Source organism: Catellatospora tritici (genome assembly GCF_019083965.1).
Lineage (GTDB): Bacteria > Actinomycetota > Actinomycetes > Mycobacteriales > Micromonosporaceae > Catellatospora > Catellatospora tritici.
In genome coordinates this window covers 571768-629438 of record NZ_JAHRCY010000001.1, presented here as the reverse complement: position 1 = coordinate 629438, position 57671 = coordinate 571768, and the positions used below count along the sequence as shown (strand labels likewise).

Below are 57671 nucleotides of genomic sequence, written 5' to 3'. Positions count from 1 at the left end.
GGTCGGCCGCGTGCGCGGGCCGGTGCGGAGCAGGTTCGGGCTGTGCGTTCGGTTCGGTGGGGTACACGCCGCGCTCCTGAGCCGTAGGTGACTGTTCGATCCTCGCCGTGCCAACGCTGTCTGTCTCTCCGGGGGTTGTCAGTGTTGCCCCCTAGTGCCCGGGTACACCCGGTCCTCCAGGTGCCGTCCGGGGGAATCCCATGGGCCGGTACCGGACACTGGTCGGCCGGACCTGGCCGGAGATCGGTCCGTTGCACCGGCCCCGGGGTGCCGAAACTGCCAACATCCATTGTGTACGGACGTGAAGGAGTGTCACGGTCACGCTACCTACAGTCATGAGCTAGGAGAGTGGCGTGGTCCGCTTGAGAGTCCGCGACCGATCCAGACGCCCGGCGCGCTGGCTGCTGCTGCCGTTGGCGGGCGTGCTGGTGGCGGCGCTGCTGCCCGCGACCGCGAGCGCGGGTGCGAGCCGCCAGGCCGTCGCGCACCAGCCGCAGCCGCCCGCGCCGCAGGCGGAGCTGACCCTGTCCGCGCCGACCAGGACGGCCCGGGGCAGTGCCGCGACCACCGGCCGGGCGCTGCCGGGGACGACGGTACGCATCACCGGCGGCGCGCTGCCGGTCGACGTGGTCGCCGAGGACGACGGTACGTACGCCGCGGAGGTCCCGCTGCACCCCGGCTGCCGCAACGACCTGACCGCGACCGCGCTGATGCGAGGCCGGGTCTACACGCGGAAGGCGTCGGTCGAGCAGAAGCTCACCAGCCGCCCCGGCAGCGTCTCCGGGCGCGTCCTCGACGCGCTGTCCGGCGCTCCGATCGCGGGCGCGACCGTCCGCTACGCCGACCGCCGAGCCACGACCGGTGCCGACGGCCGCTACACGCTGACCCGCCTGCCCGAGGGCGACCTGGTCGTCGCGGTGCGCGCGACCGGGCGGCTGGGTCGCGCGGGCATCGCGAGCATCGCCGGGACGACCGGGGTCGTCGAGGACGTCCTGATGCAGAAGCTGGCCGCGCCGACCAGGGTCGGCGTCCAGGGCGGCACCTTCACCGGCATCGGCTGGCGCGTGGACGTCCCGCGCGGCGCGCTTGGCCGCCCCACCGACATCAACTTCACCCAGTTGCTGTTCAGCGGCGCGACAGACCGGCTGGGCGCGCCGGTGCTGGACATCTCGCCCACCGGGCTGTCGTTCGCGCGACCGATCACCGTCACCCTCGACCCCGCCGTGCTGGGCGTGGGAGCCGACGCGGTGAGGCTGGTCGGTCTCGACCCCGACGCCATGTCGCCGGTCGGTCTCCAACCGAGGACCGTCGCGGACAAGCTGGTCGTACAGCTGACCCGGATTCAGGGGCTGGAGCTGCGACTGGAGCTCAGGTTCACCATCGATTTCGCGCAACCCTGCACGCCGGCCAATCCCGTGCAGGCGTACGGCGCGCGGCTGTGGATCCAGGGGACGCTGCTGCCGGTTCTGTGGGGGCTGGGCGGCTCGACGACCCTGCGCCTGTGGAGCGAGTACGTCGACGGCGGCGCGCCGATCGCCACTCCCGTGAACGCTGACGATCCGTCGTTCGGGCTGGTCGATCCGGTTCGGGACGAGGTGGTGAAGATCCAGGGCGAGCTGGAACTCGCCATCCTGGATGCGCCGCCGCCGCTGTCCGCGCCGGGCTCGCCGACCGTACGGACGCTGGAGAGCTTCCCGTCGGCGGACCACGCGATCGGTGCCGACCGCAGGTTGAACTTCAAGGTGCGGGAGAACTGGAACACGCCGGGGCTGACCGCTGGGAACGCCGGGATGTCCAGTGCCGTCCTCGGGTCGGTCCCGGACCGCCGCGACTTCACCGGACCGATGACCTTCCGGCCCACCGCCACCGACCACGGGGTACTCATCCACGTTGACGTGGACGTGCAGCCCACCATCATCGTCAACGACTCGATCGACTTCTGCCCGGGCGACGTGGTCCCCGGCAACCCGATGTACCTGTACGCCCTGCCGATGAGCAGGCTGGAGGTCACCCCGCTGCCGTTCGGGCAGACCGGGACCTTCGCCAGCCCGCTGCGGTTCCGGGCGCAGGCGGCGGTGGCGCCGTTCACGATCGACGCGACGGACTACTACCCGGCCAACGACACCGACAACGACGGCATGCCCGATGCCCAGCCGTGGGACGGCGGCACGTTCACCCTGGACAACTGCCCCCGGCTCAGCAACGCCGACCAGGCGGACGAGGACGGCGACGGCCGGGGCGACGTCTGTGACGACGACAGCGACGACGACCTGCCGCCCGGCGGCGACTCCGGCGAAGGAATCCCGCCGGACGGCACGCAGGTCCCCGACAACGGGCGTCCACCGCGCTCCGGCGGCAGCTACGGCGACCCGCACCTGATCACGTTCGACGGCGTCAGCTACGACTTCCAGGCCACCGGCGACTACACCACAGTCGAGTCCACCGAGGACGACTTCGAGGTGCAGACCCGCTACGGCAGGCGGGGCGATCCCACGATCGCCTTCAACCGCGCCATCGCCGCCCGGGTCGGCGGCTCGGTGATCGCCTTCGGCGACGAGCCCTCACTGCACCCCGGCGACCCCGTGTACGCCACGCTCGACGGCGTCCACCTGGCCTTGAGCGAGGGGAGCCGGACCGACCTGCCCGGCGGTGCGGTGCTGACCTTCTCGTCGGGTCGGGGCGCGGTCGTACGCTGGCCGGACGGCACCGAGCTGGCAGCGGGCCGAGTCACCGGTGACAACACCTTCGTCGACCTGTCGCAGCAGCGTGAACGGCACGTCCGCGGCTTGCTGGGCGACGCGGACGGCGAGCGGGTCGGCGATCTGGCCGGGCGCACCGGCACTGCGGTCACCGACGTGCTCGACAGCGGGCAGCTCTACGGCGCGTTCGGCGAGAGCTGGCGGGTCGAGGGCGCGCTGTCGCTGTTCCGGTCCGCGCTGCCCGACGTCGAAGCGCTGCCGCGTGTGCCGACGGCCCGGCCGACGATCCAGTCGCTGCCGGCCGACGTGCGGGCCCACGCCGAGCAGGTCTGCCGCGACCACGGTCTGCGCCCCGGGGCCGGGCTGGAGCAGTGCATCCTGGACGTCGGTCTGACCGGCGACGACTCGCTGGCCGAGCAGGCCGCGGTCGTGGCGAACCTGCTGCGCACCACGGTGGAGCAGGGCCCGCTGGGGGCGCCGGTGGAGGACAGCCGGGAGATCGAGCTGGGTCAGACCGTCGACGGGTCGCTGGACTCGCCGTTGCGGGCGGACGCCTTCTTCTTCACGGCGCAGGCCGGCAGTGACCTCAGCGTCACCACGGACGGGGTGTGCCCGGACCCGGCGACGTTCTCGATGACGCTGGTGGCCCCGGACGGCCAGCCGATCGCGCGCAGCCGCGGCAACGGCTGCGGGTTCGTCGGGGCGTCGCAGCTGCGGCAGGGCGGGCGGTACCGGCTGGTGGTGTTCGACTCCGGCGGCTTCACGGGGGCGTACCGGTTCACGGTCGACGGCGCGGTCCGCGGGCTGAGCTGCCAGGCCAACGCCGTGACGCCGACCGACGACGGATCGAGTCCGGAGATCCCGCTGCCGTTCCCGGTGAACTTCCGGGGCAGGCAGTTCGACTCGGTGTGGGTCAACAACAACGGCAATCTGACCTTCACCGGTCCCTATGACGAGTTCACCCCGATGCCGCTGGCGTCCACGCAGGCGGCGATGGTGGCCGGCTGGTGGGCCGATGTGGACACCCGCGGCGAGGGCTCGCAACCGGCGCGGTACGGCTTCGGCACGGTCGACGGCAGGCAGGCGTTCTGCGCCGACTACGCCGACGTCGGCTACTACAACGCTCGCGCCGACAAGCTCAACTCCTTCCAGATCTACCTGGTGAACCGGTCCGACGTGGCTGCGGGCGCGTTCGACGTCGTGCTGCGGTACACGAAGCTGACCTGGGAGACCGGCGAGGCCGACGGTGAGGACGGTCTGGGCGGGATCTCGGCGACCGTCGGATACACCAACGGCACCGGAGCCGCCGGCACCTACCTGGAGCTGGCCGGTTCCCGCGTGCCCGGCAGCTTCCTGGACGGCTCGCCCGGCAGCCTGGTGGCGACGTCGACCGGTAGCGCACAGCCGGGGGTGCACGTCTTCGAGATCCGCTAGTCGCAGCTGCCAAGGCACCTGAGCCGCCCGGAGGCATCCCTCCGGGCGGCTCCTGTTTTCCGCAACTTAGTTACGACAATCGCGCAATAACCAAATGGACAGACGAATCTGTCGGGCAAGGTTACGGAAAGATTTCGCGGGATGCTTGTGGGAGCAGACATCGGCAACTTAGAGTCAGCTTCACCTCCTGGCGTCCGCTCCGCCGAGAGCGTCTTTGGCGTTCACCCCTCCGACAGAAACGAGTCAAATCGATGTCTCGGAGCATCACAGGAGCGAGGTGGTCCCGCCGGCGTTGGGCGCCGGTGGCGGTCGCCTCCGCGACGACGGCCGCCGTCGGCCTGAGCCTCGTGGTCGGCAACGCCGCCCCGGCTCTGGCCGCGAACGCCCCCGCCGCCCCGGTCGTCACCAGGGCGGCTCTCGACCCGTCGCTCGTCGCAGGTCGCGGTGCCGCCGTGGCCTTCGCCGAGCAGGAGGCCGAGAACGCGGTCCACAACGGTTCGGTCATCACCGGCCGGGCCGCGTACACGCTGGCGGCGGAGGCTTCGGGCCGCAAGGCCGTGCAGCTGACCCCGGGGCAGTATGTCGAGTTCACGCTGCCCGGCGCCGCCAACGCGATCACGGTGCGCTACAGCATTCCGGACGCGCCGACCGGTGGTGGCATCACCGCGCCGCTGGACGTCACGGTCAACGGCAAGAACAAGAAGACCCTGACGCTGACCTCGCAGTACGCGTGGCTGTACAACCAGTACCCGTTCAGCAACGACCCCACCGCCGGACTGCTGCACGCCGACTGGTGGATCACCGAGTGCGGCTGCGTGCCGCAGTACACCGACCCGGCGCCGGTCATCGCCACCCCGTTCCGCCCCATGCACTTCTACGACGAGCAGCGCCTGCTGCTCGGCAAGACGTACAAGGCGGGCGACCGGATCCGGCTGACCGCCCCGGCGGGCAGCAACGCCGCCACGACCACGATCGACCTGCTCGACACCGAGCTGGTCGGCGCGCCGAAGGTGCGTCTGATCGCGGCGAACGTGCTGCTGTTCGGCGCCGACCCGACGGGCCGTCGTGACTCGGCCGACGCGTTCGACCAGGCGATCGCGTTCGCCAAGCGCTTCCACCTCAGCGTCTACGTCCCGCCGGGCGTGTTCCAGGTCAACCGGCACATCATCGTCGACGACGTGACCATCGAGGGCGCGGGCAACTGGTACACCGTGATCAAGGGCAGCGAGGTCGCGCTGAGCACCCCCGCCGCCGACGGTTCGGTGCACACCGGGGTCGGCTTCTACGGCAAGTACGCCGAGGCCGGCGGCAGCAGCAACGTGCACCTGTCCGGGTTCGCGATCGAGGGCGACGTCCGCGAGCGCATCGACACCGACCAGGTCAACGGCGTCGGCGGGTCGCTGAGCGACTCCACCATCGACGGTCTCTACCTCCACCACACCAAGGTGGGCATGTGGTTCGACGGTCCGATGGACAACCTGAAGATCACCAACAGCATCATCGCGGACCAGATCGCCGACGCGATCAACTTCCGCAAGGGCGTCACCAACTCGTCGGTGTCCAACACCTTCATCCGCAACACCGGTGACGACGGCCTGGCCATGTGGTCCGACCAGATCGCGAACGCGAACAACGTCTTCGACCACAACACGGTGCAGACCCCGACCCTGGCCAACGGCATAGCGATCTACGGCGGCACCGACAACACGGTGTCGAACAACCTGGTCGCCGACCCGATCCGGGAGGGCAGCGGCCTGCACGTCGGCTCGCGCTTCGGCGCGCAGCCGTTCACCGGCACGCTGGCGATCACCGACAACACCACGGTGCGCGCTGGCACGTACGAGCTGAACTGGAACATCGGCCTCGGGGCCATCTGGTTCCTCGCGCTGGAGCACAGCATCGACGCCGACATCCAGGTCGTGGGCGACCACTTCCTCGACAGCACCTACAACGCGATCATGCTGGTCAGCGACTGGCCGGTGAAGGACCTGTACACCATCTCGAACGTGCACTTCAAGGACGTCCGGGTCGACGGCACCGGCACCTCGGTGGTCAGCGCCCGCGCGGCCGGCTCGGCCTCGTTCGAGAACGTCGACGCGCGCAACGTGGGCGCGGTCGGCATCAACAACTGCGGGTCGTTCCACTTCACGCCCGCCGGTTCGGAGTTCTCCTTCACCGACCTGGGTGGCAACGACGGTGGCGGCACCACCGGCCCCTGGTTCGCCTCGTGGGAGCTGCCCAACACCATCACCTGCGACGACCGCCCGCCAGTCGTGGCGCCGCCGGCCCCGTCCACCTGGTGAACTTGAAGTAAGGAAGGGCACCTTCTCATTGCTTTCCGATGTAGAAGGTGCCCTTCCAAACCCCCGGAGGGGTGCTCAGGGTGACCTGGGCGCCCCTCTTGCGTGCGCTACGAGCGGCGTTACGAGCAGCGCCACAGCAGGGCGCGCTGCACACCGTCGTGGGCGCCGTCGTCGTTCTGGCCGACGATGACGCGACCGTCGTCGCTCATCGACTCGCCGAAGTTCATCCCGTACTCCTGGTAGATCGGGAAGATCTCCTCCAGCACGACGTACGTGGTGCCGTCGGTGAGCACCGCCCGGTTCTTGTCGCTCATCCCGGTCATCCAGCCGTACGCGTTGACGTCGTTGCTCCACTGCAGCTTCGCGAACGCCTCGACCTTGCCGGTGGCCAGGTCCCAGCGGACCGAGTTGGCCTCCTTGCCCGCGAACGTGGCGTACCCCGACACCCAGCCGTTGGTGACCTTCCGGGCGTCGAAGTCGTTGGCGGTGACCCCGTCGAGCACGGGCGCGGGCAGCGCCTTGCCCTTTCCGGACGGCAGCCACACGTACGCGACCCGGCTGCCCCCGGTGCCATCGGAGACATGACCCACGATCGTGCCGTCGTCGTCGATGTCGTTGGCCTGTCCCCAGGTGAAACCTTCGGGCATGGGCAGCGGCTCCGGCCGGCTGGTCGCCGCGCGCCAGACGATCGGCTTGTGGTCCTTCTCGCCGACGATGACGCCGTCGTCGTTGATGCCGCTCGGTGCTGCCCCGACGCCGCCGGGCAGCTTCGCCACGCCGCCGTCGCGGTACACCATCGCGTTCGAGCCCGCCTCGCCGACGAACGTCTGCCCGACCGCGACCCCTGCGCTGTTGATCGCCTCGAACCCGTTGTCCTCACCGGGCATCTTCACCGCGTCGACCTTGCCGTCGTGCCAGATCTTCGCGTTGGTCCCGTTGATGTACGTCCGGTACGCCGCCCAGTGCCCCGTGGGGTCGACGGCGCGCACGTAGCTGTGCCCGCCTCCGGGTGATGGGAAGGCCGTCGCCTTGCACGCGGTCGGCAGCGCCGGGGCGCCGCCGCGGTCGTAGCGGGGCGCGGCCGGGCTCGGCGACACCGCCGGGCTGGCGACCGCCGACGCGGATCCGCTCGCGCCCGGCTCGGCCTGGTTCGCCGATACCCGCTGGATCACCATCGGCAGCGAGATCACCGCCGCGGTGGCGACGGCCAGCAGCCCCGTCGTCGCCACCGCCTGGCGGGTGCGGCGCCGCCTGCGCCCGGACGTCATCGCCTGGGACAGGTCGATCCGCGATGGGGCGGTCGGCTCCTCGACCAGCGGCCCCAGCAGCCGGCGGCCGTACTCTTCCTCGGTATTCACTCTCGAACTCCTCTAATCGGCCAGGGCGGGGACGAGATCCACCCGGTTGCCCAGGTGCCTGCGCAGTGACTCCAGGCCGTGCGAGGTCTGGCTCTTGACCGTCCCGGCCGAGCAGCCCAGCAGCTGGGCCACCTCGTCCACGGGCAGGTCGCACATGAAGCGCAGCACCAGCACGGCCCGCTGGCGCTGGGGCACCCGCGCCAGCGCGGCACGTACGGCCAGCCGCTGCTCGGTGTCGTCGGCCCTGGCCACGGGCTCGTACACCGGCTGCCCGAACAGCAGCACCCGCGCCCAGGCCAGGCGCCGCTCGTTCAGGAACTCGCGCACCAGCATGGTGCGCAGGTAGCGATCCAGCCGTTCCACCTCACCAAGCCGGTGCCAGCGCACGTAGAGCTTGGTGATCGCCTCCTGTATCAGGTCGTCTGCGCGATGGGCGTCGCCGCACAGCAGGTAAGCCGTCCGACGCAGCGCCGGCAGCTGCGCCGAGACGAACTCCGCGTATTCCGCGTCCCGCTGCCCGGTCTTCTCCGGAGCCATCGGAACCCCCGTCCCTAGATGTCCATTGCAGACCTCAGACGGCCCCCACCCCCACCCCGGTTGTACCGCCCACCCCCCTTTTCGGTTGATCATGAACCTATGGCCGTGTTCGACGGTGTGTCATGCCCACAACTTCATGATCGATCCGGGGTGGGGCGTGTCGCGGGCGCGACTTCGTGGTCGGTAGGTCGGATGAGTCGGGGCACGTCCCGCCGTTCATAGGCTGGGCACATCTCATGGGAGGAGCCAGACGTGCAACTGTCCAAACTCCGCAGCGCCACCGTCGCCGCCGCGGTGACGGTGGCTGTCGCCGCCGCCGTCACCGGTGCGGCCACTGGGGCCCAGGCGGGCGGGGGTTACGGATACACCGCGACCGGCACGGTGTTCTACCCGAACCCGGTGCAGCAGCTGGGTCTGCAGAACCTCGCCGACGACAAGGACGCCGACAGCCCGGCGTTCGCGGCGGCGTACCGGCGGGTGACGCTGACCGACCTCGACGGCTCCGGCACACTCACCGGCGCGTACGTGGCGGTCAAGAGCAAGACCGGCCAGCGCGCCCAGGCGGTGAACGGCGCCTACGCCGACTGGCACCGCGACAAGGACCAGTTCGAACAGGTCATGGGCTACTACTGGGTCACCACCGCCCAGCACTACCTGCAGCACCTGGGCTTCGGCAGCACGCTGCGGCCGGTCAACCAGCGCCAGATCGAGCTGCGCATCGACCAGTTCGGCGGCGACAACTCGTTCTTCCGGGACGACAAGGCCAACATCACCCTCGGCAAGGGCGGCGTCGACGACGCCGAGGACGCCGAGGTGATCCTGCACGAGTACGGCCACTCGGTGCAGGACGGCCAGGTGCCCGGCTTCGGCACGAGCATGGAGGCCGGGGCCATCGGCGAGGGCTTCGGCGACTACCTGTCGATCGTGGTGACCGACTGGACCACGGGGGTGCCGACCAGCACCGCCGAGGCGTGCGTGGCCGACTGGGACTCGGTGTCGTACACCGCCGCGCCGCACTGCCTGCGCCGCCTCGACGGGACCAAGGTGTACCCGGCCGACGTGCGCGGCGAGGTACACGCCGACGGGGAGATCTGGTCGCGGGCGCTGTGGGACATCCACAACGCGCTCGGCGACGTCAAGGGCAGCACGGTGATCATCGAGGCGCAGTTCGACTTCGCCGTCGACACCAGCTTCCACGACGCGGCGGTCACCACGGTCGCGACGGCGCGGCGGCTGTACGGCAACGCCGCCGCCGCGCAGGTGCAGGCCGCGTTCACCGCTCGCGGCATCCTGTAGCAGCTCCGGACCGCAGGTCGGCTGCGACAGGCCTCCTGTCGCAGCCGACCGTGCCACCCGCGTCAAGCCTTCTGCCAGCGCGATGGCTGCCTGACGCAGCAGAATCGGATCGTGGACGGCTTCCTCGACGTGGCGTCACCGCTCGACCTCGGTGCCGTGCGCTCGCGGTTGCCGCACGTGGGTCGGATCCAGTTCCGCGAGCAGCTGAGCGACGACGACCTGCGCCTGCTGGGAGCGGCGATGGGGGAGTTCCCCCAGGTCGGTTTGAGGGTGTACGGCGTCAGCCTCGCGGACGTACCCGACATCCGGCGCTGGTTCCCGCACCTGCGCCGCTTCTACCTGGACCTGCACAAGCTCACGGACGTGTCCGCGTTGGCCGACCGCGTACCGGAGTTGGAGTCGCTGGAGATCGGCCAGACGCACCGGCCGCTCGACCTGCGACCGGTGCAGGTGTCCGGCCTGCGCTCGCTGTCGGTGGGGACGAGGTTCGGGACACCCATGAGCGGGTGGTGATCACCCGCAATGGGCGACCGGAGGCTGTTCTGATGGCCGTGTCGGACCTGGAGGCGTTGGAGGAGACACTCGACCTGTTGTCGACCCCGGGGGCGCTGGAGCAGATCCGCCAGGCAGAAGCCGACATCGCCGCGGGTCAGGCGGTCGACGCCACCGAGCTGCGGGCCGAGCTGGCCGCGCGTGCACGGCGGGAAGCCGCGTGACCCTTGAAGAGCCGTATCGGCTGTCGCTCGCGCCGGCCGCACGCCGTGCGCTGACCCAGACGCCACCGATCGGACTGCCGATGGCGGTGGCAGCTGCTGTGGGTGAGTTCGTCATGGGACCGCTGCTGCAGCGGCCGTACGTGGTGGGCAAGCCGTTGACGAACGAACTCGCCGCTTACCATTCGGCCCGGCGTGGTGCGTATCGCGTCGTCTGTCGCATCGACGAGAAGACACGTTCCGTTCAGGTGGTTCGCATTGATCACCGCGCCGATGTCTACCACTCGTGAGCGGCGGACGGCCATCTTCCGAAGATCTCTTCACCGTCTGATGTTCGGCCGTAGGGGCGTGGGACCCGGCACGGAGCCGAGTGTTGCCCGAGTGATGGCGGGACGGACCTGACGGCCGACCATCGTTCGAAGACGATGTTCTTCAGCGGGTCGAGAGGGGGCTGCCGAGCGATCGGCCTCCTGATCGCTTCGGCTCGCGCCCTGCTACTACGCTGGGCAGCCTGCAGACGTCGGGGGAGTCGAGCATGAGGCGCGCGGGATCTTCGGTGGCAGTGTTGTGCCTGCTGGTGACCAGCGGATGTTCCGATGACCCTAGGGCCTATCCGCATAGTTCAGGCGCTTCGCTCGAAGAAGTGGCCCAGGCGCTTGAGGTAAGCGTGCCTGGCTGCGCCCTGCCGCACCTGCGATATGCGGTGGCCGAGCCGTTCGGGTGGGAGTTGTACCTCCACTTCTCCGCTGACGCCGCCTGCGTCGATGAATTCCTGTCCGCCTATGAGGTGGACGACGTCTCTGACATCGGCGCCTCTCAGGTCAGGTTCGGCGGAACACGTGACGTCGCCGAGTTCGGTTGGGCTTTCACCGCTGACCACGATTACGTCCACCTCTGGGGTACGACCAGCGGCAAGGCGACCGTCGACGCCGTCGTGGACACGACGTCGGGCCGGCAAGAGGTGTACGCCGCGATCTACCACACGTGACGCCGGTCGGCCCGCGTCGGCTGTCGCCCGCCCATGGTGGAATGTGGGGCGTGAGCAGCGGCGTTCAGCGGGAGTGGCGGCTGGTCCGGGGCAGTGCCTCCGACCAGCCGTCGCTGCTGCCCGACCCGGCCCAGCTCCGCGTCGTCACCCACGACTCCGGCCCGCTGCTGGTGCGCGGCGGCCCCGGCACCGGCAAGACCACCACCCTGGTCGAGTCCGTCGCCCGCCGCGTGGCCGAGGGCGCCGACCCGCAGCGCATCCTGGTCCTCACCTTCGGCCGCCGCGGATCGCAGTCGCTGCGCCGCCGCATCGAGGCCCGCATCGCCCAGGGCGTCGGCCACGAACCACTGGTCAGAACCTTCCCCGCGTACGCGTTCGGCCTGCTCAGAAGGGCCGCCGTCCTGTACGACGCGGCCCCGCCGCGCCTGCTGTCCGGCCCCGAGCAGGACCTCGTCATCCGCGAGCTGCTGCCCGGCGAGACCGCCGCCTGGCCCGAGCGCCTGCTGCCCGCGCTGAACACCCGCGCCTTCGCCGAGCAGCTGCGCGACCTGCTGCTGCGCGCCGCGGAGCGCGGCATCGGCCCCGACGACCCGCTGTGGCAGCGCCGCGACGACTGGTCGGCCGCCGCTCGTTTCCTGCGGGAGTACGAGCAGACGATGGCCCTGCGCGACGCCTCCACCCGCGGCTCGGTCGGCTTCGACCACGCCGAACTGGTCCGCGCCGCCACCTCGCTGCTGCGCCGCGACCCGGAGCTGCTGGCGGCCGAACGTTCCCGGCTGTCCGCTGTCTACGTCGACGAACTCGCCGACACCGACCCGGCCCAGATCGAACTGCTGGAGCTGATCGCCACCGGGCTGCCGCTGACGGCCTTCGCCGACCCGGACAGCTCGACGTACGCGTTCCGCGGTGCCGACCCCGAGATCGTGCGCACCTTCAACCAGCGCTTCCCCGGCACCGCCGAGGTGATCCTGCCGGTCGCGCACCGGGCCGCCCCGGTGGTCCGCGCGGCGACGGCGCGCCTGGCCCGCAGGCTGCCGGGGCATCTGCCGGTGGTGCCGGTGCAGCGCGACGAGCAGCCCGAACGCGAACCCGACTCGGACACCGGCGTCGAGGTGGTGGCGCTGCGCAGCCGGGTCAGCGAGGCCGCGTTCGTGGCACACCGGCTGCGGCGGGCGCACCTGGTCGACGGCGTGCCCTGGTCGCGGATGGCCGTGATCATGCGCTCGACCAACAACCAGCTCGCCGCGTACGAGCGGGCGCTGCGGCAGGCGGGCGTGCCGACGAAGGTGCTGGCCGAGGACCTGCCGCTGCACCAGCAGCCCGCGGTGAAGCCGCTGCTTACGCTGCTGCGCTGCGCGCTGCGGCCCCAGCTGCTCACCGAGGAGGCGGCGGTGGCGCTGCTGCACTCGCCACTGGGCGGCGCCGACCCGATGGCCGAGCGGCGGCTGCGCCAGGGGCTGCGCGCGCTGGCGATGGCGGCCGGGGACGAGCGCGGCTCGGGCGAGCTGCTGGTGGAGGCGCTGCGCGACCCGGCCGAGCTGGCGGCGCTGGACCGGCGCTGGGCCGGACCGGCGGCCCGGATCGCGATGCTGCTGACCACCGCGCGGGAGGCGGCCGGACGGCCGAGGGCGACCGCCGAGGAGGTGCTGTGGTCGGTGTGGCGGGCCACCGGCCTGGCCGAACGCTGGGCCGGGGTGGCGACGTCGCCCGCGCTGGGGCTGGACCAGCAGCGGCGCGCGGAGACCGCCGACCGGGACCTCGACGCGATCATGGTGTTGTTCGACGCGGCGGCCCGCTTCACCGACCGGCTGCCGGGTGCGCGGATCGACACGTTCCTGGAGCACGTGGCCGACCAGCAGCTGCCCGCCGACTCGCTGGCGGCCAGCGGCGACCGGGGTGAGGCGGTGCGGCTGCTGACCGCGCACGCCGCCAAGGGCCTGGAGTGGGACGTGGTCGTGGTCGCGGGCGTACAGGAGGGGATGTGGCCTGACCTGCGGCTGCGCGGCAGCCTGCTGGGGTCGGAGCAACTGGTGGACGAGGTGGCGCATCGCGCGCTGGCCGGGGAGCGGGCGCAGCGCGTGGCGCAGACGGCAGCGCTGCTGACCGAGGAGCGGCGGCTGTTCTACGTGGCGGTGACCCGGGCCCGGCGGCGCCTGGTGGTGACCGCGGTCGACTCGGGCGCGGTCGGCGGCGCCGACGGTGAGGACCGGCCGAGCCGGTTCCTGTTCGAGCTGGCCCCGCCGGTGAAGGTGGACGAGGACGAGGTGGCCGAGCTGGACCTGGCCCGCCCGCCGCGCGCGCTGACCCTGCCCGCGCTGGTGGCGGAGCTGCGCGCGGCCGTGGTCGGCCCCGACGGCCCCCGCCGCCACGCCGCCGCCCGCGAACTGGCCCGGTTGGCCGCCGCCGGTATCCCCGGCGCGCACCCGGACGAGTGGTGGGGGCTGCCGGAGCTGACCGACGACGGCCCGCTGCACGGGCCGGACGAGCCGGTGCGGGTCACCCCGTCCACGATGGAGAGCGCGCTGCGCTGCGGGCTGCGCTGGCTGCTGGAGAAGCACGGCGGCGCGGCCGCCTCGTCCAGCGCGCAGGGGGTCGGCAATCTGGTGCACGCGGCGGCGATGCTCGCCGACGAGGCGATGAGCGACCCGTCGGTGCTGGTCGACTACGTGGCGGCGCGGTTCGACGCGATCGAGCTGGCCGCGCAGTGGCTGGCCGGGCGGGAGCGCGACCGCTCGCGGGACATGCTGGCCAAGCTGACCCGCTGGCTGGCGGAGAATCCGCGCCGCCTGGTCGCGATCGAGCGCGAGTTCGCGGTACGACTCGAGCACGAACCCCCGATCGACCTGGTCGGCCGGGTCGACCGGCTCGAAGTCGACGACCAGGGCCGCCTGGTCGTGATCGACCTCAAGACCGGCAAGACGACCACCGCCACCCGCGAGGAGCTGCCCGAGCATCCGCAGCTGGGGGCGTACCAGGTGGCGGTGGAGGAGGGCGGGTTCCCGGAGGGGGACGTGTCCGGCGGGGCGGCGCTGGTGCAGTTGGGCACCACGCACAAGGACGCCAAGGAGCAGGTGCAGGAGGCGATCGGCGAGTCCGGCGACCCGAACTGGGCGCACGCGATGGTGCACCGCACCGCCGCGACCATGGCGGCCTCGACGTTCGTGGCGAAGGTCAACGACAAGTGCCGGATGTGCCCGGTGAAGTCGAGCTGCCCGGTGTCCGGCAAGGGACGCCAGGTGGTCGAGCCGTGACCCGTCGACCCGCGCGTGCCGGAAGGGTGGCGCCGTGACCGCGATCGTCAAGGACGGCCCCCGGTGGACGCCGGAGGAGCTGGCCGAGCAGCTGGGGCTGCACCCGCCGACGGACGAGCAGGCGGCGGTCATCAGCGCGCCGGTGGCGCCGCTGCTGGTGGTCGCGGGCGCGGGGTCGGGCAAGACCGAGACGATGGCGGCGCGGGTGCTGTGGCTGGTCGCCAACCAGCACGTACGCCCCGAGCACGTGCTCGGCCTCACCTTCACCCGCAAGGCCGCCGGTGAGCTGTCGCACCGGGTCCGGATGCGACTGAGCCAGCTGCGCCGCCACATCGGCGCCCGCGTCGCCGAGGGCTTCGACGGCGAACCGACCATCGCCACCTACCACTCGTTCGCGGCCCGCATCGTCACCGAGCACGGCCTGCGCGCCGGGTACGAGCCGAGCACCCGGCTGCTCACCGAGGCGTCGTGCTGGCAGTTGGCCGACGAGGTGGTGCGGACCTACAAGGGGGACATGTCGGCGGTGGAGTCGGCGCCGAGCACGGTCGTGTCGGCGGTGCTGGCCCTGGCCGGTGAGCTGGCCGAGCACCTGGTCGAACCCGACGACCTGGCAGCGTGGACGGGGCGGTTCCACGCCGAGATGTCGTCGCGGCCGGGACGGATGCTGGCCGACGTACGCGACCTGCTGGCCCGGCAGCGGGCCCGGCTGCAGCTGTTGCCGCTGGTCCGGGCGTACGCGGCGCGCAAGCACACGCTGGAGGCGATGGACTTCGGCGACCAGATGTCGCGGGCCGCCCGGGTCGCGCTTGGCCATCCCGAGGTCGGCGCGGCCGAGCGGGACAGGTTCCGGGTGGTCCTGCTCGACGAGTACCAGGACACCAGCCATGCCCAGGTCACGCTGCTGCGCGCGCTGTTCTCCGGGGACACGCCCGCCACCGGCGCGGGCCACCCGGTGACCGCCGTCGGCGACCCGTGCCAGTCGATCTACGGCTGGCGCGGCGCGAGCGCGGGCACCCTGGATCGGTTCCCCCGCGAATTCCCGCATGCCGACGCGGTGCCCGCCGAGATGGCGCAGCTCGGGCGCAGTTTCCGGAACCGGTCGGAGATCCTGGCGGTGGCCAACACCATCTCGGCGCCGCTGCGCGAGCGCGGGGCGCGGGTGGTGTCGCTGACCTCCGGCAGTGACAAGCCGGGCATCGTGCTGGCGGGGCTGCTCGAGTCGTACCTGGACGAGGCCGAGTGGATCGCCGACCAGATCGTCACCGCCTGGCGCACCGAGGCCAGGACCACGGCCGACCAGAATCCGGCGCACATCCCGATCGAGCGGCGGCCGAGTTCGGCGGTGCTGGTGCGGGTGCGCTCGCAGATCGCCCCGATCGAGGCGGCGCTGCGGGCCCGGGGCCTGCCCGTCGAGGTCGTCGGCCTGGGCGGCCTGCTGGATACCCCGGAGGTACGCGACGTCGTGTGCACGCTGCGGGTGCTGTCCGATCCGCTGGACGGGGCGAGCCTGCTGCGGCTGCTGTCCGGCCCGCGCTGGCGGATCGGCCCGCGTGACCTGGTGGCGCTGCACCGGCGGGCCCGCGAGCTGGCCCGGGGTCGCCACCCGGGCGGGCCGGACGCCGAGATCGCGGTGGACCGGCTCGACGAGGCGTCGCTGAGCGAGGCGCTGGACGACCTGGGCGAGCCGGAGCAGTACTCGCCCGCGGCGTACACCCGGCTGGCGGCGTACGCCCAGGAGATCGCGAGCCTGCGGGCTCGCCTGGACCAACCGGTCAGCGACCTGATCGCCGACATCGAGCGCACCGTCGGCCTGGACGTCGAGGTCGCGGTCCGCGCCGGCGACACCGGCCTGGCCCGCGCGCACCTGGACACCCTGGGCGAGGTCGCGGCCCGGTTCGCGATCGAGACCGACGGCGCGCCGCTGAGCGCCTTCCTGTCCTACCTGGCCGCGGCCGAGGACGAGGAGCGCGGGCTGACCCCCGGCGAGGTCGACGTGGCCGAGGGCGCGGTGCAGATCCTGACCGCGCACGCGGCCAAGGGCCTGGAGTGGGACGTCGTGGCCGTGGCCGGGCTCACCAAGGACGTGTGGCCGGGGCCGAGCAAGGGCTCCGATCACTTCCTCAAGGGCCTGGGCGTGCTGCCGTTCCCGCTGCGCGGCGACCGCGACGGCCTGCCCGAGCTGGCCGTCTCCGGCGCGCGCGACCAGAAGGACCTCGCCACCGCCGTGACCGGCTTCGAGCAGGAGTGGCGCGAGCACGACGCCCGCGAGGAGCGCCGCCTGGCGTACGTCGCCGTCACCCGCCCGCGCGGCTGGCTGTTCGCCTCCGGCTACTGGTGGGGCGACAAGGTGCGCAAGCCGCGCGGCCCGTCGCCGCTGCTGGCCGAGATCGTCGCTGTGTGCGAGGCCGGGCACGGGCACGTCGACGTGTGGACACCGCCGCCCGCCGACGACGCCGTCAACCCGACCAGCGGCGAGGTCGCCGTGACCTGGCCCAGCGACCCGCTCGGCGAGCGCCGCCCGAACGTCGAGGCGGCGGCGGCGCTGGTGCGCTTGATGCTGGACGACCCCGACGGCGGGGTGCGGCTGGCCGAGCACGACGAGGTCACCCGGCGCTGGCGGCAGGAGTCCGACCTGCTGCTGATCGAACGCGAGGAGCAGGCCCGGCGGGCGCAGCGCGCCGACGTGCTGCTGCCCGCGCACCTGTCGGTGTCGCAGCTGGTCGCGCTGCGCAAGGACCCGCTGGCGTTGGCGCGGCGGCTGCGCCGACCGCTGCCCGCCGCCCCCGACGTGTACGCCCGGCGCGGCACCGCCTTCCACCACTGGCTGGAGCAGCGCTACGGCGCCGACCAACTGCTCGACCTCGACGACCTGCCCGGCGCCGCCGACGAGGACGCCGCCCCCGACGAGGCCCTGGACCAGCTGCGGCAACGGTTCGAGGAGAGCATCTGGGCCGACCGGGTGCCGGTCGAGGTGGAGACCCCGTTCGTGATCGAACTCGGCGGCACGGTCGTGCGTGGACGGATGGACGCGGTGTTCCGCACCGTCGACGGCGGTTACGAGGTGGTGGACTGGAAGACCGGCCGGGTGCCGACCGGCGCCGCCGCCGCGGCCGCCGCGGTGCAGTTGGCCGCGTATCGGCTGGCCTGGGCCGCGCTGGCCGGGGTTCCGGTGGCGCGGGTCAGCGCCGCGTTCCATTACGTACGTGACAATCTCACCGTCCGTCCGGCCGATCTGCTCGACCACGACGGGCTGACCGCGCTGCTCACAAGCCTTCCCGTGGAAAGCGACTGAGGCGGCTTCGGTCATAAAACCGACTGCGTGATGTCGTACTCACGATGCAGAGTGGGTACCGCGTATGCATGCGGGAGGCGTTGTGGAGTCGTCGGTACGGGAACTTGCGCTGGTGGTGCTGCTCGCACTCGCCGGCGTGGCCGTCGCCGGCGCGGTGGTGCTGGCGCCATGGCATGCCGCGCAGGCCGGTATCGTCGTGGACGTCCAGTGTCCGTCGGTGCCCTGACGTTGCCGTCACAGTCCCGTGCGAACCTGTGGACCCCCTCGATACCCTGCCGGAGTGCGCGCGATGCCAAGTCGGATGAAACTGCTGTCGGCGACCGCGCTCGGCGTGGCGCTGGCGTTGAACGCGGTCCCGGCGACCGCCGCCCAGCCTGATGTCGTGCGCGGACTGCAGTGGCAGTTCGCGGCCCTCGACCTGGCCTCCGTGCACCAGCGCGCCGACGGTGGCGGCGTCGTCGTCGCGGTGCTCGACTCCGGTGTCGACGCCACCCACCCCGACCTGGTCGGCCAGATCCTGGCCGGGCCGGACGCGCAGGCGACCACCGATGTGGACGGTCGTGGCACCGAGCTCGCCGGGCTGATCGCCGGACGTGGCCACGTGGCGCAGGTCGTCGGCGAGCCGCTGGCGCCGGTGTCGCCCACGGCGCTCCCGTCCTCGTCGCCGTCACCCTCGCCGAGCGCGTCGCCGCAGGTGCCCGGCTTGGCACCGAGCCTGACTCCGGTGCCCCCGGCCGACGACCGCCCCGCGGGCGTGCGCGGCGTGGCACCCGGGGCGAAGATCCTGCCGGTGGCGTTCGCGCCCGCGGCCGGGGCCGGCGGCGAGCCGGACAAGCTCGCCGACGCGATCGACTACGCGGTCAGCCGCGATGTGAAGATCATCTGTATCGGGCGCGGCGTTGCCCCCAGCAGCAGGCTGCAGGCGTCGGTCGACGCGGCGATCGCGCGCGGAGTGCTGATCATCGCGGCCGACTCCGCGAAGCCGGGCAAGCCGTTCACGCCGTGGCCAGTGTCGTACCCGGGAGTGCTGGGCGCGATCGCGGCTGACCGGACCGGCGCGGTGCCCGTGCTGCCGGTCAGCGGGCAGACCACCGGGATCACGGTGCCGGGCGTGGACCTCATCTCCACCGACGTCGGCGGGGGCTACCACATCGACGAGGGCGGGGCGAGCGCCGCCGCGGTGCTCGCCGGGGCGGCCGCGGTCATCTGGTCGGCGTACCCGCGCTCCACGGCCGCGCAGGTGGTGCAGCGGATGCGGACGACCGCGCTGGACCGGGGCGCGGACGGCCCGGACAGTCGGTACGGCGCCGGCGCGCTGAACCTCAACGCCGCGCTGTCGCTCGTGCTGCCCGAACCGTCGGTGTCGCCCAGCCCGGTGCCGGCACCGAGCCTGCTGCCCAGCTCGTCGCCCAGTGCGTCGCCGAAACCGGTGGCGCTGGCCGACAGCGGGGACTGGCGCCGCTGGCTGGTGGTGCTGCCGCTGCTGGGGTTCCTGGTCGCGCTGGGTCTGTGGGCCCGCCGCAGCGGCGCGAGGAGCTGACACCGACGCGGTATCGCGCTGTGCCCCGCCGGGCGGCTGCGGACACGGAGCCCCGCGAGTTCCGCAACGCGCTGCTCGCGAAGTGCGGTCACCGGCCGCGTCACCGACCCGGTGAACCCCCCACGGCAAGCCGTTTACAAAACGTTTCCCCGCGACCGCCCTCCGGATGCCGTTCTTCCGGACCGGTTATAGTGATTCAGATCTCCTATCGTGTCGGTAGGTTTTATAGGTTTTAGGCTGGGCAGATGCCGCTACCTTCCACGCGGCCTCTAAGTTGATCGGTCTGTGCCAGAGGAGGTAACCGCCATGGGCATCGCGGTTGTGGTCGGCGGCGGCTGTAGCGGCGTGTTCGCCACGCGCGAGCTGCTGCGCTCCGGCTGGCAGGTCGTGCTGATCGATCCGGGTGCCCGCCCCGGCCGAGGGCTGGCGTACGGCACAGCCGACCCGTGGCACCTGCTCAACTCACCGGTCGCCACGATGAGCGCCGACCCGGACCGGCCCGAGGAGTTCCTCGACTGGTGCCGGACCCGCGCGCCGCAGACCGGGCCGGGCGACTTCGTCCCGCGCACCTGGTACGGCGACTACCTCACCGACACGCTGCTCGCCGCCGACCGGGGCGCGCCAGGGCGGCTGACCGTGCAGCGCGGCCGCGTCGCCCGGATCTTTGAGACCGGCGGGACCGCCGACGGGCGGCTCACCGTGCTGCTCACCGACGACGTCGTGATCAACGCCGACCGGGTGGTGCTGGCGCTGGGCCACCCGGCCCCGGGCGTGCCCGCGCGGCTGGACGCCGGACTGACCGGGTCGCCGGTGTACCTGGGGGACCCGTGGCGGCCGGGGGCGCTGACGACCCTGCCGGAGGGGGAGGTGCTGCTCATCGGTACCGGGCTGACCGCGGTCGACGTGGCGCTGACGCTGTCGCGTACCGGGCGGCACCACGCGCTGACCGCCGTGTCGCGGCACGGGCTGCTGCCCCAGCCGCACCGCCGCCCCGGCATCCCGTCGGCGCCCGTCGACCCCGCCGTGCTGGCGGCGCTGCCGACCGGCTCGCCCGCCGCGCTGCTGCGGGCGCTGCGCGAACTGGCCGTACGCACCGGCGACTGGCGCGCCGTGATGGACGCGTTGCGTCCCCGCTGGGACGCGATGTGGCAGGGCCTGTCCGAGCCCGACCAGCACCGGTTCCTGCGGCATCTGGCCCGCTACTGGGAGGTGCACCGGCACCGGATGGCGCCGCCGATCGCCGACACGATCGAGGGCCTGCTGGCGCACGGCACCCTCACGGTCACGGCGGCGGAGCTGTGCGGCCTCGCGGCCGACGAGGACGGGGGCGTACGGGCCGTGCTGCGCGAACGCCACGGCGGCGCGGTCTCGACCCGCCGGTTCGCGGCGGTGGTCAACTGCACCGGCCCCGGGCGGCTGGTCGAGTCCGACCCGCTGGTCCGGTCGCTGATCGCCGACGGGATGGCCCGCCCCGGCCCGCACCGCCTGGGCCTGGACACCGACGCCTCGGGGGCGGTGCTGCGCCGCGACGGCTCCACCAGCCGCGCGCTGTGGACGCTCGGCCCGACCCGTCGTGGGCGGCTGTGGGAGAGCACGGCGGCACCGGAGATCCGCGCGCAGGCCAGGGCACTGGCGCTGGCGTTCGGGTCGGTGCGGGTGGAGATCCCCGAGTGCGTCGACTCGTAGGCGGGTGTGATCGCACGCGGGTGTGGCCGGGCCCTCGGGCTTGCTAGGGTCGCGTTGTGTCCATGGAGACCAGCAGCATCCAGATCCCGCGCACCGCGTACGAGGTCGAGCGGTTCACGCTCGCCAACGGTTTGCGTGTGGTGTTGAGCCCGGACCGCAGCGCTCCCGTGATCGGCGTGGCGGTCGTCTACGACGTGGGCATCCGCTCGGAGCCCGAGGGCCGCACCGGTTTCGCCCACCTTTTCGAGCACCTGATGTTCCAGGGCTCGGCCAACCTGGAGAAGCTGGCCCACTTCCGGCATGTCCAGGGCGCGGGCGGCACCTTCAACGGCTCGACCCACCTGGACTACACCGACTACTACGAGACGGCCCCGAGCAACGCGCTGGAGCGCATGCTGTTCCTCGAGGCCGACCGGATGCGCGGGCCTCGGCTCACCGAGGAGAACCTGCACAACCAGATCGACGTGGTCAAGGAGGAGATCCGGGTCAACGTGCTGAACCGCCCGTACGGCGGCTTCCCGTGGCTCAAGCTCCCACCGGTCATGTTCGACACGTTCCCGAACGCCCATGACGGCTACGGCTCCTTCACCGACCTGGAGGCGGCCACCGTCCCCGACGCGGCCGAGTTCTTCGACCGCTACTACGCCTGTGGCAACGCCACGCTCGCCGTCAGCGGCGACTTCGACCCGGCGCACGCCCGCATGCTGGTCGAGCGGCACTTCAGCGACGTCCCGGCCCGTCCGGCGCCCGCCCGCGCCGACTTCGCCGAGCCCGACCTGAGCACCGAGCGCCGCGAGTCGTACGTGGACAAGCTCGCCCCGCTGCCCGCGGTCGCCTCGGCCTGGCGCGTGCCGGACCCGATCAACGACTTCGCGGGCTACCTGCCGTACATGGTGCTCGCCGAGGTGCTGACCGACGGCGACGCGTCCCGGCTGGTGGAGCGCCTGGTGCTCAAGGACCGCAGCGTCACCAGCGTCGGCGGCTACATCGGCTTCATGGGTGAGCCGTTCGAGGTGCGCGACCCCACCGCGCTGCTGCTGCAGTCGCACCTGCCGCCCGGCGGCAGCGTCGACAAGGTGCTGGCCACCGTCGACGAGGAGCTGGACCGGCTGGCCAACGACGGCCTGACCTCGGGCGAGCTGGCCCGCACCCAGGCCCGCCTGGCCACCCACCTGCTGCGCGAGACCGACGCGGTGCTCGGCCGTGCCCTGCGCATGGCCGTGCTGGAGCTGCAGCGCGGCAACCCCGGGCTGCTCAACGACCTGCCGCACGCGATCGCCTCGGTGACCGAGGACCAGATCCGCGCCGCCGCCGCCACCCTGCGCCCGCAGCGCCGGGCCACGATCGAGGTTGTGCCCGGAGGTAACCAGTGACTCTCGCCCTGCCCGAACTGGACGCCAACCGTCCGCTGTCGCTGCCGTTGCAGGCCGAGCGCACGCTGCCCAACGGGCTCACCGTCATCGCCATCCGGCGGCCTAGTGTGCCGCTGGTGGAGCTGCGGCTGCGGGTGCCATTCGCCAAGACCGACCTGGCTCGCTCGGCGGTGCTGGGGCAGACGGTGTTCTCCGGCACCAGCACCAAGACCACCGTCCAGATCGCCGCCGAACTGCAGACCGTCGGCGGCGGCCTGGGCGCCGGCGTCGACCCCGACCGCCTGCTCATCAGCGGCAACTCGCTGGTGTCCGGGCTGGACCGGCTGCTGGAGTTGCTGGCCGAGGTGCTCGACGACGCGGCCTACCCCGACGGCGAGGTCGACACCGAGTCGGAGCGGCTGGCCGACCGGATCCAGGTGGCGCAGAGCCAGCCCGCGCATCTGGCCCGGGTGGCGCTGCTGAAGCGGATCTACCCCGGTCACCCGTACGCGGTCCAGACGCCGAGCGTCGACGAGGTGCGCGCGGTTCGCCCGCAGGAGCTGCGCGAGCTGCACGCCGAGCGGCTGCACCCGGCCGGTTCGACGCTGGTGCTGGTCGGCGACATCGACCCCGAGCAGGCCGTGGACCTGGCGACCAAGCGCCTCGGCGGCTGGAACGGCCGGGGATCGCAGGCCGAGCTGCCCGCGATCCCGGAGCTGGTGCCCGGTCCGCTGCTGCTGGTCGACCGGCCCGGCGCGGTGCAGTCCTCGCTGCGCATCGCGCTGCCCGCGGTCGGCCGCACCCACCCCGACCACGCCGCGCTGCAGCTGGCGAACATGGTGTTCGGCGGCTACTTCTCCTCCCGCTGGGTGGAGAACATCCGCGAAGACAAGGGGTACACCTACGGCCCGCACTCGATGATCGAGCACTCGGTGGCCGGATCGTCGCTGACGGTCTCGGCCGAGGTCGCCACCGAGGTGACCGCACCCGCCCTGGTGGAGACGCTGTACGAGCTGGGCCGCCTGGCCAGCCTGCCTCCGTCCGAGGCGGAGCTGGAGCAGGCCCGGCAGTACGCGCTGGGCACCCTGCAGCTGGGCATGTCCACCCAGGCGGGCCTGGCCGGGCTGGCCAGCACGTACGCCGGGTTCGGGCTGCGGCTGAACTACCTGGCCGAGCACTCCGCCCGGCTGGCCGCCGCCACCCTGGACGACGTGCAGCGCGTCGCGCGCACCTACCTGGCTCCGGCCGTGTCCGCCCCGGTGATCCTGGGCGACGCGGAGAAGATCCAGGCCGCGGTCGCCGCGATCGTTCCGGTGCAGGTCGAGTCGAGGCCATGAACCACGTACACGCGCAGCGGGCCGCTGACCTCGGTGAGCGGCCCGCGCTGGCCCGGTCCTCGCTGGACCGGGCCGCGTTCCGGCGCGCCGATCCGCAGTGGCTGGCCGACGCCTGGCTGCGCGCCCGGGTCGTGGTCGTCGGCCCCGACGGCAAGGCGCTGATCCGCGGCACCGAGCTGGTGCTGCTGCGCTCGACCGACATGCCGGTCACCGACCCGGCGGCGGCGCCGCTGTTCCTGGGCGTGGAGCCCGACGGCACGCCGTTCTTCGCGGTCAACGCGGAGCTGCCGCAGGTCGAGGGCGCCGAGCCGAGGCACCTGTGGGAGGTCGGCGCCGATCTGACCGAACGCGACGCGGGCCTGCTCACCCAGGCGCTGGCGCTGGTGCGCTGGCACCGCGACCACATGTTCGCGCCGAAGTCCGGCCAGCCGACCACCGTCGAGCAGGGCGGCTGGGTGCGCCGCGACGCGGAGGGCGAGCTGCACTTCCCGCGTACCGACCCGGCCGTGATCATGATCGTGCACGACGGGGTGGCCGGTCCGCGGGGCCGCGCCCTGCTCGGCGCCAACGTGATGTGGGCGAACGCCGACAAGCGGCGCTACTCGACCCTGGCCGGGTTCGTCGAGGCGGGGGAGTCCGCCGAGGCGGCGGTGATCCGCGAGGTCGCCGAGGAGTGCGGCGTCACGGTCGCCGACCCGGTGTACGTGGGCAGCCAGCCCTGGCCGTACCCGCGTTCGCTGATGCTGGGTTTCACCGTGCAGGGCGACCCGGCCGAGCCGATTCGCACCGACCCGGACGAACTCGTCGACGCCCGCTGGTTCACCCGCACCGAGATCGCCGCGGTGCTGGACGGGTCAGACGACAGTTTCGGACTGCCGAACCGGTCCTCCATCGCCAACCACCTGATCCGGCGCTGGCTCGGCGGTCTCTGACGGCCTGGTCAGCGCCTGCCCGGCCCACAGGTACGCGGCGGAGGCGGCCATCACCACGCCCATGGCCGTCATCAGCACCCGGTAGTCGACCAGCCCGACCAGCACCGCCCCGAACGCGATCGACAGCGCCTGCGGGGCGCTGAGCAGCGCGTCCATCGCCGCTGAGGTGCGGCCCATCAGCTCGGCGGGTGTGGTGCGCTGCAGCAGCGTCATCAGCCCGACGATGGCGTACGGCAGCCCCAGCCCGGCCACCACCACCAGCGGCACGGCCAGCCACAGTCGCGGCACCAGTCCCGCGAACTGCCACGGCGCGAACAGGGCCAGCCCCAGCGTGATCGTGCCGATCTCGCCGAGACGGCGCACCACCCGCGCCGCGGTCAGGCCGCCGATCAACCCGCCGACGCCCTGGATGCTGATCAACACGCCGAGGAACGTCGGAGACCGGTGCAGGCCCTGGTCGACGTAGGCGAAGAAGACCGACTCGCCGAAGCCGAACACCGTGATCGCGATGACCACGCCGACCAGCACCCGGCGCATGGCGGCGGTGGCGACGAGCTGCCGTACGCCCGCCGTCACCTCGGCGATCCAGTGCAGTTCGGAGCGCTGCGGGCGCTGTTCGTGCACCCGTACCGCGGAGATGACCAGCGCGGCCAGCACGAAGCCGGTGATGCCGACGGCGGCCAGCCCCCAGCCCTTGGTCGCGCCGTAGAGTCCGGCGCCCAGCAGCGGGCCGACCAGGCGCAGGCCCTGCTTGACCGTCTGCAGCGCACCGTTGGCCTCGGCCAGCAGCTCGTCGGGCACGACCTCCTTGATCAGGCCGTTGAGGGCGGCGCTGACCATGATGAACGACAGGCCGTAGCCGACCCCGACGGCGAACAGGATCCACAGGTCCGGGCGGTCGCGCACGGCGAACAGCGGGGTGAGCATCGCCGCCGAGCAGAGCAGCACCGCCACCAGGAAGGGGCGGCGGCGGAAGCGGTCCACCACGAAGCCCAGCACCGGCGCGAACACCATCGGGGCGACCACGGCCAGGATCGCCGCCCCGGCCATGCCGTCGGAGCCGGTCAGGTCCTTGGCCCAGATCGCGAGCGCCAGCAGCAGCACCGACTCGGCGGTCATGCTGAACAGCAGGCCGCAGAAGAGCAGCCGGAACGCGGGTCGACTCAGGACGGCGCGCATGGTGGTTCCTTTCCGGGGTGGTGCGGGGGTGGGGGCGGGTCAGGCGGCCGGGACGGCCCAGGCGACCAGGCGCACCGGGCGGGAGCCCGCGGGTCTGCGCGCGGGGTCGCCGACGCGGTCCAGGTGGCGGCTCATCAGTTCGGTGATCGCCGTGTTGAGCTCGGTCAGCTCCTCGACCGTGAGCCAGGCGACGTGCTGGTTGGTGTAGGCGGCCCGCTGCCAGTCGGGGGGCTCGGCCGTGCGGGTGGCCTCCCAGGCGTTGCGTTGGGCCAGTTCGAAGGCCATCAGGATGTTGCCCATCTCCTCGCCCGCCCGGACCATCTCGGGGGAGTCGTCCGGGTCGCCCCATCGGTGGCCGACCGGGATCCAGCGCCAGGGCCGGTTGCGGCCCACCCCGCCCTCGGCCTCCTCGACGTAGCCGAACCTGGCCAGCTGCCGCAGGTGCCAGGAGCAGTTCGACGGCGACTCGCCGACCTGCTCGGCCAGCTCGGTCGCGGTGGCCGGGCCGCGCATGGCCAGTTCGTTCATCAGCCGCAACCGCAGCGGATGTGCCAGGGCCCGCAGCATCCGGGGATCGGTGACCTGCCGAATCTCATGACGCGCGTCAACCATGCGTCGAAACTACCCTTTCGAAAGAACTCTTTCAACCCCGCCTTCGGTGGCCGTAGCGAACGAGTGAAAGCCGCGTGTCGGGCAGATCGGGAGAGGTAGGGCAGCCTAGCCTGGGGGCTGGTTCGCCACGGAGGTCTCCCCTTGCCGCGAGGATCCAGCCCGATCGTCCGCCGCCAGCGCCTGGGCGCGGAGCTGCGCCGCCTGCGCGAACAGGCCGGGCTCACCGGCGACCAGGTCGTCGACCGGGTCGGCTGGGCGGCCAAGTCGAAGTTGTCGCGGCTGGAGAACGGGCGCAGCCGTCCCGACCTGGCCGACGTGCTGGACCTGCTCGACCTGTACCAGGTGGGTGGTCGCGACCGCGACCAGCTCGTGGCCATCACGCGCGACGCGGGCAACACCCGCGGCTGGCTGCGCGCCTACCCGGTGATGACCCAACGGCAACGGGGGTACGCCGAACTGGAGGCCGGCAGCGCCGGCATCAGGGAGTACGCGCTGAGCATCGTCCCGGGCCTGCTGCAGACGCCCGAGTACGCCCGCACCCGCATCCTGTCCTCGCCCGCCCCCTGCCCCGGCGAGGTCGTGCCCGCGCAGCGCGCGGCCGCGCCGTCGGGCCCGGCCGTCGAGGTGCCCGCCGCGCAGGCGCCCGACACCGAGGTCGCGGCGCGGCTGGCGCGCCAGGCCATCCTCACCCGGCAGCCCGATCCGCCGGGCTACGAGGCGGTGCTCGACGAGCAGGCGGTACTCGGTCGGGGCGCACCGCGGGCGGTGCGTGACGGCCAGCTCGCGCACCTGTCGAACCTCATGCTGTTACCCAATGTGACGATCAGAGTACTGCTGTGCGAGGCCCCGGTGGGGCCGGAGTTCGTGCCCTATACGGGATTTTCCATCTATCACTTCGCCGACCCCGAGGATCCCGAGACGGTGGCTGTCGAAGCGCTTGCGCGTGAGCTGGTCATCACTGACCGTATGGCGGTCGACCGGTACGCCCGGGTCTTCGACTGGCTGCGCGAGGCAGCGCTCGACCCGGTCCGATCGCGGGCGTGGCTTGAGTCACAGCTCGGGTGATCAAAACGTGCAAACGTTACGCTGAGTCACCCGTTCGGGCGGTGCTACCCGACGATCGTCGCGTCTTGCTTGATTACACCTCAGGAAATGCACAAGCATGACAACAGCCGAATGTGGAAGTTCCACCCATGGACCCACTTCGCCTCCGCCCGCCAGCCAGTGACGGAGTAGCGCATGCGGTACCTGATCGTCCGAACCGAGGTTCGACCGTTCGCCCCCGAGGATGTGGTGGCGTCGGTTCATGACGAGCTGCCCCTGCGCGACGAGACCATCAGCCCGGAGCAGCGCCGCCAGGTCGCGGAGGCGGACACCCTCGACGCCGCGCTGCACCTGGCACGGGCGCTCGCGTCGGTGGGCGCGGTCAGGTCGGGGCGCCAGCGGGTGAAGGTCGTCCGCCTCGACGCGCCGAAGTGGCCCAGCTGAGCTGCTGGCGCCCGCCCGACCATTCGCCTACCCCCCGCGGGCACTTCGATTTTTAATCGACGCTGGCCTATCTAGAGGACGGTTGTCGAAGATTCGTCCCCTAGATAGGCCAGCGTCGATGGAAGACGGGTGTGGACCCGGCGCGCCGAGGGCGCGAGAGCTGGTCAGGCCGGTTCAGCCGCGGTCGCGAGGGTGGCGAGGCGGTCCTTGACCTGGATGATGCTCGGGTTGGTCAGGGCGGAGCCGTCGCTGAACTTGACCGTCGGGACCGTCTGGTTGCCGCCGTTGACGCTCATCACGAACTCGGCCGCGTTCGGGTCCTGCTCGATGTCGATCACCGTGTAGGTGATGCCCTCGCGGTCGAGCTGGGTGCGCAGGCGGTGGCAGTAGCCGCACCAGGTGGTCGAGTACATGGTCAGCATGGTCATCCTCAAGTGGGGGGATGGGAGCGCCGTGCGGTCGCTCCATGGGGACTCGGACTCTAACCGCAGCAACATCGAGTGGACCTGGGATGATTCCAGGTGTGACCAACGACCGAGCCACCGACGCCGCCCAGGTCAGGGCAAAGCGGGTGCTGGCCGGTCTGGACGACGAGCAGCGGGCCGCGGTGGTCGCCCCGGCTGGTCCAGTGTGCATTCTGGCTGGTGCGGGCACCGGTAAGACGCGCGCGATCACGCATCGGATCGCGTACCGGGTGGTGACCGAGCAGATCCAGGCGCGACATGTGTTGGCCGTCACATTTACCGCCCGCGCGGCGGCGCAGCTGCGGGAACGGCTGGCGGCGCTGGACGCCCGGGGGGTGCAGGCGCGCACGTTCCACGCCGCGGCGCTGCGGCAGCTCCGGTTCTTCGCGCCACGGCTGCTGCGCGGTCGGGAGATGCCGCAGCTGGTGGAGAGCAAGGCGCGGCTGGTCACGCTGGCGGCGGCCCGTGCGGGGGTACGCGCGGACCGGGTGGCCGCCCGCGACCTGTCCGGTGAGATCGAGTGGGCGAAGTCGTCCCTGGTGGAACCGGGGGAGTACGCGGTCGAGGCGGCCAAGGCCGGGCGCGAGGTGCCGTTGGACGCCACCCAGGTCGAGGCGGTCTTCAAGGCGTACGAGCAGGTCAAGCGCCACCAAGGCGTGATCGACTTCGAGGACCTGCTGCGCGCGATGTGCTGGGGCATCGAGGAGCACTCCGACGTCGCCGAGCAGGTGCGCTCGCAGTACCGCCACTTCGTCGTCGACGAGTACCAGGACGTGAACCCGCTGCAGCAGCGGCTGCTGGAGGCGTGGCTGGGCGGCCGCCGGGACCTGACCGTGGTCGGCGACGCCGCCCAGACGATCTACTCGTTCACCGGCGCGACCTCGTCGTATCTGGTGGACTTCGCGCGTACCCACCGCGACGCGACGGTGGTCCGGCTGGTGCGCGACTACCGGTCCACGCCGCAGGTGGTCGGCCTGGCCAACGCGGTGATCCGGCAGGCCAAGGGCAGCGAGGCGCGACTGCGGCTGGACCTGATCGGGCAGCGTCCGCCCGGCCCGCAGCCGGATCTGCGCACCTTCCCCGACGAGGCGAACGAGGCGATCGCGGTGGCGCGCCGGTGCGCCGAGCTGATCGCGGCGGGCACGCCCGCGGCCGAGATAGCGGTGCTGTTCCGCGCCAACGCCCAGTCGGAGACGTACGAGGAGGCGCTGGCCGAGCACGGCGTGCCGTACGTGCTGCGTGGTGGCGAGCGCTTCTTCGAGCGCCCCGAGATCCGCCAGGCGATGGTGGCGCTGCGCGGGGCGACCCGCTCCGAGGACGACGGTGACCTGGTCGGCACGGTCGGTGCGGTGCTGACCGGGCTGGGCTGGCAGCCGGACCGCCCGCCCGGCGGCGGCGCGGCCCGCGAGCGCTGGGAGTCGCTGGCCGCGCTGGTGCGCCTGGCGACCGAGTTCCGCCCCGAGCCTGGCGCCGCGGACGGCCTGGTCGGCTTCACCGAGGAGCTGGCACGCCGGGAGCACGCGCAGCACGCGCCGACGGTCGACGGGGTGACGCTGGCCAGCCTGCACGCCGCCAAGGGCCTGGAATGGGACGCGGTGTTCCTGGTCGGCCTGGTCGAGGGGACCCTGCCCACCGGGTACGCGCGCACGCCGGAGGCGCTCGAGGAGGAGCGGCGCCTGCTGTACGTCGGGATCACCCGGGCGCGGCAGTGGCTGTGGCTGAGCTACGGCGAGGCCCGCTCGCCGGGCGGCCGGGCCCGCCGGGCCTGCCGATTCCTGCCCGGACCGGTCGACAGCGGGTCGGTGCCGTCGGCGCGGCGGGCGGCGGCCGCGCCGGGCGGACCGGTCGAGCGCCGGGTCCGCACCGTGATCGTGAGCTGCCGGGTGTGTGGGGCGACGCTGCTGACCGGCCCGGAGCGCAAGCTGGGTCGCTGCATGACCTGCCCGTCGACGCTGGACGAGGCGCTGCTGGAGCGGCTGCGCGACTGGCGCGGCCGGGTCGCGGCGGTGGCGCGGGTGCCCGCCTACGTGGTGTTCACGGATGCGACGCTGACCGCACTGGCCGAGCGTCGTCCATCTGACAGATCAGGTCTGGTGGAGATCGCCGGTATCGGCCCGCGCAAGTTGGAGCTGTACGGGGACGCTGTGCTGGCGCTGCTCAAGGGTGCGGCGGTGGCGGATTTGGCGCCTGATCAACCCGATTCAGAAGATCTTTAAAAAGATTTGGCAACAGAGCCGTAAAACCGTTTGCGCGCTCCCGCCCCGGAGGCATAGCCTTCGGTCACACCTCAAAGAGCGCACATCTGTGCTGCTCCGAGATGGTGATTCACGTTCTGTAAGCGACTAGGGCACGTTCGGAGAGGAGGCGAGTTCCATGGAGATGACCACCACGTTCACCCTGTCGGCGCTTGTCCCTGCCTGCGCGCCGACGGCCGCGTTGCCCGTGAACCGCACCCTGCCCGTGGACCGTGCCCTGGTGGCCTCAGTCCCGGCAGTCGCCAGCCCGCTGGCGGCCCAGCTGATCGCTCAGCGACAGCTGCACTGGACCCCGCAGAGCCCGATCCTGGCCACCGCTCCGGCGGGTGCCCTGGTCCCGATGAGCACCACCAGCAGCAACAGCACCACCAAGGGTTACCGGAAGAACGAGTCCGAGGGCATCAAGCTCGATGGATTCGGCGGCGTTCCACCTCGAGGTATACCGGTCTAGCAGACCAACCGGCTCACCTCGAGGCCGCGGAACCCGTACACCGGGATCCGCGGCCTTAGTTATTTCCGGTCTGTCGACCGGGCCCCCGATTGCAGCCACCCCAACTGCAACGAAGGAAAGGTGACCGAAAGATGAGTCTGGCGTTGGCCCCAGCCCTCGACTTCAGCGTCGAGCTGGGTGCAGAGCTGCCCTGCCGCAAGTTCGACCCGGACCTGTGGTTCTCCGACGCTCCCGCGGAGCTCGAGCTCGCCAAGTCGATGTGTGGCGAGTGCCCGCTCAAGGTCGAGTGCCTCGCTGGGGCGCTCGAGCGCGAGGAGCCGTGGGGCGTATGGGGCGGTGAGATCTTCGAGCGTGGTGCCGTCGTGGCGCGCAAGCGTCCGCGTGGCCGTCCGCGCAAGGACGACCTCGCTCGCGAGGCGGCCCTCGTGGCCGAGACCGAGGCGCGGGTAGCCGCGACGGTCACCGCTCGCGAGTCGGTCCGTCTGGCCGCCTGAGCTCTGCAAACATCCAAACCAGCCGCCTGCCGGCTAGCAAGTTCCCGAATAGGACGAAGAAATGAACGAGAGAAGCGGAATCAGCGACATGTATATGATCCACGAAATCATGAGCCGGGCTCGAATGCCGAAGCCTCAGACCATCCCCTCTGAGGCTTCCCGCTCCGCCCGCCAGGTCATCATCTCCGCCCGTCGACGTGCCCGAGAGCAGTCGATGCGCTGATAGCGACAACCTGATGAGCACACATCATCGGATGCCCGCCGCCTCCCCAGCGGCGGGCATCCTGCTTGGTACGACCGCCGCTCAGTCCTCGGGTTCGGCGAAGCCGGGCAGCCAGCGCTCCAGGATGGCGCGGTAACCGGCCTTGGCCTCCAGCTGGCACAGCACGCCGATCGACCCCAGCGTCACCCGGTGGATCATCAGGTACGACGGCGGCAGGTTGAGCTGCCGCCCCAGCTGGTACGCGGCGCTGCGCGGGCTGGCCAGCCGGGCCGCCTCGTCGCGCAGCCACTGCCGGGTGAAGCGGAACTCCTCGACGGCCAGCGGTTCGAGCATGGGCCGGACGAAGTCCAGCACCGCCTGCGCATCCACCTGTGTGTCGGGCCGCACGAAACCCTCGCTCCGCAGCCCGTCCAGCACGGCGTCGGCCTGCCCGGCCAGCGCGAGCCGGGTGATCCGGCCCACCGGCTCCGGCAGGCCCTGCGGCAGCCGCGCGACCGCGCCGAAGTCGATCACGGCCAGCCGTCCGTCGGGCAGCAGCCGGTAGTTGCCCGGGTGCGGGTCGGCGTGCAGCAGCCCGGCGCGCGCCGGGGCGGAGAAGTGCAGCGTCGCCATCAGCGCCCCGGCCCGGTCGCGCTGGGCCACGGTGCCGCTGCCGATGATCTTCGACAGTGGCATGCCCTCGACCCACTCGGTCACGATGACCTGCGGCGCGGCGGTCAGCACCTGGGGCACCAGGATCTCCTCGTCCCCGGCGTACGCCTCGTGGAACGCCCGCTGGCTGGCCGCCTCCAGCTCGTAGTCGAGCTCCTCCACCACCCGCGCCCGCAGCTCGGTGACCAGTGGCTTGACGTCCAGTCCGGGCTGGATCACCTTGAACAATCCAGCCAGCCGGGACAGCTGGGTCAGGTCGGCGATCAGCGCGTCACCGGCACCCGGGTACTGCACCTTCACCGCGACCTGGATGCCGGTGCGCTTGCGCGGCACCTTCCACTCGGCCTTGTGCACCTGGCCGATGCTGGCCGCGGCGGCGGGAGAGTCGTCGAACTCGCGGAACATGGTGCGCCAGTCCGGCCCCAGCTGCTCGGCGAGCACCCGGTGCACCGTCGCGGCGGGCAGCGGCGGCGCCGCCTCCTGCAGCTTCACCAGCGCTTCGCGGTACGGCTCGGCCAGTGCGTCCGGCAGCGCCGCCTCGAACACGCTCAGGGCCTGGCCAAGCTTCATCGCGCCGCCCTTGAGCTGCCCGAGGACGCTGAACAGCTGCTCGGCGGTGCGCTCCTGGATCTCGGCGCTGATCACGTCGGTGGCGAGCCCCGTCATCCGCTTGCCGAAGCCCAGGACGGTCCGCCCGGCGAAGCCGAGCGGCAGGGACGCGAGTTTGGCGGTCCGGGAGACGGCTCGGCGCGGGATGTCGGTCACCGTGCCATTGTCGCCGACCTCGGCGGGAATGCGTCATGCCGCAGTGAAGAGTTCGTGAAGGCCACCGGCTGCCCAGGGTCACCGGCGACGCCGAGTGCAGTCGCAGGCCGGGTGGGGCGACCATGATCGTCGGCGCCACGGCGCGACCCCATTGATCTCCACGGTGGTGCCGATCGTGGTCGGCTCGGCGCCATCCAGGTAGGCCAGGATCTCGGCAGCGGCGAAACCGGCCGCGGTGACCCGGGTGGCCGCCGCGCACGGGTCGCGCTCCGGCGCGGCCTGTGCCAGCTGCGCCACCAGGTCCGGCCAGCACGGGTCGCGGTCGGCCCGGTGCAGGTCGAGGCAGCGCAGGCAGGGGCCGCCGGTGGTGGGCACCAGCGGGCCCACCACGGCGGTGCCGTCGCGTACGCACAGGGCCAGGTGCGGCACGCGCCGCCGGGTGCCGCGCCCGCTCACGGCCGGACCGACCTGCACCCGGAAGGTGGCGTCGGTGGCGCGCAGGGTGTGCCGGGCGGAGCCGGAGACTCGGGCGGCGGCGCCGGGGCTGCGCACCCAGGCGACCGTGCCGACCCCGGCCGCCTGCAGCGTCTCGCCCAGCAGGTCGGCCAGTGGTCCGTTCCCGGCGACCACGATCCGGGCCTCGGCGCGGCGGCGCAGCGTCCGGGCCGGGCGCGCGCCGGGCTGTCCGGCGTGGCGCAACGCCAGCGCGGTCGCCTCGTCACGCAACTGGTCGCGTCGGGCTGTGGGCAGGGCCGCGGGCAGCAGCGCGTCGGCCGGGACGACCAGGCCCGCCCCGGTCAGCGCCGCCAGCACCTGGTGCACCTGTGCCGCCGCCATGCCGATACGGCCCATTTCGGCCAGTACGGCCCGTTCGGTATGCGAGCCGTCGAGCAGGTCGAACAGCCGGGCCGCGGCGGGGTGCGGCAGCTCCAGCACCACGGCCTGGCCGGGGTCGGTGCCCAACTGCACGGTGTGCCGGTTGCGCCAGAGCAGGCGCAGTCCGGGTAGCAGGGTCGGGCGCGGCATGGGGTGACGTTCCACGGGGCGAGCGTGCCGCGACGAACCGGCTACCCACACGTTATCCACAGGCTGTCCCCGTTGATCAAGGCGTTTTCCACAGCCTTCACCGTGGTTATCCACAGATCTTGGGGAGAAATGTCGGGAGTACGACAGAAGGCCCGCGTAACTCCGCGGGCCTCCTGCACTGCGCGTAACACGGACTTGTGGTTCAGGCCTTGCCGAGAATGCGGTTCACCGTGGTGCCGCAGACGGGGCAGGGACCCTTGGCCATCCGCATGCCGGTCTTGGAGATCTCCACCTTTCCGGTGAAGTCACGCTTCTCCTTGCACTTAACGCAGTAGCCGTTGTACTTCTCCTCGGCCACGATTCCTCCTCATGATCGACGTGACGGGCGCCGGTAGGGAGTTGATGACCGGCCGCCGTTGCGGCGGACGGCCGAGATGAGCCACTGGCGAATCGCCTGGCGCCACCGCCGGGGCGCCCGTGCTGTGACGGTGGAAGTCTGCCTGTCCGGATCGATCTGACTAGTCAGGTTACGCGAGACACGCCGGAGTCATCACGCTTGTCGAAGATGAGGCATTCTCGGGAAGTCGCCTGCGTATCGAGCAATGTCCCTTATGGCGACCTAGGCGATCATGCTCGGTCACAAGAATTTTCTTGGCCGAAGGTTACGTATCCTGGCAAATCTGGCGATGATCACAAGATTGACCCTTGCGGAACCCTGGGAGGCGGCCGCTAGCGTCCATGCCGTGAGCAACACCCCCCTGGTTACCCCCGTAAACCACCTGGCCTGTGCCGGTCGCTGATGGCCGCCGCACGCAAGCCCGTGGTCGAGGTCCGGCGCAGTGAGCGTCGGCGTCGGACGGTGTCCGCCTACCGGGAGGGCGAGCGGGTGGTGGTGCTCATTCCGAGCCAGTTCTCCCGTGCCGAGGAGAGCGAGTGGGTCAACAAGATGCTCGCTCGGCTGGCCGCGCGAGACCTGCGCAGCCAGCGTAGCGATGCCGACCTCGAGCTGCGCGCGCGGCAGCTCGCCGGACGCTACCTGACCGAGTTCGGCGCGATCGCGGTGCCCGCCAGCGTCCGCTGGGTGACCAACCAGAACGGACGCTGGGGCTCCTGCACCCCTGCCGACCGCACCATCCGCCTGTCGGAGCGGGTGCGTGAGATGCCGGGCTGGGTGGGCGACTACGTGCTGCTGCACGAGCTGGTGCACCTGATCGTGCCCAGCCACAACGCCCGCTTCTGGGAACTGGTCAGCCGCTACCCGCGCACCGAGCGCGCCCGCGGCTATCTCGAAGGCATCGCCGCCGCGGGCCACTGACCCGCCCGCGTCCCACTCGCCGCACCCGCCAACGCCCCGCCCGCACGCTCGCCACCGGCTGGCTGTTCGCCGCCCGGACAGGTTCGGGCGCGGGCCGTCAAGAAGGGCACCTGCTACGTCGCAAAGCGATAAGAAGGTGCCCTTCTTTCGTCCTGGGGCTAGGGCTGGGTGGGGCCGTCGGGGTCGTCGGTGGGGCCGGGTTCTGGGTTCGGGGCGAGATTGTCGAGGGCGCTGATGTCCCACTCCGTCTCGGCGTGCGTGGCGTACGCGACCGGGTCGGCGAAGGCCTCCTCGTCGGGCAGCAGGTCCGGGTGGGCCCACAGTGCGTCGCGACCGTCCACGCCACGGTGCTCGGTCAGCGCCGCCCACAGGGCCGCCGCCTCGCGCAGGCGGCGCGGGCGCAGCTCCAGCCCGACCAGCGCGGCGAACGTCTGCTCGGCGGGCCCGCCTGCGGCGCGTCGGCGCCGGAACGTCTCGGACAGCCGCACCACGTTGGGCAGGCGACCGGCGGCCGCCGCCTCGACGGTGTGGCAGACCCAGCCCTCGACCAGCGCCAGCGTGGTCTCCAGCCGGTTGAGCGCGATTCGCTGCTGGTCGCTGTCCTCGGGCGTGAAGATGCCCTCCAGTCGCAGCTCGCTCATCGACTCCGGGTCGGTCGGGTCGATGCGGCCCAGGGCCTCCTCGATCGCCTCCCGATCGACCTTGATGCCGTTGGCGTACGCCTCGACCGCGCTGAGCACGTGTCCGCGCAGCCACGGGACGTGGCCGAACAGCCGCTGGTGGGCGGCCTCGCGCAGGGCGACGAACAGCCGCAGCTCACTGGGGTCGAGTTCCAGGCCCTCGCCGTACGCCCGGATGTTGGCCGGGACCAGCGCGGCGGTGCCGCCGGGGCCCAGCGGCAGGCCGATGTCGCCCGCCGAGAGCACCTCGGTGGCGAGCTTGGCCAGCGCCTGCCCGAACTGGCCGCCGAACAGCGCGCCCCCCAGGCCGCTGATCATCGCGGCCATCGGGCCGAGTTGGGCCCGGCGCTCCGGCGGGACCAGGTCGCCCATGGCGGCGACCATGCGCCCCGCCACCGGGTCGGCCAGCTTGCGCCACACGTCGAGCGTGTTGAAGATCCACTCGTTGCGGTTCCAGGCGGCGGTGCTGACCAGGCCGCTGGGCAGCGAGGTGGCCGGTTCCAGCCACAGGTCGGCCAGTCGCAGCGCCTCCCCGACCTCGGCGCGGTCGGCGGCGGAGACCGCCGGGTCGCCTTCGGCGTTCAGCGTAGTGGTGGCGACCTGCCGGGCGAGGTCCCAGTTCACCGGGCCGCCGCCGGGCTGGCTCATCGCCATGAGCTGCTGCAGACCCGCCAGGAACTGCTGCATCTGCTGCGGGTCGTTGGGATCTGGTGGTTGGCCGCCGGGGAAGGCGAACCCGAATGGGGTGTCGGACACGCTCTCCACCGTACGCGAAGTTGAGCCGAAGTGACTCATACCCCGGGCTGATCGGGGACAATTCAGGGTCGGCCGCTCTTGGAGCCGGTTCCTCGGTCGCGGCGGCTACGCTGGCCCGCATGAAACGTCGCGGTGTGACCGTACTGGCGGGCTTCGTGCTCGCGGTGCTGCTGGTGGCCGGTATCAGTCTGGCTCGGGTGCCCTACGTGGTGATGAGCGCCGGTCCCACCGTGAACACGCTGACGGCCGTGGACGGCCGCGGTGACGAGTGTGTCGTCGGCGCCAAGGGCTGCCAGGAGGTGATCCAGATCGCCAAGACCCCGACGTCGAACTCCGACGGGGAGCTGCGGCTGGTCACCGTGAACGTGCAGTCCACCACGGGCCTGCTCGACGTGATCAAGGGCTGGTTCTCCGATGAGCAGGCCGTCGTGCCGTACGAGTTCATCTACCCGCCGGACCGCACCAAGGACCAGGTCGAGCAGCAGAACCAGGAAGACTTCAAGGAGTCGCAGACCAGCGCGGAGACCGCCGCGCTGCGCAAGCTGGGCTACCCGGTGCGGGTGAGCGTCGGTGAGGTCACCGCGGGCGGCGCCGCGGACGGCAAATTGAAGAAGGACGACGTGATCGAGTCCGTCGACGGCACCAAGGTCGAGTCGCCGACGCAGCTGGTCGAGCTGATCAAGGCGAAGCCCGCCGGCACGCCGCTGAAGTTCGAGGTCACCCGGGACGGCAAGCCGGAGACGGTCGAGGTGACCACCAAACCCGCCTCGGACACCGATAAGACCCCGCGCATCAACATCGAGGTCGCCACGGTGCAGCCGCACCCGTTCGACCTGAGCATCAAGCTCGACGACATCGGCGGTCCCAGCGCGGGCCTGATGTTCGCGCTGGGCATCATGGACAAGCTGACCCCGGAGGACCTCACCGGCGGCAAAATCATCGCCGGTACGGGCACCATCGACGACGAGGGCAACGTCGGCCCGATCGGCGGCATCCCGCAGAAGCTGTACGGCGCCAAGGCCGCCGATGCCGTGGCCTTCCTGACCCCGGCCGACAACTGTGCCGAGGCGAAGGCCAACGCCCTGCCCGGCCTGCCGCTGATCAAGGTGGCGACCCTGGACGACGCGCTGACCGCCCTGGCCACGCTGCGGGCGGGTGGGCAACCGCCGACCTGCTGACAGCGTCGGCACTGCGACGCAGCTCACGTGGTTCTTGCGCGGCCACGTAGGCTTCCTACGTGGTGACCCGATCAAGTCAACTGCCGCACATGAGCCGTCGCGGTCGCGCCTGGCTCATCGTGCTGACCGGCCTGCTGGTGTTCTTCGCCCTGATCGGATGGGTGGTGGACACCTGGACCGAATGGCTGTGGTTCGACGAACTCGGCGCGACCAGGGTGTTCACCGGGCAGCTCGGCACGCGGCTCGGCCTGTTCGCGGTGTTCGGCCTGATCATCGGCGCGTTCCTGTTCGGCAACCTGTACCTGGCGTACAAGCTGCGGCCGTTCCTGCCCCCGACCGGGGTGGAGCAGCAGACGCTGGAGCGCTACCGGTACCTGCTCGGGCCGCACCTGAACCGCTGGTTCGCGCTGCTGTCGGGCGTGATCGCGTTCTTCGCCGGCCTGGCCGCGCAGGGCCACTGGCAGCAGTGGCTGCTGTTCGAGAACGCGGTGCCGTTCGGGCAGAAGGATCCGCAGTTCGGCACCGACATCGGGTTCTACGTCTTCAAGCTGCCGTTCTGGCAGTACCTGCTGAACACCGGCTTCACGGTGACGGTGCTGGCGCTGCTCGGCGCGATGGGCGTGCACTACCTCTACGGCGGGGTGCGGCTGGCCGGGCCGGGCGACCGGATGACCACCGGCGCGCGCGCCCACCTGACCAGCCTGGTCGCGCTGTTCGTGATCCTCAAGGCGATCGCGTACGTGCTGGACCGCCGGGCGCTGCTGCTGGACACCATCACCGGCACGGGCCTGACCGGTGCCGGGTACACCGACGTGCACGCGCTGCTGCCCGCCAAGGAGATGCTGACCTACATCTCCGTGATCGTGGCGATCGCGATCCTGATCTTCTCGAACGCCTGGCTACGCAACCTGACCTGGCCGGGTGTGGCGCTGGGCCTGCTGGCCATCTCGGCGGTGGCGATCGGCGGCATCTACCCGTGGGGCGTGCAGACGTTCCAGGTCGACCCGAGCCGCAACAGCCGGGAGGCGCCGTACATCGAGCGGGCCATCGCCTCGACCAGGAGCGCGTACGGGCTGGACGCGGCGGTGAGCACGCCGTACTCGTCGGAGACGCTGGTGCCCCCGGCGTCGCTGGCGCAGGACAAGACGATCGTGCCGAACATCCGCCTGCTCGACCCGGCCGTGGTGCCCGAGACGTACACCCAGTTCTCGCAGGTGCGCAGCTTCTACCAGTTCGGCGACAAGCTCGACATCGACCGGTACACCGTCGACGGCAAGCTCGCCGACTACGTGGTCGGCGTACGCGAAATCGAGTACAGCAAGCTGTCGGCGGCCCAGAACAACTGGATCAACCGGCACACCGTCTTCACCCACGGCTACGGCCTGGTGGCGGCCCCGGCCAACACCACGGTCTGCAACGGTCAGCCGTTCTTCGTGTCCGGGTTCTTCACCGGGCAGTCGAAGCAGTCCAGCGAGCAGGGCTGCTCCTCGCCCACCGACAAGCTGCCGGTCGAGCAGCCGCGCATCTACTACGGCGAGCGGATGAGCGACTACGCGGTGGTGGGCAGCTCCGACGGCGCGGCCGCCGCAGAGTACGACCGCCCGACCGGTGACACCAGCGACGCCCGCTATACCTACACCGGCAAGGGCGGCGTCGACATCGGCTCGACCTGGCGGCGGCTGCTCTACTCGATCAAGTACGCGGAGTCGAAGTTCCTGCTGGCCGACGCGGTCAACGGCAACTCGAAGATCCTCTACGAGCGCGACCCGCGCGACCGGGTGCAGAAGGTGGCGCCGTTCCTGACGCTGGACGGCGACCCGTACCCGGCGGCGGTGAACGGGCGCATCGTGTGGATCGTCGACGGCTACACCACCAGCGCGAACTTCCCGTACTCGCAGCGCATCGACCTGCAGGACGCCACCAGCGACTCGCTGACCGGCGACGGCACGTTCCGGCTGGCCAAGCAGGAGATCAACTACATCCGCAACTCGGTCAAGGCCACCGTCGACGCCTACGACGGCACGGTCACCCTGTACGAGTTCGACGACAAGGACCCCGTCCTCAAGGCGTGGAACAAGGCGTTCGGCGGCAAGCTGATCACGAGGAAGGACCAGATCCCGGCGGAGCTCGCCGAGCACTTCCGCTACCCGGCGGACATGTTCAAGGTGCAGCGCGACCTGCTCACCCGGTTCCACGTGAACAACGCCAACGACTTCTTCAACGCGCCCGACTTCTGGGCGGTGCCCAACGACCCGGCCGGGCACGGCGACGCCAAGCAGCCGCCGTACTACCTGCTCACGCAGCTGCCGGGCCAGACCGAGGCCCGCTTCCAGCTCACCTCGGCGGTGACCCCGCAGGCGCGGCAGAACCTCGCCGCGCTGATCTCCGGGTCGTACGTCGACGGCAAGCCGGTGCTGGAGGTGCTGGAGCTGAACAAGGACAACCGCATCCCCGGTCCGGGCCAGGCCCAGCAGCAGATGGAGAACGACGGCACGGTGCGCAACCAGCTCAACATCTGGGGCCCCAACGTGGTCAAGGGCAACCTGCTCTCCCTGCCGTACGGCGGCGGCATGCTCTACGTCGAGCCGATCTACCTGCGCTCCAGCGGCGAGAAGACGTATCCGCTGCTGGAGAAGGTGCTGCTGAGTTACGGCGACAAGGTGGCGTTCGCGGACACGATCGCCGACGGCATCAAGCAGCTCGTGGGCACCAGCACCGGCACCCCGCCCGTGGTCACGCCCGAGCAGCCACAGCCGCCCACGACAGCCACCCCGCTGGCCGCCGCGGCGGCGAAGGTCGACAAGGCCATCGACGACCTGCGGGCAGCACAGCAGAAGGGCGACTTCGAGGCGTACGGCAAGGCGCTGGCCGCCCTCGACGCGGCGATCAAGGAGTTCGAGACGGCCAACGCCGCCGCGAACCCCACCGGCACCACGCCGACGCCCACGCCCAGCCCCACGCCCACGACCGGCTGAGCTGCGCGTACGGGGTGATCGGGGACATATGTCCCGGATCACCCCGGTGCCGATTTGCAGGCCCCGCGATCAACGCGCTAGTGTTACGGAGCCGACGCGGGGTGGAGCAGCTCGGTAGCTCGCTGGGCTCATAACCCAGAGGTCGCAGGTTCAAATCCTGTCCCCGCTACTCATGGAAAAGCCCCTCCGGAAATCCGGAGGGGCTTTTCGCATCTCGTACTAGGCGACGGAGACGATTCCGGTCCAGGCGGCACCGATCTGGATCCGGGACTCCCAGCTCACCGTACGGGGGTACACCCAGAGATTGCCGCTCGTGTCGAGGGCGACCATGTCCTGGTACGAGTCGCCGTTGAAGTCGAACGGCGTCTCCTTGTAGGAGAGCCAGCCGGTGCCGATCTGGGACTTGGTGCCGAGCACCAGGCTGGTGCTGCTGATGTTCGGGTAGAGCCACATCACGCCGTCGGCGCCGATGGCGACCACGTCACCCCGGCCGTCATGGTTGAAGTCGGTGATGTGGACCCGGAAGTCGGTCCAACCACTGGAACCGATGAGGATCTTGCCACTGCCCTGCGGGTAGTAGTAGAGCTCGCCGGTGGACTTCTTGACGCCGATGTGGTCCGGGTGGGCGACGTTGTCGGCGTTGCCGGTCGAGTGGAAGTAGGTGCTCCACCCCGTGCCGATCAGAGTGCGGGTGCCGAGCCCCGCGGTGCCGTACAGCCCGGTGGACGGGTAGTACCACATCTCGCCGGCCGGGTCGATGCCGATGAGGTCGGACCGGCCGTCGGTGTTCCAGTCCGCCACCTGAAAGCGGAAACCGGTCGCGCCGCCGGTCAGCTGGATCCGGCCGCCGAAGCTCGACAGGCCGGTGCCGCCGGAACCGGGGTAGAGCCACAGGATGCCGCTGGAGTCGACCGCGACGACGTCGGGGTGCCCGTCGCCGTTGACGTCGTGCTCAACCGGGACCGGCTTGCGCCAGACCTGGTTCCACACCTGGGCGTAGGCGATCTGACCGGTGAAGTAGCCACCCACGGCGGTGGCCGTGGTGCGCTCGGCGCCGATGCGGAAGCTCCGGGTGGTGGTCCAGTTGTTGGGGTGGGTGGCGGCGCCGACGTTGACGTCGTTGACGTACAGCACCGCGACCTTCGTGGTGGCGTCGAAGGTGACGGTCAGCTGGGTCCACGCACCCGGCTGCACGGTGTTCGGCGCGGACTGGGCCACGTTCCACATCGTGTTGGCCGCATCCGTTCGGGCCATCGCGAAGCGCCACGAGCTGTCGGAGCTGTCGGCCCAGAGCTTGAACGCCGCGGTGCTGGTGCCGTCCTGGGACAGGACCGTGCCGTATCCACCGGTCGGCGCCGGCTTGACCCATACCGAGAGGGTGAACGAGGCGGTCGGGTCGACGGCCGCGGTCGTCGTGGCCAGCGTGCCCAACCCGCTGCCGGTGAACTCGGCGTCGGGGTCGAACAGGTCACCGGTGTCCCACTTGACGGCACCACTGCCGGTCAGGTTGAGGTTGCCCACGGCGTCCGCCGCCGAGCCGATCACGTCACCGGCGCCGGCCGTACCCATGTCGGCGAGCGTCCAGGCGTGGGTCGCGGTGATCAGCCCGGTGCCGGGCTGCGCGGTCAGCGCCGCCGTGTGCGCGGTGTCGTCGATCGCGGCGATCAGGCGCGCGGTGGTGACACCGGCGCTGGTCGACCACAGGTCGGCGGTGCCGTTGCCATCGATGTCGGCCGCCTGGATCGCCCCCGCGGTGCCCGGCCCGCCGGTGACGCTGTGGTCGGTGTAGGCGATGGTGGCGGTGTAGGTGGCGTCGTTGGTGCTGACGGTGATGCCGGTCCACAGGCGCAGGGCGCCGGTGACGGTGTTGCGCAGGTACATGGCGGTGCCGCTGGGCAGTCTGGTGGTGGTGATGTCCCAGTTCTGCCAGTTCTGGTCGCCGTCGGGGGTGTTCACGGCGATGTCGTAGCCCATCGCGTAGCCGCCGACCATGTTGCTGTTGGGGTAGTAGGACAGGTAGAAGTGGCCGTAGTCGGTGGATCCGTTGACGGCGATGAGGTCGGGGTAGGCCAGTCCGGCGCCGCGGGCGTTGTAGGCGTTGGCGACGCGGATCGGGTCCTGTCCGTGCAGGTCGGTGAAGGTGCCGGGGCTGACGGTGTTGGTGAAGCCGCTGGCGGTCTGCAGGGTGGAGTCGTCGCCGTTGCCCTTGAGGATGACGGCCATGCCGGAGCGCTGCAGGGTGGTGTCGGCCGGGTAGTAGGCCAGCACGTCGTTCTGGGTGCCGCCGGTGAAGGTGCCGGTGGCGGTGCTGGCGGCGGCGTCGTACTCGTGCGGGCTGGAGGTGCCGAACGCGCCGGTGCCGTTGATGCCGATGTCGTGCGCCACCGGGTCGAGCTGGGCGCTGCCGGTCGCGTTGGCCAGCCACAACCCCGGTGCCAGGCCGTTGGCCGAACGGCCGGTCGTCAGGAGGTCGGCCCGACCGTCCATGGTCAGGTCGTCGACGGCCTCGGGGGAGGCGGGCTGCGCGGTGAAGGTCACCGCGATGCTGTCACCGATGTTGCCGCTCGCGGTGACACTGGTGACGACGATCGTGTTGGTGAACCGTGTCGGCGTCACGCTGAACGTGACGTTGCCGGTGGGCGCGTCCTTGGGCAGCGGCGCGGCGGCGTTGAGCTGGTAGAGGTACGACGCCGGCGGCGTTCCCGTAGTGGGCGCGGTGACGGTGACCTGGACCGGGCTGTTCACCACGGCATTGCTCGCGACGCTGACGGTCGGTGGGCCGGCCCGCGTCGGATCGAAGTTGAACTCGCAGGTGCTGGAGTACGCGGGGCTGTACGCGAGCCCGTCAAAGGTGCGCACGTGCCAGGCGAACTTCGTCACCGCTCCGCCGGCCTGCGCTTCCAGCGTGGCCTTGGGCACCACGGCGACGGCGGTGGTGCCGTTGCCGAAGTCGAAGGTGCTCGGGGGCGTGGAGTAGAAGACCGACCCGCTCGGGGACTTCCAGAGCTCGAACTGCGCACCGACGGTGTTGCCGTCGGGGTCGGACACGACCGCCTTGAGGCTCACGTCGGCGTCGCCGACGGGCATGAGGCTGGTGCAGCTGGTGCTCGGCGAGGTCGACAGCGAGGTCGGCGTGGTCGGCGGCTGGTTGTACTCCAGGTTCAGGCTGGTCAGGTTCTTGTCGAACTCCTTCCACGAGTTGTGGTCGCTCGACTCGTTGACGCCCGCGAGGAGGAACGTCTGGGTCTTGCCCAGCCGCGCCCGGACCGTGTTGAGCACGTTGAACTCGACGTCCGCGGCCGGGCACGACGAGCTGTAGCCGTGCGCCTCGGGCTGGCCGTCGACGGCGCTGCCCTCCTTGCCGTTCCAGTAGTTCCAGTTGGCGTTCGACGAGGAGAGGGTGTACGCGGTCGGGGCGTGCACGTTGACCGTGCTCTTGGTGCACGACCAGGACCACACCTCGCGCGTGCGCAGCGTCGCCTTGTTGACGACGCTGTTGGCCGCCAGGGCGGGCAGCGGGAAGTTGATCAGGGTGTGCGCCCACATGCTGCCGGAGTTGCCGACCTGCATGTGGCCCTGGGGGTCCGGGGTGTCGTTCCAGTAGTTGCTCGACGGGTAGGTTTCGGCGACCGAGGCCCACCCCGTCTTGTTGTAGCTCTTCGGCGTCCAGACCGGCGTGGGGTCGATGTAGACCGGGTAGGTCGTCCTGGTGCCGGTGAGCACGGCGGTGTCGGGGGACAGCGTGATGGCGTCCCGGTCGACCCGGAGCCCGATCCGCCCGACCGCCGCGGCCGCGCCCGGGGCCACTGCCGACGAGCGGGCCAGGCGACCGTCGGAGATCCGGCCCTTGACCTGGGGGACGTCGCCGACCGGCGTCGAGTCCCACATCTTCGGCGGCTGAGTGTGCAGCAGCACGTCGCCGAAGGCGTCGCGGCCCGACAGGCTGCCGTCGGCGTCACTGCTCAGGGTCATCCCGGTGGCATTGGTGGCCATCCGCAGCTCGCGCAGCTGCGGGTTGCGGGCTGCCTGGGCGTTCTTGACGACCAGCACCTCGCTGACGCTGCCCTGTTCGGTGACCCGCACCTGCAGGTCGACGCCGGGCAGGATCTCCGCGTACACCGCGGTGTCGCCGGACAGCTGCGGCTCGGGCAGCGTCATCGGCAGTGACAGCGACAGCTTGGCAGCGCCGCCGTCCATGGTCGCGAACGGCCCGCCGCCACCACCGGACAGTGTCACCGGGGCCGTGGTCACCGCGGGCGACACCGTGCCGTCACTGTTGCGGCGCAGCGTCGCGTCGAGCTTCGCCCACTTCCCGTTCACGCGCTTGCGCACAGCTACGGCGTTGAGCGACAGCGACATTCCGCCGTCGGGGTGTGCGGTCAGTTCGCTGTTCGAGGTCGTCGATCCGGTCACCACGATGTCGCGTCCGGTCGAGCGGGCCTGTGCCACCGCCTGGGGAACCGTAAGCGCGTCGGGGTTCGGCGCGGCCGCCGCCGCGGCCGGCGCCGGCGCCGCGACCGCTGCTCCTGTCATTGCCGGAACGCCCAGCACGCTAGCGACAAGCGAGGAGGCACCGGCGGCCGCGACCGCGGCCCGCCAGCGTCTACGTCGTACTCCACCCGTGAGCATGAGAGGTGAATCCCTTCTGCGGGAGGCGCCAACCGCCTCGCGCGGCGTCAGCTAACCATCAAATCCACCACCGTGGGGGGCACCGAATCCATCGCGGAAAGGTGGGTGATCATCATGGTCCATAAAGGACTGACTTAAGGGTGTCGGTGTTGCAGGAGAAACATTTGATCGTTCGGCCGGACTGTGGCGTAGAAGGTCATCGACGGGGATGGCCAACTCGCCACGCATCCCGGACAGCTCCTATTCCACCGGACCAGGGTTCTGAAATGGGTCCAAATGCGAATCACGTAAAAGCCATCAGGGTGGGCACGATTCGTGCTCACCCTGATGCGTCAAAACCGAACTCAGAGTGCCAGCAGGCGTTGGTGGAAGTCGCGGTGCCGCTGAACCGCCTGCCGCAGCAGTTCGGTGTCGGTGCCCGCCGTCTCGACCAGGCCGTCCAGCTCGGCGTGTTCGCGCGCCAGCGCGTCCTGCAGGGTCCGCAGCGTCTCCTCGACCAGATCCCGCAGCTCGGCCGCGACCGCCGCGGGATCGTCGACGAACCGCAGCTGCAGCGCCTCCCAGCGCTCGCGCAGCTCGTCGGCGGTCCCGTCCGCCCAGAGCGTCGCGGCCTGCGTCCGCGCGTCGTCGACGGTCGGCACGGCCGCCACCCCGATCGCCGGGCTGTCCGCCGCCTGCGCCAAGGTTGCGGCGCCCGCGGCCGCCGCCACCTCGGCGTCACTCAGCGTCTGCTCGGCGGCCTCCGTCTCGTCCGCGTCGTCGACCGGGAGCGGCATGGTGTCGCCGGTCGCCGTCACGGTCGCGCGGTCGTCGACCGGTTCCGCCTCGGGGTCGGTCTCGTCGTCGAGGTGCTCCGACAGGGGAGCGGCCTCGTCGGTCTCCGGGCGGAACTCGCCGCGCCGGTCCTCGTCGTCGAGGCCGTCGTCCTCGGTCTCGTCCTCGGAGCCGGTCGAGTCGGTCGGCACGTAGACGCCGTCCCGCTCCTCCAGCTCGATCGCCTCGTCACCACGCGCCTCGGGGCGCGTCGGCGCGGCATCGACATCGACCACCTCGCCGTCGGCCACGTGGTTGCCCTCGTATCCGCGCGGCGCCTCGGTGCGCGCCTCGTCGTCCACGTCATCGTCTGTCATCGCGCGCGTGTGAGTGTCGTACGTGGTCATGCGTGCACCTCTTTCTCCTGCTGGGAGTGAGCGTCCGTGCGGTGGGTGTGCTCATCGGTCAGGGGTGCCACCGGCTCCTCGCCCAGCAGCTGCGCGGCGAGCTTGCGGTAGTGCACCACCGCGACCCGCAGGTCCTCGGTGTCCACCTGCCCGGCCCGGCCCCGCTCACTGATCTCGTGGGCGTGCCGATACGACGCCAGCGTCTCGGCGTGGTCGACCGACAGCTGGGCCAGCTGCTCGTCGTAGTCCCCGGTCGGGTAGCCGCGCGCCGCGACCAGTTCGGTGATCAGCTCGTCGGCCTCGGCGACCGCCGCCGAAGGCTCGTCGACGAAACGCTGCTGCACCTCGCGCCACCGGGCGGCGAACCGCGCGCGCTCGTCGTCGCTCAGTTCACGCAGCTCCAGCTCGCCGTGGCGGCGTTCGCGCTCGCGCAGCTCGTGCTCGGCGGCGGCCCGGGACTCCTGCTCGGCCAGCACGCGGTCGTACTCGGGTCCGAACCGCTGCCGTAGCGCGGCACGCCGTGCGAACAGCCACGCGCCGACCCCGCACAGCACGAGGACGACCACTACCGCGATCAGCAAGGCCAGCTGTGTCGATGTCATGGTGGGGTACCTCCTTCACAGGCGGAGATACCCGAGCGAGGGTCTGTCAACCCTGCGAATCTCAGCGCGACGCCTCCTGGCCGACCCGCGGGCCGAGATCGCGCGGGGCGCGCGTCAGCCTTCGGCGCGGCCGTGGCGCCAGTAGCCCATGAAGGCGACCGAGCCGCGGTCGAAGCCGAGGTCGGCGACCAGGTGCCGCCGCAGCGTACGGATCACCGCCGCCTCCCCGGCCAGCCACGCGTACACCGAGCTGCCCGCGTGCTCCGGGACCTCCCACAGGATGCCGGCGTCCACGTCGACGTCCTCGATCTCGGCGGTGCTCGCGGAGCCGGGCACCAGGCGCGCGGCGGCCGCCTGGACGGCCGGGATCAGCCGGGTGCCGTGGGCGGCGCCGTCGCGGTGCAGCCACTGGACCCGTACCCCGGCGGGGGCGATGATGCCGAGTTCGTCGGCGGCGTGCGGCACCTCCAGGATCGCCGCGCCGGTGGTGTCCTCGGGCAGCCGCTCCAGAATGGCCGCGATCGCGGGGACGGCGGTCTCGTCTCCGGCCAGCAGTACCGGTGTGCCGGGCGCGGGTTGCCGGAACTCGACGCCGCCGTGCGCACCGGGATAGGCGGCGTTCGGGCCGAGCAGCATGATCTCGTCGCCGGGCTTGGCGGCGCGGGCCCAACGGGAGGCTGGGCCGGTGTCGCCGTGCAGGGCGACGTCCACATCGACCTCGCGCGGCTCGGGCCGGACGGCACGGGCGGTGTAGGTGCGGATCGGGTTGCGCCGCTCGTCGGGCAGCGACCGCCAGGCGGTGAACCAGTGCTCGTCGGTGGGCAGTTCGGCCAGCCCGTACCCGGGCAGCGGCAGGACGAGCTTGATGCGCTGGTCGTATCCGTTGTCGGCGAAGGCGCCGAGGTCGGCGCCGGTGAACGTCAGGCGCAGAAAGGAGGGGCTGAGTTCGGCGACCCGCGTGACGGTGGCGGTGAAGAAGCGCCAGGGTTGGGTAGCGGACATGCCGAAGCCTCCAGGGGATGCAATGCTGCCCCACCGATGGCTCAACCGGTGGGGCAGCGGTTTAGGTTAGGCTAGCCTATCCTTTGATTTGATCAAGCGGCGGGCTCCAACTCCGGCCGTTCGGCCACGGTGGCGGCGGTTTCGGTCGAGGTCGGCGGGACCCGGCGCAGCGCGATCAGCGCCACCACCGCACCCAGGGCCATCACCGCGACGGCGCCCAGCGCGGCGGCGTGCATACCGGCGGTGAAGGCCACCTTCGCCGAGGTCAGCAGCTCGTTCGCGGCCGGGCCGGGCAGGGCTCGCGCGACGCCTGCCGCTCCGGCCAGCGTCTCCCGGATTGTGCCCGCGAAGTTCTCCAGCCCGGCGGGCACCGGCACCTCGTGCCGGTAGACCGCGGTGCCCAGGCTGCCCAGCAGCGCCATGCCCAGCGCACCGCCGAACTCGGTGCCGGTCTCCGACACCGCCGAGGCCGCGCCCGCCTGCTCGGCGGGCACCGCGCCGACGATCATCTCGGTGCCCAGCGACATCACCACGACCAGACCGGTCGAGTACAGCATGGCGACGACCAGCAGCAGCCACAGCGGCGAGTTGGCCTGCACCAGCTGGAACGCGGCGAACCCGGCCAGCGCGAGGAGGAACCCGGCACAGACCAGGTACGCCTTGCGCACACCACGCTGCGCCAGCGCCGCGGCGGTCGGGGCCGCGCCGCCGACGACCACCGACGGGGCCAGGCTCCACAGGGCCGCCTTCAGCGGCGACATGTCCAGCACCGACTGCAGGAACTGGGTGGTGAAGATCGCGAAGCCGACCAGGCCGAACATGGCCAGCACGCTGACGACGATCGCGCCGCCGAACGCGGGCCGCCGGAACAGGGTCAGCTCCAGCATCGGGTACGCCGTGGCGCGCTGCCGCCACACGAACCCCGCCGCCAGCAGCAGCCCGGCGCCGATCGCGGCCAGCGGCCGTGCGCCCACCCCGTGCGCCGCCATCTCCTTGATGCCCCAGATCACCGGCAGCACCGCGCCAAGCGACAGCACCGAGCCGAGCAGGTCGAACCGGCCGCCCCGGGCCTGCTTCGACTCCGGCACCAGCGCCGGCGCCAGCATCACCAGCAGCACCATGAACGGCACGTTGATCAGGAAGACCGAACCCCACCAGAAGTGCTCGAGCAGGAACCCGGACAGGATCGGGCCCAGCGCCACGCCGGAGGTCAGCGCCGCGGTCCAGATCGCGATCGCGGTGGCCCGCTGCTTCTCCTGCTGGAACATGTTGCGGACCAGGGCGAGCGTGGAGGGCATCAGGGTGGCGCCGCCGATGCCGAGCAGGGCGCGGGCGCCGATGAGGGCTTCGGCGCTGTGTGCGTACGCCGCGGCGGTGGAGGTGGCGGCGAACGCGACCGCGCCGATCAGCAGCAGCTTGCGCCGCCCGATCCGGTCGCCGAGCGCGCCCATGGTGATGAGTAGTCCGGCCAGCACGAAGCCGTAGATGTCGAAGATCCACAGCTGCTGGGTGGCCGACGGGTGGAGGTCGAGGCTGATGAAGGGGACGGCGAAGTAGAGCACCGACACGTCCATGGAGACCAGCAGCAGCGGCAGCAGCAGCACCGCCAGGCCGATCCACTCGCGCCGGCCCGCCCGCGGGGCGATCTGGGGACTCATGGGGAACCACCTTCTGCGTACACCGTACGCGCTTCTGTGTATGCCATACGCTTTACTGTGTACGTTATACGCGGTACTAGGATGGCGGTCAAGCGCGTAGTTCGCGCACCGAGCAAGAGCAGGGGTTATGGAGCTGGACAGCGCGGCACTGCCGCCGAACATCGCGGCCGCGTGGGGGTTGCGGGAGCGGCCGGGCAAGGGACCCAAGCCCGGCCTCAGCGTCGACCGGATCGTGGCCGCGGGCATCCGGGTGGCGATGGCCGAAGGCATCGGCGCCGTATCGATGAGCAAGGTCGCCGCCGAGGCGGGCGTGTCGACGATGGCCCTCTACCGGTATGTGCGCGCCAAGAACGAGCTGCTCGAACTCATGGTCGACGCCTGCATCGGCGAACCGCCGCCCCACGACCCCGGCCTCGACTGGCGGGCGGGGCTGACCGCCTGGGCCTGGGCTGTGCGCACGGTCTACCTCGCCAACGCGTGGGCGCTCAAGGCGCCGATCAGCGGCCCGCCCGCCACCCCGCACCAGCTCGCCTGGCTCGACGCGGGCCTGCGCCACCTGACCGACACCGGGCTCACCGAGGCGCGGAAGATGTCGGTGCTGCTGCTGCTCACCGGGTACGTCCGCAACGAGGCGATGCTGACCGCCGACATCGCGGCCGCCACGGAAGCGGCATCGTCCTCCCTGGACGACGCGATCGCCATGTACGGCAGGATGCTGCGGGTGCTGGTCGACCCGGTCCGCTTCCCGGCGCTGGGCCGCGTGGTCGAGGCCGGGGTGCTGGAACAGGCCGACGACCCGGCCGAGGAGTTCGTGTTCGGCCTGGAGCGAATCCTCGACGGCGTGGGCATCCTCATAGCGGCGCGGACCTGACCGGGATCACCGTCCGGACGCGACAGCGGGTAGCGTGCTCGCGTGTCCGACAACCCCTCTCCCGTCGTGGCCGATCGGCCACGGCACGGCCTGATCTGGTCGGTGCGGCACGTGTTCGCGGTGCTCGGCACGACCATCGTCCTGCTGGCCAAGCACCTGCCGGTGCTGCTTGCGCTCATCTTCGCCGGTATGGCCGGACGCAGCGGCCTGATCTGGGCCGCGGTGCAGCTCAGCGACATCAACGGCTTCGCGGGTATGCTCGTGTTCCTGATGACGCCCGTGCCGATGGCGCTGGCCGTGGTGCTGATGCTGCGCGCCGTGTCCGCCTCGCTGCCGTCGCGATTCATCGAGGAGGGCACCACCCCGTCGGGCCGGGGAGTCCGGGTGCTGCGGCACTGGGCCAGCGTGATCGTGCCCTTCGCCGTGGTGTACACGGACTTCGGCTTCTTCGCCGATGACAAGCGGACCTACCTGTACGAAGTCTCCCGTGACGAGTACTTCAACAATGGCGACGCGTTCACCAGCTCGCCCACCAGTCTGTTCGAGTTCCATCCCGAGGCGATCCAGACCGCGGAACGGCTGCCGTTCGACCGCGTCGGCACGCTGTTCCTCATCCTGGTCGTGGCCCTGCTGCTGCGGGCGCTGCTGGGCATGCGGGCCAAGACGCTGTGGCACTGGCTGAGCATGGTGCGGGCCTACCTCGAGGTCACTTCCGTCACCGTGGCCGTGATGATCCTGCGGAACCTCAAGGAGCCGGTGGACGCCTACGCCGCGAGCCGCGTGTCGGTCCACTGGGGCCTTGAGCTGCACGATCGCCTGCCGGCCCCGATAATGGCGGGTTGGGACTGGCTGCTGGGGCTGCTGTCCGACGTCGACTCGGTGCTCGTCGCCCCGGTCGCCTGGCTGGCGATGACCGCTGTGGTCTACGGCCAGTACCTCGGGGCCACCGTGCTCAAGGGGCGGGCGCTGGCCGCGGCGGTGCGCAGGTGGCGACGGGTGCCGCGCTCGTTGCGGTCGTTCTCCCGCACCGCCACCGCTGACGGCCGCGACTCGCTCGGCCCGATGCTGCGGGTGCTGCGCACACTGGCGACCACCGGCCGGGTGCCGGTGCTGCTGTACTGCGTACTCTTCGTGGCGGCCCAACTGATCAGCGGCGGACTGTTCGAGCTGGAACGGCTGATCCTGGGGCCGGGTGACCACACGCTGTTCTGGATGCCCGCAGCCGGGGTGCTGCAGACGTTCAACGACGCCGTGGTGCTGACGCTGCAGCTCGGCCTCGCCGCGGCCACGGTCGACCGGGTGCTGCGGCTGGACCGGATCTCAGCCCTGCGGAACAAGCCGGTAGTCGTGGTAGGGGTCGGAGGGGAAGTGCAGCCGCACGGCCACGGCCTCGGTGCCGACCGGCGTGGCGAAGTAGGCGACGGTCTCGTACACGCGTGAGCCGGCCGCGGCGTCCGGCCCGGTGGCCGGGCTGGGCGTCGCGTCGGGCGAGGGAAGCGGACTCGGGTCGGCCTTGCAGGTGGCGTATCCGGTGGCGGCGCGGTCGATCTCGGCCGCACCGGTCTCGAACAGGCGACCCGTCGCGTCCTCCAGGTAGATCTTGCAGTAGTCGTTGTGCGTGGGGTCGGCCGACTCCAGCCGGAGCACCGCCCGCCACGCCATCACGCCGTGCGGCAGTTCGAACGGCCGGCCCAGCGAAGTCGTCAGCTGCGCCTGGCTCAGCTCGACCAGGGTGACGCGGGCCCCGGCGATGGAGACGCCGCCGTCCGCGCCGGCATCCGCCACAGGCATCTCGTTGCGGCGCAACTGGTCCAGGTTGGGCAGTAGTGCGGTGAATACCAGCGCGGCCAGCGCCGGAACCACCGTGACCAGGCCCCAGGCGTTGCGCCGCCACCAGCCCCGCTTCACGCGACGGCCTTGGGCAGGTAGACCGGTGCGGGCACCGGGTCGGACAGCACTGCGCTGACGTCGGAGATGGGCAGCGGGATCGCGATCATCGAGTCCATCTCCTGTTCGAGCGGATTCTTGGCCAGCAGCAGGGTGAGGTCGCCCGCGGCGTCGGCGGGGACCTCGAAGACGATCTCGCCCTCGACGGGGATCCCGGGTTGTAGCGGGTGGTTCAGCGTGAACTGCTGGAGCCGGTCGCTGGTGAGGTAGGTGCGCCCCTGCCCGTCCCGCAGCGCCGCCCAGCCGATGTACGAGGTGCGGCCGATGGCGACGGCACGGATCTTGGCGATCACCCATACCCCCTGGGTGTCCAGGATCGCCTCGCCGAGCTTGAGTTTGGCGGCGCAGCGCACGCGCACGCCGGTGGCGGTGAACTGGCGGCCGGACACCGGCTGGGCGAACTCGCCCCGCACCTCGAACGGCCGGTCCACGCTCCAGTTCTCGTTCAGGTGCGTGAGCCAGCCGCCGACGGCCAGCGTCACCGCCACGAGCACCACGGTGCCCAACCGATGCAGCAGCTTGTTCACTTGGTCGCTCCCGCCACGACGGGCACGACCACGGTGGCGGTCGGGTCGGTGTCGGCCTGGTATTCAGGCAGGCCGGGGGCCGGGTCGTCGTCGTGGGTCTCGCACACCACGGCCACCGGCACGGACGTCGGCATCGGCTCGGTGCCCGCCTGCTCCCACACGAACGCGACCCGTTCGGGCATGTTCGGATGCAGGCGCTGGATGGTGTTGCCGTCGCGGGCGAGGATGATCCGATCGGGCTCGACCGTGGTCAGCCCCTTGACTTCCGGCAGGCGCAGCATGGCACCGAGGTTGTTCATGCTCGTGTCGTACGTGATGGTGATCTTGGCGATGGCGACCAGCCATCGGTTGCCGTCCTGCTTCAGGTGCAGGTCGCCGAGGGTGGTGAAGGACTTGACGTCGGTCAGCGCGACGTTCCAGCGGCCGCAGTCGACGCTCTCGCCGACCGCCGCCGACCTGCCTTCGGCCGGTGGCGGTGGCGCCGTCTTCAGGCCGCCGAACGCCCCGGTCACGGCTACCAGCCCGGCGGCGATCACGTAGTAGACCTTGCGGAACACCGTCTCGACCAACTCGCCGAAGGCCTGTCGGACGATGCCGTCCCCCATGTCTGACACAGCGGCGAGCATACTGACCGGCCGGGCGCGCGGACAGCGGGCGTCCGATGTGGCACGCCCGCTGCCGCGAACCGTTGTGGGTCAGCCCATCCAGGCGAACGTCGCCGGGTCGGGGCCGATGCGGCCGCCGTTGTCGAGCGTCGCGATCGCCGCCAGGTCCTCGTCGTCGAGTTCGAAGTCGAAGACGTCGATGTTCTCGGCGATCCGGGCCGGGGTCACCGACTTGGGGATGACCACGTTGCCCAACTGGAGGTGCCAGCGCAGCACCACCTGCGCCGGGGTCTTGCCGTGCTTGTCGGCCAGGCGCGTCAGCACCGGCTCGGCCAGCAGCGTCTTGCCCTGACCGAGCGGGCTCCACGCCTCGGTGTGCACGCCGTGTTTGGCGTGCAGGTCGCGCAGTTCCCGCTGCGGCAGGTACGGGTGCAGCTCGATCTGGTTGATCGCGGGCACCACCTCGAACTCCTCGACGAGCCGGGTGAGCGTCTCGGCGGTGAAGTTGGACACGCCGATCGCACGCACCCGCCCGTCCGCGAGGAGCTGCTCCATCGCGCGCCAGGCGTCGGTGTAGCGGTCCTGCGACGGCACCGGCCAGTGGATGAGGTAGAGGTCCAGATAGTCCAGGCCGAGCTTGTCCAGGCTGTCGTCGAAGGCGCGCAGGGCGTCGTCGTACCGGTGCTCGGTGTTCCACAGCTTGGTGGTGACGAACAGTTCCTGGCGGGGCAGTCCGCTGTTGCGCAGCGCCCGGCCGGTGCCCTCCTCGTTGAAGTAGATCTTCGCGGTGTCGATGCTGCGGTAGCCCGCCTCCAGCGCACTGGTCACGGCCTTCTCGGCCTCGTCGTCCTCGACCTGCCACACGCCGAACCCCAGCTGGGGCATCTTGACGCCGTTGTTCAGCGTCACCTCGTTACCCGTCATCCCCCCATCCTCCCAGCCGAGTAAGGAAGGGCACCTTCTTATCTCGCGGGGAAGTGAGGGGTTGCGATGGAAGCGCTCCCATGGAAGACTGAGCGCACTCGCGACCGGGAGCCAGCGTCGCGCGAAGCGGCACGTCAGGGCACGGACGGGCCGAAGCGACACCGTCGCCGTCCACCCAAGGGACTGCGACGGCAGCAGGTTTCCACCGTCGGGCGGCATGCCCGACGCATCCGCGAGGAGCTCATCTTGTTGCACACTCTGCGGCGGTCCCGCCACAGAATCTTCCGCAGGTCCAGCGCGGTCGTCACCGCCGCTGTGGTGGTCATGGGCGGCCTGGCCGTCGCGGCCACCCCGGCCCACGCCGCCGTCGCCTGCGAGGTCGTATACACCGCCAGCCCGTGGACCGAGGGTCCCGGCACCGGCGGCTTCACCGCCAACATCACGCTGAAGAACCTCGGCGACGCGTGGAGCAGCTGGTCGCTGACGTACGCGCTGCCGTCGGGCCAGTCGATCACCCTGCCGGGCTGGTCGGCGAACTGGGCGCAGTCGGGCCAGAACGTCACCGGCACCAACCTGAACTACAACGGCAGCATCGGCACCGGCGGCAGCACCGGCATCGGCTACAACGGCCGCTGGAGCGGCACCTACTCCAGCCCGACGTCGTTCAGCGTGAACGGCACGGCGTGCACCGGGGCGAACCCGGCCCCGACGGTGAGCATCACCGCGCCGGCCAACAACACCCACTACACCGCGCCCGCGTCGTTCACGATCAGCGCGAACGCGGCCGACACGGCCCCCGGTTCGGTGGCCAAGGTCGAGTTCTACCGTGACGGGCTGCTGCTCGGCTCGGACACCGCGTCTCCGTACACCTGGGACGTCTCGGCGCTGCCGGTCGGCACGTACGTGTTCCAGGCCAAGGCGACCGACAACCAGGGCGCGACCGCGACCGCCAACACGACGGTCGTGGTGGACGCCTCCGTCGCGCCGAAGGTGCTGGTGAACGCGGCGAGCACCGCCGCTGTCAGCGTCCCCGAGGGCGGCACCAACACGTTCAAGGTGAAGCTGTCGGCGGCGCCGACCGCGAACACGACCGTGGCGGTCGCCCGGACCGCCGGTGACACCGACGTGACGGTGTCGACCGGTGCCACGCTGACGTTCACCCCGGCGAACTTCGGCACCGAGCAGACGGTCACCCTGGCCGCCGCGCAGGACGCCGACAACGCCAACGGCACCGCGACCATCACCGCCAGCGCCACCGGGTACGACCCGGGCGTGGTGACCGCGACGGAGGCCGACGACGAGGTCAACGTCTACACGCAGCGCTTCCTGGACCAGTACAACAAGATCAAGAACGTCGCGAACGGGTACTTCTCGCCCGAGGGCGTGCCGTACCACTCGATCGAGACGCTGATCGTGGAGGCGCCCGACTACGGCCACGAGACCACCTCCGAGGCGTTCAGCTACTGGCTGTGGCTGGAGGCCTACTACGGCCGGTTCACGCAGGACTGGACCAAGTTCAACCAGGCCTGGACGGTGATGGAGCAGTACATCATCCCGTCGGCGACCGACCAGCCCAACGCGGGCGTGGCCGGCACCCCGCAGTACGCCGCCGAGCACCTGACCCCCGCGGAGTACCCGTCGCCGCTGGAGCCGAGCATCCCCGTCGGCACCGACCCGCTGCGCAGCGAGCTGCAGAGCACCTACGGCACCGGCTCGATCTACGGCATGCACTGGCTGATCGACGTCGACAACAAGTACGGCTTCGGCCGCTGCGGCAACGGCACCACGCGCCCGGCGTACATCAACACCTTCCAGCGGGGTCCGCAGGAGTCGGTGTGGGAGACCATCCCGCAGCCGAGCTGTGACAACCTCAACTTCGGCGGCCCCAACGGCTACCTGGACCTGTTCGTCAAGGAGTCCAGCGCCCCGGCCGCGCAGTGGAAGTACACCAACGCCCCCGACGCCGACGCGCGCGCCATCGAGGCCGCGTACTGGGCGCTGACCTGGGCGACCGAGCAGGGCAAGCAGGCCCAGGTCGCGTCCACCATCGCCAAGGCGGCGAAGATGGGCGACTACCTGCGCTACGCCATGTTCGACAAGTACTTCAAGAAGATCGGCAACTGCGTCGGCGCCAGCACCTGCGCCGCGGGCACCGGCCGTGACTCGGAGCACTACCTGCTGTCCTGGTACTACGCCTGGGGCGGCGGCCTGAACTCGGCGTGGTCGTGGCGGATCGGTTCCAGCTTCAACCACTTCGGGTACCAGAACCCGCTCGCAGCGTACGCACTGGCCAACGTCAGCGGCCTCAAGCCGCTGTCGCCGACCGCCAACGCGGACTGGTCCACCAGCCTCACCCGGCAGCTGGAGTTCTACCAGTGGCTGCAGTCGGCCGAGGGCGGCATCGCCGGCGGCGCGACCAACAGCTGGGGCGGCTCGTACGCGCAGCCTCCGGCGGGCACGCCGACCTTCTACGGCATGTTCTACGACGAGAAGCCGGTCTACCACGACCCGCCGTC

Annotated in this window: 45 protein-coding genes and 1 tRNA gene (2 of these 46 only partly in view); 27 read left to right on the top strand and 19 right to left on the bottom strand. The window is 71.1% G+C overall.

Translation table 11 applies throughout. The annotated features are described in order from the left end of the window. Positions 1-67 carry the start of a DUF4407 domain-containing protein gene (locus tag KUA19_RS02730; protein ID WP_217394430.1) on the bottom strand. It extends 1328 nt beyond the left edge of the window, so the window shows 67 of its 1395 coding nt (coding positions 1-67); the start codon lies at positions 65-67; its stop codon lies beyond the left edge, outside the window. A gap of 286 nt (positions 68-353) precedes the next feature. Here KUA19_RS02730 and KUA19_RS02725 point away from each other — a divergent pair, with 286 nt between their 5' ends. Together KUA19_RS02725 and KUA19_RS02720 are read left to right on the top strand one after the other, a co-directional pair. Then, complete coding sequence (locus KUA19_RS02725) at positions 354-4133, top strand: nidogen-like domain-containing protein (protein WP_217394429.1); 3780 nt, start codon at positions 354-356, stop codon at positions 4131-4133. 251 nt (positions 4134-4384) lie between these two features. Continuing rightward, a complete protein-coding gene (locus KUA19_RS02720; protein WP_217394428.1) occupies positions 4385-6436 on the top strand; it encodes a glycosyl hydrolase family 28-related protein in 2052 nt (683 codons plus the stop codon). Between the two features lie 119 nt (positions 6437-6555). Here the strand turns inward: KUA19_RS02720 and KUA19_RS02715 are convergent, their stop codons facing one another. Beyond that, entirely contained in the window at positions 6556-7794 is a 1239-nt protein-coding gene (locus KUA19_RS02715) for a hypothetical protein (protein ID WP_217394427.1), read from the bottom strand. Between the two features lie 12 nt (positions 7795-7806). Next, positions 7807-8331: a SigE family RNA polymerase sigma factor gene (locus tag KUA19_RS02710; protein WP_217394426.1), complete on the bottom strand. Its 525-nt coding sequence runs from the start codon at positions 8329-8331 to the stop codon at positions 7807-7809. Positions 8332-8583: 252 nt separating this feature from the next. Here KUA19_RS02710 and KUA19_RS02705 point away from each other — a divergent pair, with 252 nt between their 5' ends. The 13 genes from KUA19_RS02705 to nudC all read left to right on the top strand — a co-directional run bounded on the left by KUA19_RS02705 (position 8584) and on the right by nudC (position 24718). Further along, positions 8584-9627, top strand: coding sequence for a M36 family metallopeptidase (locus KUA19_RS02705; RefSeq protein WP_217394425.1), 1044 nt, complete (start codon positions 8584-8586; stop codon positions 9625-9627). A 111-nt stretch (positions 9628-9738) separates the two neighbouring features. After that, positions 9739-10140 (top strand): hypothetical protein, encoded by a 402-nt coding sequence (locus tag KUA19_RS44420; protein WP_308167288.1) that lies wholly within the window; start codon positions 9739-9741, stop codon positions 10138-10140. Next, positions 10134-10343: a type II toxin-antitoxin system Phd/YefM family antitoxin gene (locus tag KUA19_RS44415; RefSeq protein ID WP_308167287.1), complete on the top strand. Its 210-nt coding sequence runs from the start codon at positions 10134-10136 to the stop codon at positions 10341-10343. The genes KUA19_RS44420 and KUA19_RS44415 overlap by 7 nt, the downstream gene beginning before the upstream one ends. Beyond that, positions 10340-10630 (top strand): type II toxin-antitoxin system RelE family toxin, encoded by a 291-nt coding sequence (locus KUA19_RS02695; protein ID WP_217394424.1) that lies wholly within the window; start codon positions 10340-10342, stop codon positions 10628-10630. The genes KUA19_RS44415 and KUA19_RS02695 overlap by 4 nt, the downstream gene beginning before the upstream one ends. Before the next feature lie 353 nt (positions 10631-10983). Beyond that, on the top strand, positions 10984-11328 hold the full coding sequence (locus tag KUA19_RS02690) for a hypothetical protein (RefSeq protein WP_217394423.1): 345 nt from the start codon (positions 10984-10986) through the stop codon (positions 11326-11328). 41 nt (positions 11329-11369) lie between these two features. Then, a complete protein-coding gene (locus tag KUA19_RS02685; RefSeq protein ID WP_217394422.1) occupies positions 11370-14579 on the top strand; it encodes an ATP-dependent helicase in 3210 nt (1069 codons plus the stop codon). A gap of 34 nt (positions 14580-14613) precedes the next feature. Beyond that, the gene (locus KUA19_RS02680) at positions 14614-17871 is read left to right on the top strand and encodes an ATP-dependent helicase (protein ID WP_217394421.1); all 3258 of its coding nucleotides are present in this window, start codon (positions 14614-14616) and stop codon (positions 17869-17871) included. Positions 17872-17953: 82 nt separating this feature from the next. After that, on the top strand, positions 17954-18097 hold the full coding sequence (locus KUA19_RS02675; RefSeq protein ID WP_217394420.1) for a hypothetical protein: 144 nt from the start codon (positions 17954-17956) through the stop codon (positions 18095-18097). 63 nt (positions 18098-18160) lie between these two features. Then, entirely contained in the window at positions 18161-19411 is a 1251-nt protein-coding gene (locus KUA19_RS02670) for a S8 family serine peptidase (protein ID WP_254548584.1), read from the top strand. Positions 19412-19717: 306 nt separating this feature from the next. Next, positions 19718-21097: an FAD/NAD(P)-binding protein gene (locus KUA19_RS02665; protein WP_217394418.1), complete on the top strand. Its 1380-nt coding sequence runs from the start codon at positions 19718-19720 to the stop codon at positions 21095-21097. 62 nt (positions 21098-21159) lie between these two features. Then, positions 21160-22470, top strand: coding sequence for a M16 family metallopeptidase (locus tag KUA19_RS02660; protein WP_217394681.1), 1311 nt, complete (start codon positions 21160-21162; stop codon positions 22468-22470). Further along, positions 22467-23786: a M16 family metallopeptidase gene (locus KUA19_RS02655; RefSeq protein ID WP_217394417.1), complete on the top strand. Its 1320-nt coding sequence runs from the start codon at positions 22467-22469 to the stop codon at positions 23784-23786. The genes KUA19_RS02660 and KUA19_RS02655 overlap by 4 nt, the downstream gene beginning before the upstream one ends. After that, positions 23783-24718: an NAD(+) diphosphatase gene (gene nudC / locus KUA19_RS02650; RefSeq protein ID WP_217394416.1), complete on the top strand. Its 936-nt coding sequence runs from the start codon at positions 23783-23785 to the stop codon at positions 24716-24718. The genes KUA19_RS02655 and nudC overlap by 4 nt, the downstream gene beginning before the upstream one ends. Here the strand turns inward: nudC and KUA19_RS02645 are convergent. Both KUA19_RS02645 and KUA19_RS02640 read right to left on the bottom strand, forming a co-directional pair. Next, a complete protein-coding gene (locus KUA19_RS02645) occupies positions 24641-25897 on the bottom strand; it encodes an MFS transporter (RefSeq protein ID WP_217394415.1) in 1257 nt (418 codons plus the stop codon). The two genes, nudC and KUA19_RS02645, sit on opposite strands and share 78 nt — an antisense overlap. A 39-nt stretch (positions 25898-25936) precedes the next feature. Beyond that, a complete protein-coding gene (locus KUA19_RS02640; protein WP_217394414.1) occupies positions 25937-26509 on the bottom strand; it encodes a winged helix-turn-helix domain-containing protein in 573 nt (190 codons plus the stop codon). 141 nt (positions 26510-26650) lie between these two features. Between KUA19_RS02640 and KUA19_RS02635 the strand changes: the two genes are divergently transcribed. Then, positions 26651-27574 carry a helix-turn-helix domain-containing protein gene (locus tag KUA19_RS02635; protein WP_217394413.1) on the top strand — a complete coding sequence of 308 codons (924 nt, stop codon included), beginning with the start codon at positions 26651-26653 and terminating at the stop codon, positions 27572-27574. A gap of 174 nt (positions 27575-27748) precedes the next feature. Then, positions 27749-27997 carry a hypothetical protein gene (locus KUA19_RS02630; protein ID WP_217394412.1) on the top strand — a complete coding sequence of 83 codons (249 nt, stop codon included), beginning with the start codon at positions 27749-27751 and terminating at the stop codon, positions 27995-27997. A 164-nt stretch (positions 27998-28161) separates the two neighbouring features. Here KUA19_RS02630 and KUA19_RS02625 read toward each other — a convergent pair whose 3' ends face one another. Further along, entirely contained in the window at positions 28162-28419 is a 258-nt protein-coding gene (locus KUA19_RS02625; protein WP_217394411.1) for a mycoredoxin, read from the bottom strand. 101 nt (positions 28420-28520) lie between these two features. On the opposite strand from KUA19_RS02625, the gene KUA19_RS02620 reads away from it, so the two are divergent. The 3 genes from KUA19_RS02620 (at position 28521) to KUA19_RS02610 (ending at position 31661) form a co-directional block, all read left to right on the top strand. Further along, the gene (locus tag KUA19_RS02620; RefSeq protein ID WP_308167286.1) at positions 28521-30677 is read left to right on the top strand and encodes an ATP-dependent DNA helicase UvrD2; all 2157 of its coding nucleotides are present in this window, start codon (positions 28521-28523) and stop codon (positions 30675-30677) included. Between the two features lie 157 nt (positions 30678-30834). Continuing rightward, the gene (locus KUA19_RS02615) at positions 30835-31167 is read left to right on the top strand and encodes a hypothetical protein (protein ID WP_217394409.1); all 333 of its coding nucleotides are present in this window, start codon (positions 30835-30837) and stop codon (positions 31165-31167) included. 131 nt (positions 31168-31298) lie between these two features. After that, complete coding sequence (locus KUA19_RS02610) at positions 31299-31661, top strand: WhiB family transcriptional regulator (protein ID WP_217394408.1); 363 nt, start codon at positions 31299-31301, stop codon at positions 31659-31661. Between the two features lie 304 nt (positions 31662-31965). On the opposite strand, the gene KUA19_RS02605 is transcribed toward KUA19_RS02610, so the two are convergent. The 3 genes from KUA19_RS02605 to KUA19_RS02595 all read right to left on the bottom strand — a co-directional run bounded on the left by KUA19_RS02605 (position 31966) and on the right by KUA19_RS02595 (position 34684). Beyond that, positions 31966-33300, bottom strand: a complete 1335-nt coding sequence (locus KUA19_RS02605; protein ID WP_217394407.1) for an ABC1 kinase family protein — start codon at positions 33298-33300, stop codon at positions 31966-31968. Positions 33301-33378: 78 nt separating this feature from the next. Beyond that, entirely contained in the window at positions 33379-34341 is a 963-nt protein-coding gene (locus KUA19_RS02600) for a hypothetical protein (protein ID WP_308167285.1), read from the bottom strand. A 187-nt stretch (positions 34342-34528) separates the two neighbouring features. Continuing rightward, positions 34529-34684, bottom strand: coding sequence for a DUF5679 domain-containing protein (locus tag KUA19_RS02595; protein ID WP_166381884.1), 156 nt, complete (start codon positions 34682-34684; stop codon positions 34529-34531). Between the two features lie 441 nt (positions 34685-35125). On the opposite strand from KUA19_RS02595, the gene KUA19_RS02590 reads away from it, so the two are divergent. Continuing rightward, a complete protein-coding gene (locus KUA19_RS02590; protein WP_217394406.1) occupies positions 35126-35641 on the top strand; it encodes a M48 metallopeptidase family protein in 516 nt (171 codons plus the stop codon). Between the two features lie 158 nt (positions 35642-35799). Here the strand turns inward: KUA19_RS02590 and KUA19_RS02585 are convergent, their stop codons facing one another. Further along, the gene (locus KUA19_RS02585; protein WP_504739738.1) at positions 35800-37008 is read right to left on the bottom strand and encodes a zinc-dependent metalloprotease; all 1209 of its coding nucleotides are present in this window, start codon (positions 37006-37008) and stop codon (positions 35800-35802) included. 188 nt (positions 37009-37196) lie between these two features. Here KUA19_RS02585 and KUA19_RS02580 point away from each other — a divergent pair, with 188 nt between their 5' ends. From KUA19_RS02580 to KUA19_RS02570, 3 genes are all read left to right on the top strand, one after another. Beyond that, positions 37197-38255 carry a YlbL family protein gene (locus KUA19_RS02580; RefSeq protein WP_217394404.1) on the top strand — a complete coding sequence of 353 codons (1059 nt, stop codon included), beginning with the start codon at positions 37197-37199 and terminating at the stop codon, positions 38253-38255. Positions 38256-38344: 89 nt separating this feature from the next. Further along, on the top strand, positions 38345-41230 hold the full coding sequence (locus KUA19_RS02575; protein ID WP_217394402.1) for a UPF0182 family membrane protein: 2886 nt from the start codon (positions 38345-38347) through the stop codon (positions 41228-41230). Positions 41231-41325: 95 nt separating this feature from the next. Next, positions 41326-41399: transfer RNA gene (locus tag KUA19_RS02570), tRNA-Met, on the top strand. Positions 41400-41449: 50 nt separating this feature from the next. Here KUA19_RS02570 and KUA19_RS44410 read toward each other — a convergent pair. The 5 genes from KUA19_RS44410 to KUA19_RS02545 all read right to left on the bottom strand — a co-directional run bounded on the left by KUA19_RS44410 (position 41450) and on the right by KUA19_RS02545 (position 50281). Beyond that, the gene (locus KUA19_RS44410; protein WP_217394400.1) at positions 41450-45679 is read right to left on the bottom strand and encodes a LamG-like jellyroll fold domain-containing protein; all 4230 of its coding nucleotides are present in this window, start codon (positions 45677-45679) and stop codon (positions 41450-41452) included. Positions 45680-46203: 524 nt separating this feature from the next. Next, positions 46204-46989: a hypothetical protein gene (locus KUA19_RS02560; RefSeq protein WP_217394398.1), complete on the bottom strand. Its 786-nt coding sequence runs from the start codon at positions 46987-46989 to the stop codon at positions 46204-46206. A 26-nt stretch (positions 46990-47015) separates the two neighbouring features. Beyond that, positions 47016-47621: a hypothetical protein gene (locus KUA19_RS02555; protein WP_217394396.1), complete on the bottom strand. Its 606-nt coding sequence runs from the start codon at positions 47619-47621 to the stop codon at positions 47016-47018. Between the two features lie 114 nt (positions 47622-47735). After that, complete coding sequence (locus KUA19_RS02550) at positions 47736-48623, bottom strand: siderophore-interacting protein (protein ID WP_217394394.1); 888 nt, start codon at positions 48621-48623, stop codon at positions 47736-47738. 92 nt (positions 48624-48715) lie between these two features. Beyond that, positions 48716-50281, bottom strand: coding sequence for an MFS transporter (locus KUA19_RS02545; RefSeq protein ID WP_217394392.1), 1566 nt, complete (start codon positions 50279-50281; stop codon positions 48716-48718). Between the two features lie 127 nt (positions 50282-50408). Between KUA19_RS02545 and KUA19_RS02540 the strand changes: the two genes are divergently transcribed. Together KUA19_RS02540 and KUA19_RS02535 are read left to right on the top strand one after the other, a co-directional pair. Beyond that, positions 50409-51152: a TetR/AcrR family transcriptional regulator gene (locus KUA19_RS02540; protein ID WP_217394390.1), complete on the top strand. Its 744-nt coding sequence runs from the start codon at positions 50409-50411 to the stop codon at positions 51150-51152. A 42-nt stretch (positions 51153-51194) separates the two neighbouring features. Further along, positions 51195-52592 (top strand): hypothetical protein, encoded by a 1398-nt coding sequence (locus KUA19_RS02535; protein WP_217394388.1) that lies wholly within the window; start codon positions 51195-51197, stop codon positions 52590-52592. Here the strand turns inward: KUA19_RS02535 and KUA19_RS02530 are convergent. The 4 genes from KUA19_RS02530 to KUA19_RS02515 all read right to left on the bottom strand — a co-directional run bounded on the left by KUA19_RS02530 (position 52473) and on the right by KUA19_RS02515 (position 55155). Next, the gene (locus tag KUA19_RS02530) at positions 52473-53060 is read right to left on the bottom strand and encodes a hypothetical protein (RefSeq protein WP_217394386.1); all 588 of its coding nucleotides are present in this window, start codon (positions 53058-53060) and stop codon (positions 52473-52475) included. The genes KUA19_RS02535 and KUA19_RS02530 overlap by 120 nt on opposite strands. Further along, positions 53057-53626 carry a DUF4352 domain-containing protein gene (locus KUA19_RS02525; RefSeq protein ID WP_217394384.1) on the bottom strand — a complete coding sequence of 190 codons (570 nt, stop codon included), beginning with the start codon at positions 53624-53626 and terminating at the stop codon, positions 53057-53059. Before KUA19_RS02525 ends, KUA19_RS02530 begins: the two co-directional genes overlap by 4 nt. Further along, positions 53623-54240 (bottom strand): hypothetical protein, encoded by a 618-nt coding sequence (locus KUA19_RS02520; RefSeq protein ID WP_217394382.1) that lies wholly within the window; start codon positions 54238-54240, stop codon positions 53623-53625. The genes KUA19_RS02525 and KUA19_RS02520 overlap by 4 nt, the downstream gene beginning before the upstream one ends. A gap of 81 nt (positions 54241-54321) precedes the next feature. Further along, a complete protein-coding gene (locus KUA19_RS02515) occupies positions 54322-55155 on the bottom strand; it encodes an aldo/keto reductase (protein ID WP_217394380.1) in 834 nt (277 codons plus the stop codon). Positions 55156-55479: 324 nt separating this feature from the next. Between KUA19_RS02515 and KUA19_RS02510 the strand changes: the two genes are divergently transcribed. Further along, positions 55480-57671, top strand: the 5' portion of a protein-coding gene (locus KUA19_RS02510; RefSeq protein WP_217394679.1) for a glycoside hydrolase family 48 protein. The gene runs 682 nt beyond the window's last position; only the first 2192 of its 2874 coding nucleotides appear in the window; its start codon is at positions 55480-55482; its stop codon lies off the right edge, out of view.

Coding starts and splice junctions, on each gene's coding strand:
- KUA19_RS02580 (WP_217394404.1), top strand. CDS start 37,197: ATGAAACGTCGCGGTGTGACCGTACTGGCGGGCTTCGTGCTCGCGGTG.
- KUA19_RS02645 (WP_217394415.1), bottom strand. CDS start 25,897: ATGCGCGCCGTCCTGAGTCGACCCGCGTTCCGGCTGCTCTTCTGCGGC.
- KUA19_RS02720 (WP_217394428.1), top strand. CDS start 4,385: ATGTCTCGGAGCATCACAGGAGCGAGGTGGTCCCGCCGGCGTTGGGCG.
- KUA19_RS02560 (WP_217394398.1), bottom strand. CDS start 46,989: ATGACAGACGATGACGTGGACGACGAGGCGCGCACCGAGGCGCCGCGC.
- KUA19_RS02545 (WP_217394392.1), bottom strand. CDS start 50,281: ATGAGTCCCCAGATCGCCCCGCGGGCGGGCCGGCGCGAGTGGATCGGC.
- KUA19_RS02615 (WP_217394409.1), top strand. CDS start 30,835: ATGGAGATGACCACCACGTTCACCCTGTCGGCGCTTGTCCCTGCCTGC.
- KUA19_RS02660 (WP_217394681.1), top strand. CDS start 21,160: ATGGAGACCAGCAGCATCCAGATCCCGCGCACCGCGTACGAGGTCGAG.
- KUA19_RS02610 (WP_217394408.1), top strand. CDS start 31,299: ATGAGTCTGGCGTTGGCCCCAGCCCTCGACTTCAGCGTCGAGCTGGGT.
- KUA19_RS02575 (WP_217394402.1), top strand. CDS start 38,345: ATGAGCCGTCGCGGTCGCGCCTGGCTCATCGTGCTGACCGGCCTGCTG.
- KUA19_RS02540 (WP_217394390.1), top strand. CDS start 50,409: ATGGAGCTGGACAGCGCGGCACTGCCGCCGAACATCGCGGCCGCGTGG.
- KUA19_RS02625 (WP_217394411.1), bottom strand. CDS start 28,419: ATGCTGACCATGTACTCGACCACCTGGTGCGGCTACTGCCACCGCCTG.
- KUA19_RS02670 (WP_254548584.1), top strand. CDS start 18,161: ATGCCAAGTCGGATGAAACTGCTGTCGGCGACCGCGCTCGGCGTGGCG.
- KUA19_RS02590 (WP_217394406.1), top strand. CDS start 35,126: ATGGCCGCCGCACGCAAGCCCGTGGTCGAGGTCCGGCGCAGTGAGCGT.
- KUA19_RS02555 (WP_217394396.1), bottom strand. CDS start 47,621: ATGACATCGACACAGCTGGCCTTGCTGATCGCGGTAGTGGTCGTCCTC.
- KUA19_RS02585 (WP_504739738.1), bottom strand. CDS start 37,008: ATGCAGCAGTTCCTGGCGGGTCTGCAGCAGCTCATGGCGATGAGCCAG.
- KUA19_RS02550 (WP_217394394.1), bottom strand. CDS start 48,623: ATGTCCGCTACCCAACCCTGGCGCTTCTTCACCGCCACCGTCACGCGG.
- KUA19_RS02710 (WP_217394426.1), bottom strand. CDS start 8,331: ATGGCTCCGGAGAAGACCGGGCAGCGGGACGCGGAATACGCGGAGTTC.
- nudC (WP_217394416.1), top strand. CDS start 23,783: ATGAACCACGTACACGCGCAGCGGGCCGCTGACCTCGGTGAGCGGCCC.
- KUA19_RS02665 (WP_217394418.1), top strand. CDS start 19,718: ATGGGCATCGCGGTTGTGGTCGGCGGCGGCTGTAGCGGCGTGTTCGCC.
- KUA19_RS02515 (WP_217394380.1), bottom strand. CDS start 55,155: ATGACGGGTAACGAGGTGACGCTGAACAACGGCGTCAAGATGCCCCAG.
- KUA19_RS02685 (WP_217394422.1), top strand. CDS start 11,370: ATGTGGGGCGTGAGCAGCGGCGTTCAGCGGGAGTGGCGGCTGGTCCGG.
- KUA19_RS02630 (WP_217394412.1), top strand. CDS start 27,749: ATGCGGTACCTGATCGTCCGAACCGAGGTTCGACCGTTCGCCCCCGAG.
- KUA19_RS02640 (WP_217394414.1), bottom strand. CDS start 26,509: ATGGTTGACGCGCGTCATGAGATTCGGCAGGTCACCGATCCCCGGATG.